This window comes from uncultured Winogradskyella sp. (genome assembly GCF_947496485.1).
GTDB lineage: Bacteria > Bacteroidota > Bacteroidia > Flavobacteriales > Flavobacteriaceae > Winogradskyella.
In genome coordinates, this window is the sequence record NZ_CANMCZ010000005.1 from 57,672 (window position 1) to 115,342 (window position 57,671).

Annotated in this window: 46 protein-coding genes (2 of these 46 cut by a window edge); 24 read left to right on the forward strand and 22 right to left on the reverse strand. The window is 33.4% G+C overall.

Annotated elements, in window-relative coordinates:
* From Q0822_RS14540 to Q0822_RS14575, 8 genes are all read left to right on the forward strand, one after another.
* A protein-coding gene (locus tag Q0822_RS14540) for a glycosyl hydrolase family 17 protein (RefSeq protein WP_299124889.1) crosses the window boundary here: on the forward strand, positions 1–614 show its 3' portion. 616 nt of this gene lie to the left of the window's left edge; the window shows 614 of its 1,230 coding nt (coding positions 617–1,230); its start codon lies off the left edge, out of view; the stop codon is at positions 612–614.
* A 93-nt stretch (positions 615–707) separates the two neighbouring features.
* The gene (locus tag Q0822_RS14545) at positions 708–1,982 is read left to right on the forward strand and encodes a glycosyl hydrolase family 17 protein (RefSeq protein ID WP_299124891.1); all 1,275 of its coding nucleotides are present in this window, start codon (positions 708–710) and stop codon (positions 1,980–1,982) included.
* A gap of 32 nt (positions 1,983–2,014) precedes the next feature.
* Positions 2,015–3,508, forward strand: coding sequence for a glycoside hydrolase family 30 protein (locus Q0822_RS14550; protein WP_299124892.1), 1,494 nt, complete (start codon positions 2,015–2,017; stop codon positions 3,506–3,508).
* A gap of 11 nt (positions 3,509–3,519) precedes the next feature.
* Entirely contained in the window at positions 3,520–5,085 is a 1,566-nt protein-coding gene (locus Q0822_RS14555) for an MFS transporter (RefSeq protein ID WP_299124894.1), read from the forward strand.
* A gap of 24 nt (positions 5,086–5,109) precedes the next feature.
* Positions 5,110–6,027, forward strand: coding sequence for a glycosyl hydrolase family 17 protein (locus tag Q0822_RS14560; protein WP_299124896.1), 918 nt, complete (start codon positions 5,110–5,112; stop codon positions 6,025–6,027).
* A gap of 17 nt (positions 6,028–6,044) precedes the next feature.
* Positions 6,045–6,935 (forward strand): glycosyl hydrolase family 17 protein, encoded by an 891-nt coding sequence (locus Q0822_RS14565; protein WP_299124899.1) that lies wholly within the window; start codon positions 6,045–6,047, stop codon positions 6,933–6,935.
* A 286-nt stretch (positions 6,936–7,221) separates the two neighbouring features.
* Positions 7,222–8,508: a T9SS type A sorting domain-containing protein gene (locus Q0822_RS14570; RefSeq protein WP_299124901.1), complete on the forward strand. Its 1,287-nt coding sequence runs from the start codon at positions 7,222–7,224 to the stop codon at positions 8,506–8,508.
* A 72-nt stretch (positions 8,509–8,580) separates the two neighbouring features.
* Entirely contained in the window at positions 8,581–9,579 is a 999-nt protein-coding gene (locus Q0822_RS14575; RefSeq protein WP_299124902.1) for a LacI family DNA-binding transcriptional regulator, read from the forward strand.
* A gap of 72 nt (positions 9,580–9,651) precedes the next feature.
* On the opposite strand, the gene Q0822_RS14580 is transcribed toward Q0822_RS14575, so the two are convergent.
* Positions 9,652–10,002, reverse strand: a complete 351-nt coding sequence (locus tag Q0822_RS14580) for a hypothetical protein (protein ID WP_299124903.1) — start codon at positions 10,000–10,002, stop codon at positions 9,652–9,654.
* A gap of 97 nt (positions 10,003–10,099) precedes the next feature.
* The gene (locus Q0822_RS14585) at positions 10,100–11,335 is read right to left on the reverse strand and encodes a glycosyltransferase N-terminal domain-containing protein (protein WP_299124905.1); all 1,236 of its coding nucleotides are present in this window, start codon (positions 11,333–11,335) and stop codon (positions 10,100–10,102) included.
* Between the two features lie 125 nt (positions 11,336–11,460).
* On the opposite strand from Q0822_RS14585, the gene Q0822_RS14590 reads away from it, so the two are divergent.
* The 7 genes from Q0822_RS14590 to Q0822_RS14620 all read left to right on the forward strand — a co-directional run bounded on the left by Q0822_RS14590 (position 11,461) and on the right by Q0822_RS14620 (position 22,738).
* Entirely contained in the window at positions 11,461–12,621 is a 1,161-nt protein-coding gene (locus Q0822_RS14590; RefSeq protein WP_299124907.1) for a DegT/DnrJ/EryC1/StrS family aminotransferase, read from the forward strand.
* Positions 12,621–13,643: a UDP-glucose 4-epimerase GalE gene (galE, locus tag Q0822_RS14595; protein WP_299125306.1), complete on the forward strand. Its 1,023-nt coding sequence runs from the start codon at positions 12,621–12,623 to the stop codon at positions 13,641–13,643. The genes Q0822_RS14590 and galE overlap by 1 nt, the downstream gene beginning before the upstream one ends.
* Before the next feature lie 7 nt (positions 13,644–13,650).
* A complete protein-coding gene (locus Q0822_RS14600) occupies positions 13,651–14,931 on the forward strand; it encodes an amidohydrolase family protein (protein WP_299124909.1) in 1,281 nt (426 codons plus the stop codon).
* A 278-nt stretch (positions 14,932–15,209) separates the two neighbouring features.
* Positions 15,210–16,745 (forward strand): helix-turn-helix domain-containing protein, encoded by a 1,536-nt coding sequence (locus Q0822_RS14605; protein ID WP_299124911.1) that lies wholly within the window; start codon positions 15,210–15,212, stop codon positions 16,743–16,745.
* Positions 16,746–17,321: 576 nt separating this feature from the next.
* Positions 17,322–20,489: a TonB-dependent receptor gene (locus Q0822_RS14610; protein WP_299124912.1), complete on the forward strand. Its 3,168-nt coding sequence runs from the start codon at positions 17,322–17,324 to the stop codon at positions 20,487–20,489.
* Positions 20,490–20,498: 9 nt separating this feature from the next.
* Positions 20,499–21,953 carry a RagB/SusD family nutrient uptake outer membrane protein gene (locus tag Q0822_RS14615; RefSeq protein ID WP_299124934.1) on the forward strand — a complete coding sequence of 485 codons (1,455 nt, stop codon included), beginning with the start codon at positions 20,499–20,501 and terminating at the stop codon, positions 21,951–21,953.
* Positions 21,954–21,970: 17 nt separating this feature from the next.
* The gene (locus Q0822_RS14620) at positions 21,971–22,738 is read left to right on the forward strand and encodes a hypothetical protein (RefSeq protein WP_299124936.1); all 768 of its coding nucleotides are present in this window, start codon (positions 21,971–21,973) and stop codon (positions 22,736–22,738) included.
* Positions 22,739–22,863: 125 nt separating this feature from the next.
* Here the strand turns inward: Q0822_RS14620 and lspA are convergent, their stop codons facing one another.
* The 3 genes from lspA to Q0822_RS14635 are packed head-to-tail and all read right to left on the reverse strand — an operon-like array spanning position 22,864 to position 25,863.
* The gene (gene lspA, locus Q0822_RS14625; protein WP_299124939.1) at positions 22,864–23,355 is read right to left on the reverse strand and encodes a signal peptidase II; all 492 of its coding nucleotides are present in this window, start codon (positions 23,353–23,355) and stop codon (positions 22,864–22,866) included.
* Between the two features lie 12 nt (positions 23,356–23,367).
* Complete coding sequence (gene fabD / locus Q0822_RS14630) at positions 23,368–24,261, reverse strand: ACP S-malonyltransferase (RefSeq protein ID WP_299124941.1); 894 nt, start codon at positions 24,259–24,261, stop codon at positions 23,368–23,370.
* Positions 24,262–24,303: 42 nt separating this feature from the next.
* On the reverse strand, positions 24,304–25,863 hold the full coding sequence (locus Q0822_RS14635; RefSeq protein WP_299124944.1) for an FAD-dependent protein: 1,560 nt from the start codon (positions 25,861–25,863) through the stop codon (positions 24,304–24,306).
* A gap of 66 nt (positions 25,864–25,929) precedes the next feature.
* Between Q0822_RS14635 and Q0822_RS14640 the strand changes: the two genes are divergently transcribed.
* Positions 25,930–26,325 carry an SRPBCC domain-containing protein gene (locus Q0822_RS14640; protein ID WP_299124946.1) on the forward strand — a complete coding sequence of 132 codons (396 nt, stop codon included), beginning with the start codon at positions 25,930–25,932 and terminating at the stop codon, positions 26,323–26,325.
* A 56-nt stretch (positions 26,326–26,381) separates the two neighbouring features.
* Here Q0822_RS14640 and Q0822_RS14645 read toward each other — a convergent pair whose 3' ends face one another.
* The 3 genes from Q0822_RS14645 to Q0822_RS14655 form a co-directional block, all read right to left on the reverse strand.
* A complete protein-coding gene (locus Q0822_RS14645) occupies positions 26,382–29,963 on the reverse strand; it encodes a M1 family aminopeptidase (RefSeq protein ID WP_299124948.1) in 3,582 nt (1,193 codons plus the stop codon).
* A gap of 21 nt (positions 29,964–29,984) precedes the next feature.
* A complete protein-coding gene (locus Q0822_RS14650; RefSeq protein WP_299124950.1) occupies positions 29,985–30,869 on the reverse strand; it encodes an ABC transporter ATP-binding protein in 885 nt (294 codons plus the stop codon).
* Between the two features lie 165 nt (positions 30,870–31,034).
* Complete coding sequence (locus tag Q0822_RS14655; protein ID WP_299124952.1) at positions 31,035–31,967, reverse strand: dihydrofolate reductase; 933 nt, start codon at positions 31,965–31,967, stop codon at positions 31,035–31,037.
* A gap of 285 nt (positions 31,968–32,252) precedes the next feature.
* On the opposite strand from Q0822_RS14655, the gene Q0822_RS14660 reads away from it, so the two are divergent.
* A complete protein-coding gene (locus Q0822_RS14660) occupies positions 32,253–32,555 on the forward strand; it encodes an isoamylase early set domain-containing protein (protein ID WP_299124955.1) in 303 nt (100 codons plus the stop codon).
* An 85-nt stretch (positions 32,556–32,640) separates the two neighbouring features.
* Here Q0822_RS14660 and Q0822_RS14665 read toward each other — a convergent pair whose 3' ends face one another.
* The 7 genes from Q0822_RS14665 to Q0822_RS14690 form a co-directional block, all read right to left on the reverse strand.
* On the reverse strand, positions 32,641–33,465 hold the full coding sequence (locus Q0822_RS14665; RefSeq protein ID WP_299124958.1) for a thymidylate synthase: 825 nt from the start codon (positions 33,463–33,465) through the stop codon (positions 32,641–32,643).
* Between the two features lie 158 nt (positions 33,466–33,623).
* Entirely contained in the window at positions 33,624–35,423 is a 1,800-nt protein-coding gene (locus tag Q0822_RS14670) for a nucleoside transporter C-terminal domain-containing protein (protein ID WP_299124961.1), read from the reverse strand.
* 15 nt (positions 35,424–35,438) lie between these two features.
* Entirely contained in the window at positions 35,439–36,053 is a 615-nt protein-coding gene (locus Q0822_RS14675; protein ID WP_299124963.1) for a bifunctional nuclease family protein, read from the reverse strand.
* A gap of 111 nt (positions 36,054–36,164) precedes the next feature.
* Positions 36,165–37,127 (reverse strand): electron transfer flavoprotein subunit alpha/FixB family protein, encoded by a 963-nt coding sequence (locus Q0822_RS14680; RefSeq protein WP_299124966.1) that lies wholly within the window; start codon positions 37,125–37,127, stop codon positions 36,165–36,167.
* Positions 37,128–37,137: 10 nt separating this feature from the next.
* Positions 37,138–37,884 (reverse strand): electron transfer flavoprotein subunit beta/FixA family protein, encoded by a 747-nt coding sequence (locus Q0822_RS14685; protein WP_299124969.1) that lies wholly within the window; start codon positions 37,882–37,884, stop codon positions 37,138–37,140.
* A 122-nt stretch (positions 37,885–38,006) separates the two neighbouring features.
* The gene (locus Q0822_RS18280) at positions 38,007–38,198 is read right to left on the reverse strand and encodes a T9SS type A sorting domain-containing protein (protein WP_366125112.1); all 192 of its coding nucleotides are present in this window, start codon (positions 38,196–38,198) and stop codon (positions 38,007–38,009) included.
* A complete protein-coding gene (locus Q0822_RS14690) occupies positions 38,195–39,106 on the reverse strand; it encodes a hypothetical protein (RefSeq protein ID WP_299124972.1) in 912 nt (303 codons plus the stop codon). The genes Q0822_RS18280 and Q0822_RS14690 overlap by 4 nt, the downstream gene beginning before the upstream one ends.
* A 119-nt stretch (positions 39,107–39,225) precedes the next feature.
* Here Q0822_RS14690 and Q0822_RS14695 point away from each other — a divergent pair, with 119 nt between their 5' ends.
* Positions 39,226–40,203: a pyruvate dehydrogenase complex E1 component subunit beta gene (locus Q0822_RS14695; protein ID WP_299124975.1), complete on the forward strand. Its 978-nt coding sequence runs from the start codon at positions 39,226–39,228 to the stop codon at positions 40,201–40,203.
* 88 nt (positions 40,204–40,291) lie between these two features.
* Entirely contained in the window at positions 40,292–42,802 is a 2,511-nt protein-coding gene (locus Q0822_RS14700; protein ID WP_299124977.1) for a DUF5686 and carboxypeptidase-like regulatory domain-containing protein, read from the forward strand.
* A gap of 180 nt (positions 42,803–42,982) precedes the next feature.
* Here Q0822_RS14700 and Q0822_RS14705 read toward each other — a convergent pair whose 3' ends face one another.
* The 6 genes from Q0822_RS14705 to Q0822_RS14730 form a co-directional block, all read right to left on the reverse strand.
* Positions 42,983–43,396: a hypothetical protein gene (locus Q0822_RS14705; RefSeq protein ID WP_299124979.1), complete on the reverse strand. Its 414-nt coding sequence runs from the start codon at positions 43,394–43,396 to the stop codon at positions 42,983–42,985.
* 34 nt (positions 43,397–43,430) lie between these two features.
* Positions 43,431–44,213, reverse strand: a complete 783-nt coding sequence (locus tag Q0822_RS14710; protein ID WP_299124981.1) for a hypothetical protein — start codon at positions 44,211–44,213, stop codon at positions 43,431–43,433.
* Between the two features lie 157 nt (positions 44,214–44,370).
* The gene (locus tag Q0822_RS14715; protein ID WP_299124983.1) at positions 44,371–44,805 is read right to left on the reverse strand and encodes a DUF1801 domain-containing protein; all 435 of its coding nucleotides are present in this window, start codon (positions 44,803–44,805) and stop codon (positions 44,371–44,373) included.
* 198 nt (positions 44,806–45,003) lie between these two features.
* Positions 45,004–45,570, reverse strand: coding sequence for a hypothetical protein (locus tag Q0822_RS14720; protein ID WP_299124986.1), 567 nt, complete (start codon positions 45,568–45,570; stop codon positions 45,004–45,006).
* Positions 45,567–46,181: a hypothetical protein gene (locus Q0822_RS14725; RefSeq protein ID WP_299124987.1), complete on the reverse strand. Its 615-nt coding sequence runs from the start codon at positions 46,179–46,181 to the stop codon at positions 45,567–45,569. The genes Q0822_RS14720 and Q0822_RS14725 overlap by 4 nt, the downstream gene beginning before the upstream one ends.
* A gap of 95 nt (positions 46,182–46,276) precedes the next feature.
* Entirely contained in the window at positions 46,277–48,499 is a 2,223-nt protein-coding gene (locus Q0822_RS14730; RefSeq protein ID WP_299124989.1) for a M1 family metallopeptidase, read from the reverse strand.
* Between the two features lie 182 nt (positions 48,500–48,681).
* Between Q0822_RS14730 and Q0822_RS14735 the strand changes: the two genes are divergently transcribed.
* The 5 genes from Q0822_RS14735 (at position 48,682) to Q0822_RS14755 (ending at position 56,175) form a co-directional block, all read left to right on the forward strand.
* Positions 48,682–49,209: an inorganic diphosphatase gene (locus Q0822_RS14735; protein ID WP_299124990.1), complete on the forward strand. Its 528-nt coding sequence runs from the start codon at positions 48,682–48,684 to the stop codon at positions 49,207–49,209.
* A gap of 147 nt (positions 49,210–49,356) precedes the next feature.
* Positions 49,357–51,741 (forward strand): sodium-translocating pyrophosphatase, encoded by a 2,385-nt coding sequence (locus Q0822_RS14740; RefSeq protein WP_299124991.1) that lies wholly within the window; start codon positions 49,357–49,359, stop codon positions 51,739–51,741.
* A gap of 158 nt (positions 51,742–51,899) precedes the next feature.
* Positions 51,900–53,720 (forward strand): hypothetical protein, encoded by a 1,821-nt coding sequence (locus tag Q0822_RS14745; protein ID WP_299124992.1) that lies wholly within the window; start codon positions 51,900–51,902, stop codon positions 53,718–53,720.
* A 142-nt stretch (positions 53,721–53,862) separates the two neighbouring features.
* Positions 53,863–54,309 (forward strand): carboxypeptidase-like regulatory domain-containing protein, encoded by a 447-nt coding sequence (locus tag Q0822_RS14750; protein WP_299124993.1) that lies wholly within the window; start codon positions 53,863–53,865, stop codon positions 54,307–54,309.
* Between the two features lie 78 nt (positions 54,310–54,387).
* Positions 54,388–56,175 carry a hypothetical protein gene (locus Q0822_RS14755; RefSeq protein WP_299124995.1) on the forward strand — a complete coding sequence of 596 codons (1,788 nt, stop codon included), beginning with the start codon at positions 54,388–54,390 and terminating at the stop codon, positions 56,173–56,175.
* Between the two features lie 60 nt (positions 56,176–56,235).
* On the opposite strand, the gene Q0822_RS14760 is transcribed toward Q0822_RS14755, so the two are convergent.
* On the reverse strand, positions 56,236–57,671 hold the 3' portion of the coding sequence (locus Q0822_RS14760; protein ID WP_299124997.1) for a TonB-dependent receptor. It continues 1,336 nt past the right edge of the window; the window shows 1,436 of its 2,772 coding nt (coding positions 1,337–2,772); its start codon lies beyond the right edge, outside the window; it ends in the stop codon at positions 56,236–56,238.

The following is a 57,671-nucleotide window of genomic DNA, read 5'->3' on the forward strand; positions in this document are numbered from 1 at the left end:
ATTTAAACGAATTGATAAAGGCCGTAGATTATATTTCGATGCATACATATCCTTATCATAACACACATTACAATCCTGAATTTTGGGGTATTCCTGAAAGTGATAGTGAACTTCCAAGTATTGAAAAAATTAATAGGACGATGGAACGTGCCATCGAATTTTCAAAAAAACAATACGATGGCGTTAGTAATTACATGAAAAGCTTAGGAGTAAACAAACCAATTCATATTGGTGAAACAGGCTGGGCGAGTATTTCTAATGGACATTATGGACCTGAAGGTTCTAAAGCTACAGACGAGTATAAACAAGGATTATTTTATAAACAAATGGTAGAGTGGACAAATAAAATAAAAATATCATGTTTTTATTTTGAAGCTTTTAATGAGCAGTGGAAAGATGCCCATAATCCTAAGGGGTCAGAAAATCATTTTGGTTTATTCACTATAGAAGGAAAAGCGAAATACCCAATTTGGGATTTAGTGGATAAAGGAATTTTTGAGGGGTTAACAAGAAATGGTAATACCATTACTAAAACCTATAATGGTGAGTATAAATCATTAATGGTTGATGTATTAGTACCACCATCAGAAGAAGAGATTATGGCAGGTAGGTAAGAATTATAAAACTTATAAAAGCCATACATGTTAAATAAGTTTGGGTTATTAAATAAAGAAAAGCGATAAAAGGAAATTAATAAAAACTAAATCATGAAATTTATTAAATACATTTTTATAACTGCAGTTGTATCGATTTTTATTTGGTCCTGTAATCAAAATCCCAAGTCAAAAGAACAGATGCAAACGGAAAGTCAATTAACAGCAAAGGATATTTTGGGTAACCCAGCATATCAAGCGATGTCTTATGGTGGCTACAGGCATGCAGACCATAGTATCGAGCCGACATTAGATGAACTTAAAGAGGACATGAAAATTTTGTCCGCAATGGGTATAAAGTTAATCCGTACCTACAAGCTTCTTAAACCGCAAGCTGCTAATCTGGTAAAAGTCATTAGCGAAATCAAAAAAGAAGACCCTAATTTTGAAATGTATGTGATGTTAGGAGCATGGATTGATTGTAAGAATGCGTTCAATTCGGGAAATGGAGAACCAGATCACAATCAGGAGAATGAAGAAAATCCCGCCGAGATAGAAAGAGCCGTAGCACTAGCAAACAAGTATCCAGATATTATAAAAGTGATTGCTGTAGGCAATGAAGCTATGGTTAAATGGGCTGCTAGTTATTATGTTCAGCCAGGTGTAATCTTAAAATGGGTAAACCATTTACAAGGGTTGAAAAAAGATGGAAAGCTGTCTAAAGATTTATGGATAACGAGTTCAGATAATTTTGCCTCTTGGGGAGGAGGAGGTAATGAGTACCATGTCGAAGATTTAAATAAATTAATAAAAGCGGTAGATTTTATTTCAATGCATACCTATCCTATGCACGATACGCATTATCAGCCAGAATTTTGGCAAAAACCATTTGCTAAAGAAGGTATGACAGATATAGAGAAAATTGATGCTTCTATGTTAAGATCAAAAGAATATGCCATTGCACAGTACGAAAATGTTAAAAAGTACATGGAAAGCCTTGGTCTAAATAAACCAATACATATTGGTGAAACAGGATGGGCAAGTTTTTCAGATGGCTATTACGGCCCAGATGGATCTAAGGCATGCGATGAATATAAAGAAGCATTTTATTACAAACACATGAGAGATTGGACAAATGCAGCAGGAATGTCTTGTTTTTATTTTGAAGGCTTTGATGAACCTTGGAAAGGTGGGGACAATCCTGGAAATTCAGAAAAACACTTTGGACTATTTACAGTTGATGGAAAAGCAAAATATGTACTTTGGGATGAAGTAGACAAAGGTACATTTGATGGATTAACAAGAAACGGAAATCGCATAACTAAAACCTATAATGGTGAGAAAAATGCAGTAATGAAGGATGTGTTAGTGCCGCCTACAAAGGAATAAGCTTTAATGCATAAAAATTAATTAATAACGATATGAAACTAACTAACCTATTTTCGATTTTATTCTTAGCCTTATTAATTATGAGTTGTACTGAAAAACAAGAAGAATTAAAAGTTGAAGTTTACGAAACATCAGCTAGCGGCAATAAGTTAGCACTTGTAACAGATTTTACAACATCAGATAGTGTCTCGACAATTAGACTAAATCCGGATAAAAAATATCAAACTATAACAGGATTTGGCGGTGCATTTACAGAATCATCAGCATATTTATTAAATAAGTTGAGTAAGGAAAACAGGGCAAAAATTATTGAAGCTTATTTTGCGGAGTCAGGAGCTGCATATTCACTAACAAGAACACATATGAATTCTTGTGATTTTTCATTAGGTCAATATTCTTATGCACCTGTTAAAGGAGATAAAGCGTTAGAGCATTTTACAATACAAGAGGATAAAGATGATTTAATACCATTTATCAAGGATGCTATGGCAGCATCAAAAGAAGGCTTTAAAATATTTGGTTCTCCATGGACAGCATCACCTTGGATGAAAGATAATAACGAATGGGTAGGCGGCAAGTTACTGCCAGAATATTATGATACTTGGGCATTATTCTTTTCAAAATACGTTGATGCTTATAAAGCTGAAGGCATTGATATTTGGGGTTTTACTGTAGAGAACGAACCTCTCGGGAATGGTAACAACTGGGAAAGTATGCATTATTCGCCTGATGAAATGACCAACTTTGTTATGAATCATTTAGGTCCAAAACTGGAAGCAGATGGTAAAGGGAATTTGAAAATTTTAGGCTATGACCAAAACAGAGAGCATCTAAAAGAATGGGTAGATTCTCAATTTAAAAATGAAGAAACCTCAAAATATTTTGACGGAACAGCCATTCATTGGTATGCTAGTACATTCGATTACTTCCCTGAAGAATTGCAATATGCGCATAATAAAGCACCGAATAAATATTTAATTCAATCCGAAGCCTGTGTAGATGCAGAAACACCGGTATGGAAAGATGATGCATGGTACTGGAAAAAAGAAGCTACGGATTGGGGTTGGACATGGGCACCAGAAAAAGACAAACATTTACATCCTAAATATGCACCTGTTAATCGCTATGCAAGAGATATCATTGGGTGTTTGAATAACTGGGTTGACGGTTGGGTAGATTGGAACATGGTTTTAGATAAACAAGGTGGGCCAAACTGGTTCAAAAATTGGTGTATTGCACCTGTGATTGTAGATCCGGATGCAGATGAGGTGTATATGACACCAATCTATTACACTATGGCTCATTTTAGCAAATATATAAGACCTGGAGCAGAAGTAATAGGTGTCGATAAGACAGATGATGACTTAATGGTGACTGCCTCTAAAAATCCAGATGGCTCAATTGCAGTAGTCATATTTAATGAAGGTAAAGATCCTAAAAATTTTGATTTAAACCTTAATGATGAAAAAATAAATATAGGAATAAGTGCACAAGCTATTCAAACGATTTTGATTCCAACTAACTAAAAATAATTATTATGTCAAACATTAAAACTGCCGCAAAAGATAAAGTCCCAGTTGGGCAAAAAGCCGCCTTTGGTGCTGGTCATTTTATATTAAATATTTTACCTGGAACTCTGGGCGTTTTTATCCAATTCTTCTTACTTACAGCTTGGGGAGTAGACCCCTTGTGGGCAGGGCTTTTAGGTGGTTTACCAAGAATATTTGACTCAATAACGGATCCTATAATGGGTTTCATTTCTGATAACACTAAATCTAAATGGGGACGAAGACGACCTTATATTTTCGTTGGTGCAATTATAAGTGGAATACTCTTCTTTTTAATGTGGCAAATAGATGATAATGCTTCACAATCGTATATTATTTGGCATGTCATGGTAGTTCAATTATTGTTCTTAATTGGTAATACTATGTTTGCAACACCATTGGTTGGACTTGGATATGAAATGACCTCAGATTATAACGAGCGTACACGTTTAATGGCTTTTTCTAATACTATGGGCCAAATAGCTTGGATGATTGTACCTTGGTTATATGTTATCATTCCAGATACAAATACGTTCAACACACAAACCGAAGGTGTTAGAACAATGGCACTTATTGTTGGTGCATTGTGTGTAGTTTTTGGAATACTACCAGCCATATTTTGTAAGGGTATAGATTCTTCACACATGGAGAATCGAAAAGAGATTAACTTTAAAACACTAGCAGCCAATATGAAAGAATTATTGGCTGGTATTAGACAAGTTGCTAAAAACAAACCTTTCATGAAGTTATGTGGTGCAACGTTTTTAGTTTTTAACGGATTTCAACTTGTAGCAGCTTTTGGCGTTTTCATAATAGTATTCTACATGTATAGTGGTAGTTATGAAATAGCCGGGACATGGCCCGCTTGGTTTAATACCATTAATGCAATGATTACAGCATTTATAGTCATACCAATTATATCAAAAATGGCAAATAAATGGGGAAAAAAGAAGGCTTTTATAATTTCTACAACTTTATCAATTATTGGCTATATTCTGAAATGGTGGGGCTTTGATAAAGAATTAAACAGTCAATTTAATCAAACAGGATTAGGGAAGAGTTTAAATTCTGGAGTTGGTTCTTTATTTGAATCATTAAATCCAGTACTTGATAATATCGGAATGTCATGGTTTAGTATAGATCCAAATGGTGAGGTGCCATGGTTAATATTCCTGCCAATTCCTTTATTTGCTTTTGGTATGGGTGGATTATTTACATTGATGATGTCAATGACGGCAGATGTTTGTGATTTAGACGAGTTAGAAAATGGGATGCCTAGAAAAGAAGGTACGTTTGGAGCAATTTATTGGTTGATGGTTAAAATTGGTCAGTCAATAGCACTTGTTTTAGGAGGTGTGATTTTAAGTATTGTAGGCTTTGACCCTAATGTTACAGAACAATCAATAGATACCATGAATAATCTTAGAATAGCTGATATTATAGTGCCATCCCTTACTGCAGCTCTTGCTATATGGGTGATGTGGCGATATGATCTCGATGAGGATAGGGCGAGAGGAATAAAGGAAGAATTAGTTAAACGAAGAGGGGAATTATAAAAAATTAAATTAATAAATAAGTAAATGTCTTACAGAGAAGAATCGTATTACAAATATAAGAGCTATAGCCAAATCGCTACACAAGGTATTGATGTATCAAAACTCTCATTAGAAGAATTAAAAAACCTATGGCGTAAAACTATGGAAGATGGTTTTCATGGTATATGTTTTAGTATGTATGAAGATGGCCAAAACCCAGGAGATGATATCAGTTTTGAACAGGTTGAACGTCGTGTGAAAATTTTAAAACCTCATGTGAAAGCTATACGTTCTTTTTCATGTATTGAGGGCAATGAACATGTGCCAGTAGCTGCTAAAAAACAAGGTTTGAAAACCCTTGTTGGTGCTTGGTTAAGTGACGATAAAGAAGATAATGAAAAGGAAATAGAAGGTTTAATCGCTCTTGCTAAGGCAGGTCATGTAGATGCAGCAGCAGTAGGAAACGAAGTGTTATATCGTAACGATTTGTCGTTAGAAGAGCTGTTGGGTTACATTAAGCGTGTTAAGGACGCATTGGCTGGTTTAGATATTCCTGTTGGTTATGTTGATGCTTATTACGAGTTTTCGCGTCACCCAGAACTAGTGGAACATACTGATATTGTATTAGCTAATTTATACCCATTTTGGGAAGGTTGCCCAATTGAGTATGCTCTCGGGCATATGCAAGCCATGTACGGACAAGTTGTTGATGCTGCGCAAGGTAAACCAATCATTATTACTGAAACGGGTTGGCCTAGTGAAGGTGGAAGTTTTAGAGGTGCTGTCGCTGGTGATTCTGCCGCAATGAAATATTTTATAGATACTATTAATTGGACTAAAGAGAATGACATACCCATATTTTATTTTTCATCGTTTGATGAATCATGGAAAACTGGCGATGAAGGAGATGTTGGGGCCTATTGGGGACTTTGGGATAAACATGAAAAGCTTAAATATAGCTAAGAGATAAGCGTGTTGTTATGTCTTTAAGGAAAGAAAAGTTTTTTGCATTAGCATCCATCCATTATGAAGGGATGTCAATTGAAGATTTAAGAAAGTTGTTCAGGAAAACCTTAAGATCTGGTATGCATGGTTTATGTTCTAGTCCTTATGAAGAAGGACAAGAACCTGGTGATCTACTGTCCGAAGAGCAAATAAGACGAAGATTAAAAATAATAAAGCCATATACACAGTGGACTAGGTCTTTTTCATGCACAGATGGTAATGAAATAATAGCAAAAGTTGCTAAGGAGCTTGGCATGAAAACTTTAGTAGGTGCATGGCTAGGTGATGACCCAGAAATCAATGAAAGAGAACTAGAAGGATTAATCAGTTTAGCAAAACAAGGTTATGTAGATGTTGCTGCAGTCGGCAATGAGGTCATGTATAGAGGTGACTTAAGTGAAGACGAACTTTTAGAAAAAATTTATATTGTAAAGGCAGCTATTAAAGATTTGGGTATACCTGTTGGTTATGTTGATGCTTATTATGAATTTGAAGAAAGGCCTGCTATTACTGACGCTTGTGATGTTATTTTAGCCAATTGTTATCCATTTTGGGAAGGCTGTGATTTAGACTATTCATTGCTTTATATAAAAGATATGTATAATAAAGCATTACGAGCTGGAAATGGCAAAAAGGTAATTATTACTGAAACGGGTTGGCCGAGTCAGGGAAGTAGTTTACAAGGTGCTTTTCCGTCTGAAGAAAATGCTATTAAATATTTTATAAACACCCAAAAATGGTCAAAAGAGGAAGATATAGATATCTTTTATTTTTCTTCATTTGATGAGTCTTGGAAAGTTGGTAGTGAGGGTGATGTAGGTGCTTTTTGGGGGATTTGGGACAAAAATGAAAAGCTTAAGTATTAAAAAACAATAAATAGGTTATTATTAAACACAACATTACCACTACAAAATAGCATTTTCGCTATATTAATTAATTATGAAAAGATTCATTACACCTTTATTTATGTATAGTCATGTATAAGTCGAGTTATTTGTTCAGTCTTTTTTCTGTAACGCAATTGATGTATGTTTTTTGTTAAGGTAATATTAAGAAGTATTAAAAATACATTTAATACCTTTAATGAATCTGTAATTATTTACGATGAAGATTATCAATAATTAAACAATAACTAATTAAAAATTAAAAATTATGAAAAAAACTACTCTTTTAATCCTTTCACTTTCATTAGGTTTGTTAGGATATTCTCAATCATTACCATTAGATTTTGAGGTCGCTGAAGATGACAATTTTGGTGGTTTCAACGGTACAGCCGCGAGTGTTGTGGTAGATCCAACTGATGGAACTAATCAGGTTTTAGAAATGGTAGGTGCTGGCGTTGATTTTGATGGTGCTGCAATTACTCTAGATACCTATATAGATTTATCTGATGACAACAATAACACCATTACAATGGAAATTTGGGCACCTGACGCTACAACTAGAACCCATTTGTTAAAGCTTGAAGGTGGCTCCTCTGGTGCTACAGAATTATTTTTTGACACGACCGTGTCAGGATGGCAAACTGTAAGTGTTGACTTTGGAGCAGGACTAGGTAATGAGTATCCGGTGTTAGTTATTTTTACAGACTCAGGTTCTGGAAATACTGCTACAGGTACATATTACATAGACGATATAGATGGACCAAATGGTGCGGCTATTGCTGTTGATCCAGTACCACCTACCGTAGCTCCAGTGCCAAATGTGCCTGATGCTGAAGTTTATAGTATTTATAATGATACGAATGGTTATACAACTAATTTTCCAGTAGCTTATGCTTTCGGAACATCACAGGGTGAGGTTGACTTAGATCCTGCGGCTGGCGTCAATAATGCATTAAAAATGAATTTTACTGTGGCTGGATGGGGACAAGGTGAAGGTGGTCCTGATGATCTTACTGCTTATGATTTTGTTTCTTTTGATTATTGGGCTTCTTCAGGAACTCCAGGGTTTAGGTTTGTACTAATTGATAACGATGGTGCTGTGGAAGAATTTAATTATGAAGTAGGAACTAATGAAGCAGTTGTTAATGAAGCGTGGACAAGCGTTGAGATACCAATGACTTATTTCACAGGACTAGGTTTTTCTCAAGCTAACTTATTTCAATGGAAGGTTGATCCTTTTATGCAGTCTGTTGCACAAGGTGGAATAGTTTATTTTGACAACATAATTTTTACCGCCAATAGTTTATCTACGAATGAGTTTGAAACATCTAAGTTTGAAGTTTTTCCAAATCCTACAACAAACGCTTGGAATTTAAAATCAAACAATGATATAACGAGTGTGGAAGTGCATGATATTTTAGGAAAACGAGTTTTAGCTTTACAGCCAAATCTTTCTGAATTTACAATTAATGCATCAGAGTTAAATGATGGTATTTACTTAGCTAAGATTACTACAGCTAATGGAACCAAGACCGTAAAGTTGGTTAAAAACTAAGAACTTATTTTTTAGTAGAGAGAAAAGGGTGTATATTATACACTCTTTTTTTATTAAAAAGTATTATTTATAATGACAACACTCAAAGAGTTAGCAGCCCTTCTTAATATTTCTGTTTCGACAGTTTCAAAAGCTTTAAATGATAGCCATGAAATTAGCGAAAAAACCAGAATACGTGTTAAAGAATTGGCTGCTAAGCTAAACTACAAACCTAATAGGATAGCGCAACAACTAAAAACCAATAAGACTAAAACAATTGGTGTTATATTACCAACGGTAACCAATCCGTTTTTTGCTGAGGTATTGCATGGTATTGAGATGGCTGCTACCAATAACGATTATGATATTATTGTTTGTCTATCTAACGAAACTATGCACAAAGAAGAACGGAGCCTTGAGTTGTTGTCAAATGGAAGTGTAGATGGATTTATTATGGCTGTAGCAAGAGAGAGTCAGGTAAAAATGCAAACAGGGCATATTAGAACTATTTTGGATAATAAGATTCCTGTTTTAATGTTCGATAGGGTAGTTAATGACATTAATTGTGATAAAGTTATTGTAGATGATTTTAAATCTGTTTATGAAACTACTGAGTATTTAATTAAAGAAGAGAACAGAAAAAATATTCTTCTAGTAAGTAATATTGAAGAGCTTAGTGTTGGAAAGTTAAGAACTAAAGGATACTCAAAAGCATTACAAGACCATAATTTAGAAGCAAATATTTTAAGACTTGATAATGCGCTAGATGTTGAGCAGAGTATTTATGATTTTTTGTCTAAAAACAATAAAATTGATGCCATCATTTCGATAGATCATGTTACAGGAATTGTAGCTATTAACATGGCTAAAAAGTTAGGTAAAGAAATTCCTAAAGATTTATCTGTCATAGGCTTTGGTTATGAGCACACTCAACTCTTATCTAGTCCTAAAATTTCAATTGTTCATCAAAAAGCACACAAAATAGGAGAAATGTCTATGAAACTACTGATTGACAATATAAATACAGAGGAGCATCAATTGCAAACCATAGTTGTACCTAGTGAGCTTAAATTAAGTGAATCTACTAAGTAAGTATTTCACATTTAGTATCATAAAAAAAGCCTGATTAAAATCAGGCTTTTTTATATTATTCGGATAAGATATTTAGTTACCCTTAGCTTTATCTACAGCATCGTTACCGGCTTTTTTAGCTGCATCAACAGCATCATTACCAGCATCTTTAACTTTGTCTACTGCATCATTTGCAGCATCTTTAACATCGTCAGCCATGTCTTCTGCTCCTTCTTTTACGCTATCAGCCGCGTTTTCAATAGCATCACCAGCGTCATCTACTGCATCTTCTATTGCATCACCTGCGTCTTCCATAGCGTCACCAGCATCGTCCATTGCTTCTTCAATAGCGTCTTCTGCCTTTTCTTCTTTTGTTTCTCTACAAGAGTTTAATGATAATCCTAGAAAAGCAACTAATGCTAAACTTAATACAACTTTTTTCATTTTAATAGTTTTAGTGTTAATTTATGTTAATATACGAAAATACTAAATTCATTGAATTTTCAACGAATTTATTGAATTATTCCATATATACGTTTTGCTATATACGTATATAATTAAGTATTTGGACTACTGCTCCCTTATTTTTATCTATATAGTTTTTGTTAATTAGGCCTTGTGCTGTGCGCTTAGGTTTATCTTCAATTAGTTTATATAAAACGGATTCCAACTCAAAAGAACTTAAAACTGATTTTACACCTCCTAAATTTATAAGCGTTTTTGCTTCAGGAAATTTTTCATAGTTTTTTCCAATAAGTATTGGTATACCAAAGACGGCTGGTTCTAATATATTGTGCAATCCCGTTGAGCCAGCTCCTCCACCAATGTAAGCAATATGAGCATAGCTATAAACTTTGCTTAAATAACCAATAGTGTCAAGAATAAATACTTTATAGTCAGGTAGGTTTTCGCTAGGCAATTCTGAATAACAAATTGTTTTAACAACTATTTGCGATTTTAATGATGTAATATAACTGCGCTTTATGTTATGTGGTGCAATCACAAATTTAACGTCTAAGTCAAGATTTTTATTTATAAAATCTAGATATAATTTATCATCATCTGGCCAAGTACTACCTAATACAACACATAATTTATTGACCTTAAAATCTTCAATAAACGAAACAGAATTGTCAATTTTTAATTGATTTGAAACCCGATCAAAACGTGTATCACCAGAAACAGTAACACTGTTATAATCAATATTTTTGAGTAATGATTTAGAATTTTCATCTTGCGTAAAAATATGACTGAATCCAAATAAAGCAGATTTCATGTAACTACCATACCATTTAAAAAAAGTTTGGTCTTTTCTAAAAACAGCAGAAATAAGAATTGCCTTTAGCTGACACCTTTTTATTTCATGTAAAAAGTTAGGCCAAATATCATATTTAACAAATAGAATATAATCCGGACTGACGAGATCTAGAAATCGTTTTGCATTCGCTTTGGTGTCGAGAGGAAGATAAACTACGACATCTGCTATTTGGGCATTTTTTCTAACCTCATAACCCGAAGGGGAAAAAAATGACAAAACTATTTTATAATCAGAATACTGGGCTTTTAAAGCTGCAAAAACAGGTAAACCTTGTTCATATTCACCAAGCGAAGCACAATGAAACCAAAATGTTTTGTCTTCTGGTTTAATAGCATTTTTAAGCTTTGTAAAGGTGCTTTTTCTACCAATGACCCCTTGTTTCAATTTAGAATTGAATAATCCTGCAATTTTAATCGCAAAACTTGCAATGTAAATTCCTATGGAATAGAGTCCTTTCAAAAACAAAGATTTGTGCTAAAATACAGTTCTTTCAATTAAAAGCATTGGCTCAGCCATTACAATTTCGTATTTTCGCTAAGAGCTTTAGGCTTTTTTACACATACACTAAAAATGTTGTCTTAAGAATGAAAAAAATTCAAATGGTTGACCTTCAGGGTCAATATGCAAAAATAAAAGATGTTGTAGATCCTTCAATAGAAGAGGTGATGAATAGTGCCTCTTTTATCAATGGACCGAAAGTACATCAATTTCAAAAAAATCTTGAAAATTACTTAGGAGTAAAACATGTTATTCCATGTGCTAACGGAACAGATGCTCTGCAAATTGCTATGATGGGCTTGGGATTAAAACCTGGTGATGAAGTGATAACAGCAGATTTTACCTTTGCCGCAACTGTTGAAGTTATTGCGTTGTTGCAGTTAACACCCGTTTTAGTAGATGTAGATCCTGTAACATTTAATATAGATATTGACGCTATTAAGAAAGCAATTACTCCAAAGACAAGAGCGATTGTGCCTGTTCATTTGTTCGGCTTAGCTGCTGAAATGGATGCTATAATGGATTTAGCGAAAGAACACAATTTATATGTTATCGAAGACAATGCGCAAGGTATAGGCGCAGATTACACGCATCAGGATGATTCTAAAACAAAAACTGGAGCTATAGGTCATGTGGCTTCTACGTCATTTTTTCCATCTAAAAATTTAGGATGTTATGGAGATGGTGGAGCTATTTTTACAAATGATGATGATCTTGCACATACAATCAGAGGTATAGTAAATCATGGTATGTATGAAAGATACCATCATGATGTTGTAGGAGTGAATTCGAGATTAGATTCTATACAAGCGGCGGTTTTAGATGCAAAATTACCGCATCTTGATGACTATAATAAAGCAAGGCAAAATGCTGCACGAAAATACAATGAAGCTTTTGGAGATCACCCAAAAATTATAATCCCAAGTGGAAGAACTCAATGTAATGGTATCTGCGAGACATGCGACTGTCATGTGTTTCATCAATACACTCTAAACCTAAAAGAAGTAGATAGAGATGCTTTAGTTGCGCATCTACAGGAAAAAAATATTCCTTGTGGAGTATATTATCCTATACCATTGCACAGACAAAAAGCTTACGCAGATGAACGCTATAACGAAGCAGATTTTACAGTTACAAATTCCTTAGTAAAGTCAGTGATTTCCTTACCAATGCATACCGAATTAGATAATGAGCAGATAGAGTTTATTACATCTACAGTTTTAAGCTTTATTGATAGGAATTCTTAATTATGAAAATTTTAGTCACTGGTGGTTTAGGTTTTATTGGTTCGCATACCGTTGTAGAATTACAGAATGTAGGCTTTGACGTTGTTATCATTGATGATTTGTCTAATTCTTCTGTTGAAGTTATAGATGGTATTACTACAATAACTAACAAGAAACCACTTTTTGAAAAATTAGATTTAAAGATAAAGTCAGAAGTTAAAGATTTCTTTAACCGTCATAATGATATTGCTGGAGTTATTCATTTTGCTGCAAGTAAAGCGGTTGGTGAAAGTGTAAATGATCCTTTAAAGTATTATGAAAACAATATCAATGCATTAATTTATGTACTCCAAGAATTAACTAAGCTCAATAAAAAGAATTTTATTTTCAGCTCTTCTTGTACAGTATATGGACAAGCTGATGAATTACCAATTACAGAAAATGCTCATGTAAAACCTGCAGAATCTCCTTATGGTAACACTAAACAGATTGGTGAAGAAATTATTAGAGATACATGCAGAGCAAATGGAGATGTAAATGCAATTGCTTTACGTTATTTTAATCCTATTGGTGCACACCCAACTGCCGAAATAGGTGAATTACCTGTTGGAGTACCTCAAAATTTAGTGCCATATATAACACAAACGGCAATTGGTATACGAGAGAAATTATCTGTTTTTGGTGGTGATTATGCTACACGGGATGGAACTTGTATCAGAGACTATATTCATGTTGTGGATTTAGCTAAAGCACATGTTGTTGCTTTGCAGCGCTTAATAGGTAGTAAAAACGATTCTAATTTTGAATTTTTTAATCTTGGAACCGGAACTGGAAGTTCAGTTTTAGAAGCTATTCAATCTTTTGAGAAAGTTTCAGGTAAAAAATTAAAGTATCAAATTGAGGATAGAAGAGAAGGGGATGTTATTTCGGCATATGCAGAAACCTCTAAAGCTAATAATATTTTAGGTTGGAAAACAGAACTGACCTTAGATGATGCCATGGCTTCGGCTTGGAAATGGGAACAAAAAATTAGAAATAAATAAATTTAATATGCAAACTTTACTTAAAATCCTAGTCTTAATATTTACAGTGTCACTTACTGCACAAAATACATACTTACATTGTGGTAAATTAATCGATACCAAATCCGGTAAAGTACTTACAGAGAAAACGATTGTAGTTTCAGGCAATAAGATTATTTCTGTTGAAAATGGTTATATTAACTCAAAGAATTCAGAAGATACAGTTGTTGATTTAAAATCTAAAACTGTAATGCCAGGCTTAATTGATATGCATGTTCATATTGAAAGTGAAACCAATCCAAAATCGTATTTAGAAGATTATACATTGAATGATGCTGATGTGGCTTTTAATTCTGTAAACTATGCAAAAGTATCTTTAATGAATGGTTTTACAACTGTTAGAGATTTAGGTGGTTCTGGTGTTAATGTTGCCCTAAGAAATGCAATAAACTCAGGAAAAATAGATGGTCCGAGAATTTTCACAGCTGAAAAAGCATTAGCAACTACAGGCGGGCATGCAGACCCAACAAATGGTGCTAAGAAAAGTATTATGGGTAATCCAGGACCTAAAGAAGGCGTGGTTAATGGAGTGGAAGACGCAAAAAAAGCGGTGAGACAGCGTTACAAAAACGGTGCGGATTTAATTAAGATTACAGCAACAGGCGGTGTGTTGAGTGTTGCGAAAAGCGGACAGAACCCTCAGTTTTCTATTGAAGAAATAAAAGCAATTTGTGAAACGGCAAACGATTATGGTTTTCATGTTGCGGCACATGCACATGGAGATGAAGGAATGCAACGTGCTATTATAGGCGGGGTAAAAACAATAGAGCATGGTACATTGATGAGTTCTGAAACTATGGAACTTATGAAAAAGCACGACGTATATTTAGTGCCAACAATAACTGCAGGAAAATTTGTTACTGAAAAAGCAAAAATTGCAGGATACTACCCTGAAATTATAGTTCCTAAAGCTTTAGATATTGGTCCTAAAATTCAAGATATGTTTGGTAGAGCATACAAAGCTGGTGTAGGCATTGCCTTTGGTACAGACGCAGCTGTTTTTTATCATGGAGATAATGGTAAAGAATTTGGTTATATGGTAGAAGCTGGAATGCCTGAAATGGAAACCCTACAAAGTGCAACAGTTACAAATGCTATGATTTTAAAAATGGAGAATAAAATTGGGCAGATAAGAGCAGGTTATTTGGCAGATATTATTGCTGTTGATGAAGATCCAACTAAGGATATTTCTACTATGGAAAATGTTTCTTTTGTTATGAAAAATGGCGTGATTTATAAAAATCAGTAGTTTCTCTATTTATCTACGAAAGTCACCTAAAAAAGTACTTCCTAAATATCGTTAAGCGTATTATAGCAAAGTTAAGTATTGTCTAGACTGCTAACTGACACATTAAGCTATTTCTTGGATTTTTACTCTTTTATTGTGTAAAATGCTAAAAAAAGGTAAACTTCTATCGGTTTTTACACATTTATGTCATTTTTAAGAAGGTTTTAAGATTTTATTTCGTCTGTTGGATATAACTTTAAGATATATCAACTATCTTTTAATCAACTAAAAACCTAAAAATGGCTTTTCTAAGACGAATAGTAATATTTGTAGTCTTATTCTTGTTTTTTAATGAGAGTAACGCAACAGTCTATGGAAAACCGTATAATAATTTTAAAATCGAAGAATTATCAAATAAAGAATTAGATAGTATTCTCGAATATCAGAAAGCGAAAGACTCTCTAAAACGTGAAAACTTGATTAAAATTAACGAGTCTTTGCTGTCTAAAAACACAATAGATTCGGTTTCTGTAAATAAGACTCTAGCCATTTTGTACTCTGAAAATAATAATGCAGAAAAGGCTTCAAAGCACATAAAAAAGTATATAAAATATACTCAAGATTTGTCAATCTTAAATGATCATGTGTTCTCAGACATAAAAAAAGAAGCATCATACAGTGATTTAATTAATGAATATAAACCACAGTTTAATTTTCTTGCCATTATACATGCATTAACAGGTATTATAGGAATTTTTATGGTCATAGTACTTTTTGGAAAAAAGAACTTAGATAGAACATCAGTTATGCTAATAGGGTTGTTCGTACTATTTCATTCTGTATTTATGTTGCATATAAGTCTGTTTGTCTCAAATTACAATTTAAAGTTTCCTCATTCTTTTTATATATCAACACCTTTTTCCTTTTTGTATGGACCGTTACTCTATTTTTATTTTAAGAGAGTTGTTCAGAATTACAGATTATCGTTTAAAGATTCTGTTCATTTAATACCAACATTAATATTGATAATTTGGCTCATACCATTTTATACCTTAAGTGGTACTGAAAAGTTTTACTTACAAATGGATAATACACAGTCTGTTTTAATTGGCACTAAAGTAATAGTTTTATTAAAAGCTTTGTCATTATGCCTTTATGCGGCAGGAATTTATATTGTTTATAAAAACAAAACAGACAATAGAAAATTAGAAAATTCTGAAGTCAAAAGTAGAGCGCTGTGGGAGCGAAGCATTATGATTATTTTTGTGTGTTATGCCTTAGCTTATATCTTACATGGCGCAGTTGTAGTTAGATTTGTAGAATATACACCTTTTACTTATTTAAAAGCAATTTTTATGATTGCTATGATTTTTTATATAGCATTAATGTCAGGTCTTAGACCAGAAATTATTATGAATGCAAACGGCAATTCTAATAGTAGTAATAAATTACCGATAAAATACCAGAAGTCTAACCTTACACCTAGTCTTTCTAAAGAACTTAAAGAAAGGCTTATGGGTATGCTTACTAATGATAAAGTTTATAAAAATAATGATATAAGCTTGGAGTTACTATCAGAGACTTTAGGGACAACAAGACACAATACATCACAGGTTATCAACGAGCATTTTGACATGAGTTTCTACGATTTAGTAAATTATTTTAGAATTATGGAAGCAGTGGACATTTTTGATAAAGACCAGAAGCGTAACCTAAATATTATAGAAGTGGCATATGAAGTGGGGTATAATAATAAAGTAACTTTTAACAAGGCGTTTAAGAAGCACATGAATCAAACGCCTTCCTCCTATTTAAGATCCATGCGTTTTGCTTAGAGTCCTAAATATCAATCTTACTTTTTTTTCTTTCTTGAGAATAGTTGAATTATGTAATTGAGAACTATTCTCTATCTACACATTTGTTTTATTAAGTAGGTATAAACTTAAAAAAACTAATAGATAATGCTTATAAGTTATTACTATATGTGGCAGATATAGAAAACTTGTGTCTTGAGGGTAAACTCATATAATTATCAAAAATAGTCTTTAGGGATTATTTTTAATGACTCTTTACTTTTCAGAAATTTCACTCTCAATTTTATCTAAAAACATTATACTGTTTTTAATCTTTGTCTCCAACCCTTCTCTTAGTGTCGTTAAAATGGTAAATACATAGTAATTATCTATCGGTATTAGTAAATCTTTATAGTCATTAACCTAAATATAATCTCTTCTTGGTTCTTTTACTTAAGCAATTGCAAAGGGAGGCAGTGTAGCCTTGCTTTAATTATGAAATATCCATGTTAACTTTAATTTCATCAGAGTAATTATTTTAAGTTAGTCTTTAAAATATACTTCACTGCCAACCTTTCTTTTTGCAACAAGCTAACTGTATAATTTAAATTAAAATTTATGAAAGTAAAAAATTATGGTTTGGTTCTGTTGTATTTATTTCTTGGAATTCAAATGGGATTTGCACAAGAAAAGATAATTACTGGAACTGTTACAACCGCTTCTGATGGATTCCCATTGCCAGGGGCTAATGTTATTATTAAAGGGACATCAAGAGGTGTACAAAGTGACTTTGATGGAAAGTACTCCATTACGACATCGGTAGGTGATATTTTGGTGTTTTCATATGTAGGTCAAAAAACTGTAGAGATAACAGTTGCAACAGCAAATGTGATTGATGTAAGTATGGAATCGGACAATGAATTGGATGAGGTCATTGTAGTAGCTTATGGTACCCAAAAGAAAGAGGCTATTGTTGGTTCTGTTGCCGTAGTTTCAAGTGAAACACTAGAGAAACAACAAGTTACCTCACCATTAAGAGTTTTACAAGGAACTGTGGCTGGTATAAATTTAATTACAGCTGGCGGTCAGCCTGGAAATAATCCAAATTTTGTTATTAGAGGTTTCGGTAGTTTTAATGGAGCAAATAGTCCACTTATTGTAATAGATGGCGCACCATTTACAGGTAACCTAAATACGATTAGTCAAGATCAAATTGAATCTATATCTGTTTTAAAAGATGCATCTTCGGCTTCACTTTATGGGTCACGAGCTGCCAACGGAGTTGTTTTAATAACGACTAAAAGAGGAAAGAAGAATACTAAAACTAGCGTAAGAGTAAGAACTCAGTATGGTATTTCTAATCCTGCTGTGGGTATTCATGATATTGTAAATTCTGAAGATTATTTAAAACTAATGTGGTCTGCACTTAGAAATGATAACTTATATAATTCAGGTCAATTATCTACAGATGCGGCTAACAATGCTTCAAACAATTTGATTCCGACTTTAGGTTATAATCCATATAGTCAAAATAACCCAGTAGGTCCAGATGGTAATTTAATTCAAGGAGCTAATCTATTGTGGGATACTGATTGGGAAGATGCGGTGTTAAGAGAAGATGTTCCAAGGATTAATCACAATATAAATATTTCTGGTGGTACAGAAAATACGAACTATTTTTTCTCTGTCGATTACTTAAGTGAAGACGGACCAGTAATTAAATCAGATTTTGAAAGAATAGCTTCAAGAGTCGGATTAGATACACAAGTTAATGATTGGCTTAAATTAGGAATTACAAGTGGTTATTCGAGGTCTTATTCTAATAATCCTGACCAAACTTCTGGAAGTACTACGCAAGCTATCTCATGGATATATAATGTTAATGGTATTTATCCACTCTTTGTAAGAGACGCTAATGGTAGTTTAATTTTGGATGATAATGGTAATACTATATATGATTTAGGTAATGGTAACGGAAGGCCAATTGGTCAGCCAGTTAACTTTAATAGGCCAACTAACCAAGGTGAAAATATTTTAGCTTCTATATTATTAGGTAGTGAACAACGAATAAGAACAAACTTTCTAGGATCTGCATATGCTGAAATGAAATTCTTAAATAACTTCACTTTTAGAACTACGCTGAATTACGAAAATTTTGTTTTTGATAGTCATAGTTTCAATGATGATGAGATTGGTGCTGCTTCTAATGTAGGAGGACGTGTTAGTAAGGCTAGAAACGTTACAACCGGTCTAAATGCAGTACAAGCGTTGAATTATAAAACGACTTTAGGTGATAAACACTCAATTTCATTTGATGTAATTTTTGAAGCTAATACTACAACAGCGGATACATTTAGAGCATCTGCCACAGGATTTTTGCCTGGCCAGGAAGAGTTAGGTAATGGAACTGTAGCTGAATCTTTTGGTGGTTTTAGAACTGAGCGTAGAATAGTTAGTTCGCTAGGAAGACTTGCTTATAATTATGATAGTAGATATTTTATTGAAGGGTCTTTTAGACAAGATAAATCGTCTCAATTTAATGAAGACTTTAATACTGGTGAATTTTTCTCTATAGGTGGATCGTGGAATGTTTCAAATGAGAGCTTCATGGAGGATCTAGATTGGTTAAACAGCCTTAAGCTTAGAGCATCGTATGGGGAATTAGGTAATATTAGTATTCCAGGTGGATTTTTCCCTACTAGTTTCTTGTTTGGAGGAGCAAATTTTGGAGGCGTAGTGATATCTCCTGTAGAAGGCCAGCCAGCTAATTTGCCATCTGGCACTTTGCCAGATCCATCTCTACAATGGGAGACTTCTACAAACTTTAATTTGGGTATGGATTTTACGATATTTAATGGGGCACTTAGAGGAACTGTAGAATATTTTAAAAGAAGAAGTGAAGATTTAATTCAGGATATTACAGCTACTCCATCACCAGGTGTGCCAACTGTTAGAGCAAATGCTGGTATAATTGAAAACTCTGGTTGGGAAGTTACTTTAAATAGTAATATACTTTCTAAGAATGATTTCAGTTGGAGTGTAGGTGGTAATTTTTCTTTATTGAAGAATGAGATTATTCAAGTTTCTCCATTTACAGATAGACAAGTTCAAGGCACCAAGTTATGGGCTCCAGGAAATTCACTTTTTGAGTTTTTTATCAGGGAATGGGCTGGTGTTAACCCGGCAAATGGTGATGCACTATGGTATCAAGATGTTCTAGATGCAAATGGAAATGTTACTGGAAGAGCGGTTACAAACGACTATGACCAAGCAACTCGTTATGAAACAGGAAAGGAATCCTTACCTGATATACAAGGCGGATTCAATACAAACTTAAGATACAAGCAATTTGATCTTAGTGCTTTGTTTAATTTCAGTTTGGGTGGGTATTTGTTAGATACCGATTATTCTGGATTGGTTAATAATTTTGATGCAGTAGGAGCATCAGCTCATCCAGACAACTTTAACGCATGGTCTCAACCAGGTGACATTACTGATTTCCCAAGGTTAACTACTTCTAATAATAACTTTAACTCTCAATCAACAAGGTGGTTGTTTAAAAACGACTATGTGCGTCTTAAAAGTTTAACTGTTGGTTATAATTTACCTCAAGTTGCTTTAGAGGATATAGGTTTATCGTCCGTAAGAGTTTATTTCCAAGGAGATAATTTGTTGACCTGGCAAACGCATGGAGGTATAGATCCAGAGCAAGCATTTAATGGGCTTACAGCCAACAGATCACCTCTACAAAGAACATTTACGTTTGGGACATTAATTGAATTTTAAAAAATAAAAATGATGAAAAATAAGAATAACAAATTTTGGTTTATACTGCCAATTGTAGTTGTAATCGTTACAAGTACTTTTTTGTCTTGTGAAAAAGATTTTATTGAAGAACCTTCAGACACTACAGGAGTTACTGATGAATTAATTTTCTCTACAAGGGATAATGCTCAAACTTTTGTAAATGGGATTTTATCAAATTATAAAGGCCAATATGGAAATGTAGATGCTGGAGGCTTATACGCTATGTATTTTGCAAGAGCTGTAAAGGGGAATGATATAATTCAAGATTTTAGTTGGTACACATTTGACTATGGACATGAAAATAGGGAACCTAATTTTAGAAGAACAAACTTTACTTGGGATTTTAATTATGAGAATATCAATTTTGCGAATACATTAATATTTGGAGTTAATAATAGTAATGGATTAAGTGATGACGATAAAAGAGAGTTTATTGCAAAAGGTAAGTTTTTTAGAGGTTTTCACTTGTTTGAATTGGCTTTAGATTTTGCTCCAAATTACAACAATGATAGAAGTTTAGAAAGAATACCTATTTATACGACTCCTACATCATTAGAGACCGTTGGAGGTAATCCTCCAATGCCTATGAGTGAAGTTTATGGGCAAATTATTCAAGATTTAGAAGATGCTGTTGCAGATTTACCAGATTCTAGATTAGGTAAGAGTTTTATTAATAAGGCTGTTGCTCAAGCCGTTTTAACTCGTGTGTATGCTGTAACTCAAGACAATTGGGCGAGAGTTTCAGACTTAGCTAGAAGTGCCTATGGCGGCAATGCTATGCAGGCAGTCCAATCATCTAACTGGGGAGCTGGTTTTGGAGATATGCAAGACCAAGAATGGATATGGGCTTTATTTCAAAATGGATCAGATGAGACTAACTTTTTCTGGGGGCATGCCGCTCCTATGATGGATCACTTAACTTTGAGTTATAATGCCTCATACATAGATCCAGATTTTGTATCAGAATTCTCTTCAACAGATGTTAGAAATACTTTTATAGATATATATGGTGTCTCAGCTACAACACCTTGGAGAGAGTTTGTTTCAACCAAATATGCATTTACTTTTAGTTCTGATATTCCATTAATAAGAAAGTCAGAAATGGTTTTGTTTGATGCAGAAGCGCAATACCATCTTGGAAATATACAAGAAGCCAGAGACCTTTTGTTTGCTTTGCAATCTGCTAGAGATTCTAATTCTATTGTTACGACCAATTCTGGACAAGCACTATTGAATGAAATTTTGCTAGAAAGAAAAAAAGAGTTTTATGGAGAATTTGGACCTCAATGGTTTGATGCTAAACGCTATAATCTGCCTATAAATAGAAATGATATTCATAGAATTTCTATTGACATACCTTCTAATAGCAATCTATTTTTCTTAAAAATCCCAGAGGATGAAATAGATTTAAATGAGAACTATGCAGGATTTAACAATATTTAATTTTAAAAAAAAATAATATGAAAAAAGTTTTATTAGGAGCTTTGGTTTTATTTGCTTTATTAATTGTTGCTTGTGACAATGATATAGAACCTGATGTTCCAAGTGTTTCCGATTATGATTTCATAAGTTTTCAAGATGATAATTATGCTTTCGAAGTCAACCAAGGGGATTCTAGTACACATCCAATATCAATTTATAGTTCTAGAATTTCTTCTTCAGATAGGGTTATAGAATTGGCAGTTGTACCATTAGACCCTAATGATCCTAGCCAAGGAACAAATATAGATGCAAGTCTCTATACTGTGCCAGCTTCAGTAATAATTCCAGCAAATCAAAGTTCAGTTGAGTTTGATGTGACCATTACAGATGATGGTCTCGACTCTAGTAGTAGATTGGTTTTGGATTTTGCTAATTCTGTTACAGATTTATCTCCTCACTCTATTGTCATGGGTATTGAAATAGTATGTCCTATCAATGAATTACTGTTTGATATAACGTTTGATAATTATGCCGAAGAAACGAGTTGGGAGCTTTACGATCTCAATGGAGTATCTCCAGTCTTATTAGAATCAGGTGGCGGTTACGGGGATTTGGATGATCAAACAATACAAATAAGACTATGTATTGGCAGTGGTAATTTTGGTTTCGTTATTTATGATGCTTATTCTGATGGTATTTGCTGTAATTTTGGCTCAGGATCTTATAGTTTAACACTTAATGGTGAAGAATTTTTTACTGGAGGTTCCTTTGGTGCTAACGAAGCTACAAGTTTTACTGCACCATAAAGTGTTTATGCTAAGCTTATAAATCAAAAAAGGGCCTCGTGATAATGAGAACCTTTTTTGATTTATTTTTATTCTAAACTATAACTGGTTATAATTGTAATTAAATTTTTATACTAAGAATTGTTTTAGGCCGTTTTCTTTTTACCAAAAAGACCACTGAATAATAACATAATCATTCCAGTAGTAACAGAGAGGTCAGCAACATTAAAAATACCAGTTTTAATTGTTTCTGTAATTTTTATAAAAAAGAAATCTGTCACTTCACCAAAAACTATACGATCAAAGACATTTGCAATACCTCCACCAACAATACAACAAAAGGCAATTAAACTCAAACGATCTAATTCTTTTGTTTTAAAGATGTAATAAATTACATAGCCAAGAACTAAAGTAGGTAATATAAGAAGAAAAATAAGTTTTAAAGTTGGATTCATATCACTACCCATACCTAAGAAAGCTCCTTGATTTTCAACCCAAATTAATTGAAAGTAATCTTTTATAACATTGATTTCGCCTTTACCTCCTCTAACCATGGTTGTTCTAACTATAATTTTTGAAATCTGGTCAATAGCAATATTAAATGCTATTAGAAGTACAATAAATAAGTTTCTATTCAAAACAATAGGTGATTATGAGTTAGTTTCAAATGTTGCAGAAGCGGTTTCGGCTTCTCTATTTATTTTCCTAACTAGGCCTTGTAGAACTTTGCCAGGACCAACTTCTGTAAAATGGGAAGCGCCATCTTCAATCATTTGTTGTACAGATTGTGTCCAGCGTACAGGTGCAGTTAATTGCGAAATTAAATTCGCTTTTATTTCGTTTTCATCTGTAATCGCTGAAGCTGTTACATTCTGATATATTGGGCAGTTTGGTTTATTAAATATTGTATTTTCTATTGCAGCAGCTAATTCTTCGCGAGCTGGTTCCATCAATGGTGAGTGAAATGCTCCACCTACTGGTAAGACCAAAGCACGTCTTGCACCTTCTTCTTTCATTGCTTCACAAGCTCTATTAATAGCATCAACTTCTCCAGAAATCACTAATTGACCAGGGCAATTGTAATTTGCAGCAACTACAATACCTTCTGTCATTGCGCATATTTTTTCTACCACGTCGTCATCTAAACCTAAAACAGCGGCCATGGTACTTGGTTGTAATTCGCAAGCTTTTTGCATGGCTTGAGCACGTTGCGAAACGAGCTTTAAACCATCTTCAAATGTTAATGCTCCAGCCGCAACTAATGCCGAAAACTCACCAAGTGAGTGACCAGCAACCATATCTGGTTTAAAACTATCTCCTAGAGTTTTAGCTAAAATTACAGAATGTAAAAAGATAGCAGGTTGTGTGACTTGAGTTTCCTTTAAATCTTCGGCAGAACCTTCAAACATCACATCAGTGATATGAAAACCTAAAATATCATTAGCTTTTTCAAATAACTCTTGAGCTAAAGGTGAATTCTCGTATAGGTCTAATCCCATTCCTGAGAATTGAGCTCCTTGACCCGGAAATATATATGCGTTCATTAGTTTTAAATTTAAGATGCAAAAATAGGAATAATATTAAACTTATAAGTTAGAAGTAGCAGCTTCTGCACAACGCTCTCCATCCATAGCAGCAGAAACAATACCACCAGCATAACCACCACCTTCTCCACATGGATATAAGTTTGTGATTTCTGGATGTTCTAAAGTTTCAGTTCTTGGAATATTTACTGGAGATGAAGTACGAGATTCTACACCAACTATATTAGCTTCCTCAGTATAATAGCCCTTCATTTTTTCGCCAAAAGCTTTAAACCCTTTTCGTAAAGAACTACCTATTAATTTAGGTAGTAAGGAATGTAGCGGAGAAGATTTTAAACCAGGTTGATAAGAGGTCTCATTTAAGTTCGAAGATAACTTACCTTCTACAAAATCCGTGAGACGCTGGCCTGGTGCTGACTGTCGTCGTCCACCAGCTGTAAAAGCCAAGCGTTCTAATTTTTTCTGATATTCTAAAGCCTTTAAAGCTCCAAATTGTTCGTATTTATATAAATCTCTATCGATATTAATTTCGGTAACGATACCAGAGTTTGCAAACTTATTATTTCGTTTTGATGGAGACATACCATTGACTACCACTTCACCATCTGCCGTAGCTGCCGGAACTATAAATCCGCCAGGACACATACAAAAAGAATAAACGCCTCTGTTATTAACTTGCTCAACTAAACTATATGCTGCAGCAGGTAATAGGCCATCTCGTGGTTCTCCTTTGCAGTGGTATTGAATACCATCTATGATTTCTTGTGGATGCTCAACACGAACTCCCATAGCAAATGACTTCGCTTTTAGTGCAATATTTTTATCATTCAGTAAATAGAAAATATCTCGTGCTGAGTGCCCTGTTGCTAAAATGACTTTTTCAACATTGAGCTCATTTCCGTTTTGAAGTTGAATAACAACAATTTTATTATTCTTAATAGTAAAGTCTGTAACCCTGGTTTCAAAATGAACTTCTCCTCCATATTTCAAAATAGTTTCTCTAATATTCTGAACCACTTTTGGTAATTTATTCGTGCCGATATGTGGATGTGCATCCACTAGGATTTGATCTGTGGCGCCATGAAACACCAAATTTTCAAAAATTCGTCTTACATCCCCTCTTTTTAAACTTCGGGTATAAAGTTTACCGTCACTGTAAGTGCCAGCTCCACCTTCTCCAAAACAGTAGTTAGAATCTTCATTAACAATGTGATCTTGATTTATAGCTTTTAAGTCACGACGACGCTCTTGTACATTTTTACCACGTTCTAAAACAATTGGTTTAAAACCTAGTTCAATACAACGTAATGCTGCATACATTCCTGCAGGTCCAAAGCCAATGATATGAATAGGCTTTGCTTTTGAGACGTCTTTGTAATCAAATATATAATCTGATGTTTCAGGAACAGGCTCGTTGATGTAAACTTCAACTTTGTAGTTAAACATAATTTGACGCTTGCGTGCATCAATTGATTTTCTCAGAATTTTAATTCCAGAAATATCAGAAGTTTTCATACCCAAGTCATAAGCTGCTTTGTTAAGCAATCCATCAGGTTTTCCTTCTTCATGAAGATTAATACGTAATTGCAAGGCTTTTATCATAGTGCGAAATTAGTTATATTTATTAGGTATAAAAATCTAACCAACGAAATATAAAAACTTAGACTTATGGAGTTTACATTAACAACTAATATTAAAGCAACACCCAAACAAATTTATAAGTCCTGGTTGAGTACACAGCGTCATAGTAAAATGACAGGTGGTGCAGCTTTTGTTTCGGACAAAGTAGGTGATACGTTTACGGCTTGGGATGGTTATATCAAAGGAAAGAACTTAGAATTAGAGCCTTACAATAGAATAGTACAAGCTTGGAGAACAAAAAACTTTGAAGATAATGAAGGTGATTCTCAAATAGAGATATTGCTATCTGAGCAAGGAGAAGAAACAACATTGACCTTAACGCATACAAATGTTCCAGAATCTGGTGAGCACTACAAAAAAGGTTGGAGTGAGAGTTACTTTGAGCCTATGAAGCGTTATTTTGAAGTTATAAATAACGATTAAATAAAGAGCACCCTTCCTAAATTAATAGGAAGGGTGCTTTTTTTAGATGAATTGTTTTATTCTTCTAGGCTAATACTTTTAATATTATCCTTATAAACGCGATCTATTAAAATATGTCTTGGATCTATTGCAGCTTTAGCAGGAAGTGAATCTAACTGCATAGTATAAGTTGTTTTTTCTTTATTAAATTTTAAACGCTTTTGTTCGTATAAATTTTCCTCATCATCATCCATAAAGAACCCAACATCAATCCAATCATTAATAGCAACTCTTGTTTCGTTACCTAAACTATCTGATTTAATCTTTGCGCTTTCAATTTCTAAAGTCACTTCATACTTGCCATTATCTAACGCTTTATAATTAGCTTCTTTTAAGCGGTTATCATATAATGTAATTTCCTTAAACCAATCAGTGATTAAATATTGTAAAGAATCAGGAACTTGTGGTTCTAAATGTTTTAAGAAATCTAACGATGTTGGATAAGGTGGTTTCTTATAGCGATACTCTTCTAAGAAGTTTTTCATAGCCAAGTTAACTTTATCTTCACCTATGTAATCTTGAAGGGCATATAAAATGACACTACCTTTTCCATAATGAATATAACCTTGATTTTCTACCTTATATAATGGTACTTCTTTAATACGTTCACCACTTCGACCTCGTAAATAACGATCGTGATCGTACTTTGTGAATTGACGCATTTTCATAGGATTCTCGGTGATATTCTTAATAGTCATTAAAGAAGAATATTCAGAAAAACTTTCACTCATCATCGTACCTCCTTGCATATTAGCGCCAATAACTTGGTGTGCCCACCATTGGTGACCCATTTCGTGAGCAATAACAGCATCTACAACATTGTTTTCGGTTTCATCTTCAAGATTAATAACGAAACCTATAGCTTCAGAATATGGCATCGTTCCTGGGAATGCTTGCGCAAAAGAGGCATAACGTGGAAACTCTATAATTCGACATTGTTTATGAAAATATGGTCCAAAATTTTCTGTGTAATAAGCTAAAGAGCGTTCTACAGCATCCAGCATCATGTCAACATTTTCAGGATGTTTTTCATCGTAATAAACCTCGATATCAATACCATTCCATTTGCGTTTTTTAATTTCATAATCAGCTGACATGAACGAGTAGAAATTCAAAGATGGTGTATCTGTTTTATAATGATAATAACTTCTATCGCTCTCTTCCCACTTTTTAATTAAAGAACCTGGCGCAATGGCCGTTTGCTCTTTAATTGTAGAAATAATAGTTTCAACATTTATAAAATCGGATTGTCCATTGTTCAAATAATTACGATTGTGTAATTCTGAAAGTTCAGCAGTTAATTCTGGCGTACGCTCTTTTGGTTCTAAACCATACTTCTTACGTATGTTTTTTTCACTAAGCTCATAACCTTCGTTATATCCCATAGTTGGTAGAATTTCTCTGTTATTAAAGAAAGTTCCATTTTTTATAATCATGGTATTACCAGTACCATTTTGAAAGCCTTTAGTAATATATTTATTTTCTACTTGCATTACAATTGTGTCTCCAGGTTGTAACGGTTTACTTAATTTATAAATATTATATAAGTACGTAGTGTCTTTATAAACAATGCTTGCACTAGGTATATTTAGTTTAGTATCCCATCCTTCACCATCGAAAAAGTGCAGCGAATCAATAATACTATTAGATTCATTTACTAATTCTATATCTGCTTTTACATGGATATCTCTTTCGTTGGGAAATATGTCAATATAGTATTTTGCATTAGTGACCTTAGGATGTGTAGCATCTCTATATTTACTATACTTCTTTTCAAAATCTGCCATAAGCTGCTCTTGCTCATCACCAGTGCGATACGGATTTACAATTTGCGTATTGTAATACACAAAGCTTGCAACTCCAATCCAGACAATTGCAGAAATTGCTATAACAGCTCTATAACTTTTAGGCACTTCTTTTCTAGCTGTTTTTATTCGGGTTAAAAGCGAACTTTTTGAACCACGATTCCAGAGTGCACCAGCAATTAATAAGGCTATTACTGAGAATAAAACCCAATAAAGATTAAACCATAATGCACCCTTTACTCCGGGTCCAAAACGATTCATATCCGAATAAAATGTAGATGGTCCACCACCAACATCTAACATGTTAGAATTTAAGTCTAATATACTTAGGACAATTTCCCACACAAGAAGGATTAATATGGCAATAAAATAGCCTATGTATTTATTGCTAGATAATACTTGCACCAATATTGTTACACCAGCAAAGGCAATAAATAAGGGTAAATTATCATAGAAAAAATCTAACAGATAAACATCAATCTCTATACGCGTAAAGCCGTGAAGTAATTGGTAAATAACACCAAAGCCTAAAAAGAAAATGTTTATTATAGAAGCAATACTTACCAAAGACAATCCTTTTGCTGCCATTGAAATGAAGGATGTGTGCGCAGTAGCATCTACAACTTCATTAATTTTATAGTCTCTATCGCGCCATATTAACTCACCACTGAAGAACACAACAATGATAATGATGAATATATCTGTGTTGTCTTTAATAGAGTCAATAAGTTTATAAGTTAGCGGATAAGATTGCAATCCAAAATACTCAAAACCACCACTCAAATCTGCTACCAATATGATGATACAGAATAAGAATAGTATTTTAAACGTGATACTCTTTACAATACTCAAAAAGTTGGTATAGAAGAAACTTTTAAATTGAAGCCAGTTCGTTGTTTTTGAAAATGAAGGATTAAGTTGAGGTAAAGAAAATACGGTTTCATTACTAGAAGCGTTTACCTTTTCTTTTTTCACTTTTTTATTCTTCTTTTTGAAAGAAAAACTAAAGTAGGACAGCATTAAAATAATGATTCCGACTCCCGTCCAAATCAATCGATTCCAGAAGAGTACTCCGGAAAACCCTGGACTAATCGTATTTTTTTCAGCAGGAGTAAAATATTTGGTTTCTATAGAATACGTGTTAATTCCAAAGATATCAGATAAACCAGCAATGGATTCATTATCTACATCAGACATTAATGAGCCAGAAATAATATAGGCTACAATAATAACTAAGCCACCAACAAATGATATGACTGTGCTTTTCCATTTATTCGCCATCGCAAAAATTATTGCGCCAGCCAAGAACATATTTGGAAGAATAAATAGCAGGTAGTTATTTACGAAGGTCTCAAGATAGAATGGTCCAAAACGAGATTCATCTATCCATCCGAAAATAGAATTCATATACGTACCTAAAAGCATTCCTATAAATACACCTAGCAATGGTAAAGTAGATACGAAAAGAGCACCAAAAAAGCGACCAAAAAAGTAACCTGGTTTGCTTAAAGGTGTTGTAAATAGTATTTCGTTGAATTCGTTATTATGATCTCTTAATGCAGCATTATTAAAGAATGCAGCTGCCATAAGTAAGCTGAAAATACAAAAGATGGTCACATGAAGTGTTAGTGTATATGGCGAATTACGATAGACATTACCTATAGCCCCACCAACTTGTACATTGTCACTTACTGTGGCAAAAAACTCCATCAGTCCTAGGATGAAGATAAATATATACACCATAGGTTGCTTAAGTGTATACTTTAATTCCGAAAGAAAAAATGTTTTAAACATAACTAAAATGGTTAGGATTGATTAGACAAGTACGTTAGACGTGTTGATTTTAGAAAAGAATACATCCTCTAAATTAGGAGCCACTTGTTCAAATCCATTTTGCGGATGTTTGTCGTCATATACATGAATAAGCGGTTGTCCACCTACCATTTTATTTGAAATAATTTTATATTTATTAGCATAGTTCTCAAGTTCATCTCTGCTAACTATTTTTTGAAATACTTTACCATTAAGAGCTTCTGTTGCATCTTTTGGTGAACCTTGATAAACGATTTCGCCAAAATTCATAATTGCCATTTTGGTACATAATTCGTGTACATCTTCTACAATATGTGTTGAAAGAATAACTATGACCTCTTTACCTACGTCAGCTAACAAATTATAAAAACGATTACGCTCACCAGGATCTAATCCTGCAGTTGGTTCATCTACAATGATGAGTTTGGGGTTTCCAATAAGTGCTTGTGCAATGCCAACACGTTGTTTCATTCCACCAGAAAAACCCTTTACTGATTTTTTACGCTTATCGTAAAGATTGACTTTGTTCAACAAGTAATCTACAAGAAGCTTGCGTTCTTTGGAATTGGTAATTCCTTTTAGAATGGCTAAATGAGTTAATAATTGTTCTGCTGTAATACGTGGATACACTCCAAATTCTTGTGGTAAGTAGCCTAATACTTTTCGTATTTCTGCAGGTTGATTTAAAATATCGATATCATCTAAAGTGGCTGTACCAGAATCAGCTTCTTGTAAAGTGGCGAGTGTTCGCATTAAAGACGATTTACCTGCGCCATTTGGACCTAAAAGACCAAACATGCCATTTTCTAATTCTAAGCTTACATTGTCTAAGGCTTTTACACCGTTAGAATAGGTTTTTGATAAATTATTGATTTTTAATTTACTCATAGGAAAGTTATTTTTGATTGATTAGTTTGTAATAAGACGACCTAAATTGAAAAGAGTTACAATCCAATTCGATTTTCATAAATCACAAGATATGTCTGTCTCTATATATAGACGCTAGAAAAAGAGAAATGGTTGTCTATTCATTTTACAAATAAGTAAAATAATTTATTTTCTCAAATACGTAATAAAAGAAAACGCATAGGTATGCTTATCATCAGCATCATGAGTTGTTCTGCTAACTTCTGTCCACTTGGTGTTATCAATCTCAGGGAAAAATGTATCAGCATCTTCAAAAATTGAATGTACTCTAGTGATTTCAAGTTTATCGACCAAAGGCATGGCTTGCTTGTAGATTTCACCACCACCTATAATAAACGGTTGCTTATCATTTTTAGCTGCATCAACAGCGTCGTGTAATGAATTAACTACGATAACACCACTCGGAACCTCATAATCTGTTTGTCTGGTTATAACAATATGAGTTCTGTTAGGAAGCGGTTTTGGGAAACTTTCAAAAGTTTTACGTCCCATGATGATATGATGTCCATTAGTTAAGGACTTAAAACGCTTAAGGTCATCACTCAAATGCCAGATGAGACTATTATCTTTGCCAATAGCATTATTTTCTCCAGCGGCAACAATAATAGTTAATTCATTGGAATTTTTTTTTTCTGAAGGCTGAGGCAAATCTTTAGCTTCATTATAAGCTTGTGTTTGCGCTATTTTTGTTTCCTCTTTTAAGAAGTTTTGTTTTAGCTTATCAATACGAGCTTGTTGTAGATTCACTAATTTATCGAGCTGTTGTTTTTCCCAGTCTTTACCCATAAATTTATTAGTGATAAACACATTAATAAAGTGGTATAAGAATAAAATTAGCCAAGCCAGAATTGCATAGACAAACCAATTAATTCCTGCGATGGTAAAATCCTTACCAATACCCAAAACTGTGTTGGCAATAATTAAAAATACAGCACCAATTAAAAAGATGACAAAATGAATATACAAACGCTTTTTCTGTTTAATGCGTTTTTGGGCATTTTCAATGAGCTCTAATTGGTCTTTATCTATAGTTGAAACTTGCTTTTTCTTACCGAACATAGTCACTAATTTGTAGAGTAAAGATACTTTTTTTTCACTAAAACGTTATCGTAAAATCTAAAGTTTGAATATTTCAATTTTTCGAAAACGATATAGTTGAAAATCAAGCAGTAAGGATATTTTAGGGTGTTACTAATCCGTTAAAATTACTGTTTAAATTTTGCAGACTTAAAGAAAAAGTAATCTCTATTTTATGAAATTGATAATTCTTTAATCTTTGGGCTTTTAATCGATATTATCTGCAAATTTCTTTTATACTTTTGCTATGTAATTAAATTTATTATTATGGCAATTAAAAAGCAGTATTTAAAAAGTAAGCCAGTTTGTAAGGTGACATTTTCTGTTCCTGCAGAGGAGGCAAAAAGTGTAGCGGTTGTTGGAAGCTTTAACGAGTGGAATACTAAAAAAGCTACAAAATTGAAAAAATTAAAGAACGGTACTTTCAAAGGCACTGTTGATTTAGCAAGTGAAAATTCTTATGAATTTAGATACCTAGTTGATGGTAAGACTTACCAGAACGACGAGCAAGCAGATTCTTATGCTTGGAATGACTTTGCAGCAGCAGAGAATGGTGTTATAAATTTATAGGATATTCCTTTAAGAACAAGACATTAAAAAAAGCGTTTCGATTTATATCGAGACGCTTTTTTGTTTTTATAATAATCTAAAAAAATTAAACTGCAACAACTCCTTTTATGTGTGGGTGAGGGTTATAATCCACAAGAGTAAAGTCTTCGAAATCAAAATCAAAAATATCTTTAATTTCTGGATTCAAAATCATTTTAGGCAATTGTCTCGGTTCTCTAGATAATTGTAATTCAAGTTGTTCCATGTGGTTATTATAAATATGCGCATCACCAAAGGTGTGTATAAAGTCACCAGCTTCAAATCCACAAACTTGAGCCATCATCATCGTAAACAAAGCATAAGATGCAATATTAAATGGTACACCTAGAAATATGTCTGCACTACGTTGGTAGAGTTGACAAGATAGTTTACCATCAGCAACATAAAATTGAAAAAACGCATGGCATGGAGGCAAAGCGGCTTTGCCATTAGCTACATTTTCAGAGAACGATTTAGACGTATCTGGTAACACCGAAGGATTCCAAGCCGAAACTAACATTCTACGACTGTTTGGGTTATTCTTTAAGGTGGCTATAACTTCTTTAATTTGGTCAATCTCTTCACTTGCCCAATTTCTCCATTGATGTCCATAAACTGGTCCAAGGTTGCCATTCTCATCAGCCCATTCATTCCAAATACGTACTCCGTTTTCGGTTAAATATTTTGTATTTGTATCTCCCTTTAAAAACCAAAGCAATTCGTATATAATAGATTTAAGGTGCAACTTTTTAGTTGTTACCATTGGGAAACCCTCACTTAAATCAAATCGCATTTGATAACCAAAAACACTTTTCGTTCCTGTGCCTGTTCTATCTCCTTTTTCGTTGCCTTCTGCTAAAACGTGTTTTACTAAGTCGTGGTATTGTTTCATAATTTTTCCCACGAAAGTGGGAATCTCTTTAATTAAACTTAATTTTTTGCGGGTGATAAAAATAAAAAAAAGCTTCAAAATTTTATATTTGAAGCTTCATTAGATATAAGAAGTTATTAACTATAATTTATAAGATTTCTGTTTTCACAGGAATTGGGTTACCCAATTATCATTCCTGCAATAGTTGCAGAAATCAATGAAGCAATTGTACCACCAATTAAGGCCTTCATTCCAAATTTAGAAAGTTGTTTACGTTGACCTGGTGCCAACGATCCTATACCACCAATTTGAATACCAATAGAAGCAAAGTTTGCAAAACCACAAAGCATGTAAGTTGCCATAATTATAGACTTTTGGTAAGTAAGGTGAGTCGCATTTGTTGCGTTTTTTAAATCTGCTAGCTGGATATAGCCAACAAATTCACTAGCTGCCAATTTAATTCCTAAAAGCTGTCCCATCATCATCATATCTTCTTTAGCAACACCAATTAACCACATTAGAGGTGCGAAGACAGTTCCTAAAATAGCTTCAAGTGAAAAATTCTGATATGGTGTGTTTTCTGCCATCCAACTATTAAGAGAAGTTACATCTCCAACCCAACCTAAAATGCCGTTTATCATGGCAATAAAAGCAACGAATACTAGTAACATTGCTCCAACATTTACGGCTAATTTTAAACCTTCGGTTGTACCGTTTGCTATGGCGTCTAATAGATTAGTACCTATTTTTTCTTGTGATACAGATACATCTGTATTGATTTTTTCTGTTTGCGGAAATAATATTTTTGAAATGACAATAGCACCTGGTGCTGCCATTACTGATGCGGCTAATAAGTGTTTAGCATATACCAAACGTAGAACCGGATCATCTCCGCCTAAAAAGCCAATATAAGCTGCAAGTACGGCACCTGCCACAGTTGCCATACCTCCAATCATAACGAGTAGTATTTCGGACTTACTCATTTTTTCTAAATAGGCCTTAATCAATAAAGGTGCTTCTGTTTGTCCTAAGAAAATATTACCTGCAACACTAAGACTTTCTGCACCAGAGATTTTTAAAGCTTTAGATAATAACCAAGCCATGGCTTTTACAACCTTCTGTATAATTCCAAGATAGAACAATACCGAAGTTAAAGCAGAGAAGAATAGTATGGTAGGTAATACTTGGAAAGCGAATATGAAACCATAAGAATTTACATCCATAACACCACTAAACAGAAATTCACTACCAGCTCTTGTAAAGTCTAGGATGTTAATAAATACTTGTCCAATAGCTTCAAATACATTTTTAATAAAATCTACTCTTAATACACCAATCGCAATTAGTAATTGAAATGCTAAGCCAATTCCCACAGTCCTCCAATTGATAGCTTTACGATTACTACTAAATAAAAAGGCAATGAATATTAATGAAACCATGCCTAATACACCTCTCCATAAACTGGTAAACGTAAAACCTTGACTTTCAATTATAGTATCAGTTGAGGTTTCTTGTATAACATAATTCTCATGCTTTTCTGAAACATAGGTTAAGACCTCATTTCCATTTTTTATTTGAAGCATATTAGAATCTTGCTTAAGAATCTCATAATAAACATCTACAGTGGATGGTACTTTTTGTTTAAAAACTAAAAGGTTGTTATTTTGAAGCCAAACCCCTTTTTTGAAAATGCTGTTAAGAACAGATATGTATTCACCATTTTTATTAAGGTTTAAAAATTCTTTACCTTTTATAAATTCTTTCTGGTCTAAAATACTATCAGGATAGGTTTCATAGATTACATATTCAGATAATTGCCAATTATTGAGTTTAGAATCTTCAATTTCATCTATTTGAATAGGAGAGTCTTTTACAACTCCAATGTATATGGAATCATTTTTAGGTTTTTCAAGCTCTTGTGCTGTAATTGTTGAAAGTCCAATAAATATAGCAAATAGGGCTTTGAAAAAATTAGTCATAAAAGTTGATGTTAATTAACGTTTAGAAATTTCGTCTCTTATTTTAGCAGCTTTTTCATAATCCTCATTATTTACAGCTTCGTCTAAAAGGGTGTTAAGTTCTTCGAGAGATTTATCTTTGTAGCCTTCTTGTTCAACTGTTGCAGCTTCAATTTCTTCTGCAATAAGATCGTCAACGAGTATGCTATCTTGTTCTTCATCTTCCTTTTTAGGATTCACTTTAAGATAGATTCCGGCTTTATCCAAAATGTTTTTATAGGTAAAAATTGGTGCCTGAAAACGTAAAGCCAAGGCAATAGCATCGCTTGTTCTTGCATCAATAATTTCTTCAATTTTATCACGTTCGCAGATTAAACTTGAGTAGAAGACACCATCAACTAATTTATGAATAATCACTTGCTTCACCACAATATCAAAGCGGTCAGCAAAGTTTTTAAACAAATCATGTGTTAATGGACGTGGAGGACGAATTTCCTTTTCTAATGCAATAGCAATAGATTGAGCTTCAAAAGCTCCAATGACGATTGGTAATTTTCTGTCACCATCAACTTCATTTAGAATTAATGCATAAGCACCATTCTGGGTTTGACTGTAAGAAATTCCTTTGATATTTAAACGAACTAAGCTCATAAATTAAAAAACACAAAGAACTGTTTAAATTAGGACTTTACCAAACTGCATCGTATGATTTCGATTTGGTGCTAATTTAAACAGCCCTTTTGTAATTACAAGGTAATAAAATTATGCGTTTTGAGCTTTAAAAGCTTTTAATTTTTCTATTAACTGCGGTACAACTTCAAAGGCATCACCAACAACCCCGTAGTCTGCAGCCTTAAAGAAAGGTGCTTCTGGATCTGTATTGATAACAACTTTTACTTTAGATGAATTAATACCAGCTAAATGCTGAATTGCACCAGAAATACCAATAGCAATATACAAGTTGGAAGCTACAGGTTTTCCTGTTTGCCCTACGTGTTCACTATGAGGTCTCCAACCTAAATCAGAAACTGGTTTAGAGCAAGCTGTTGCTGCACCTAATACTTCTGCAAGTTCTTCTATCATTCCCCAATTTTCTGGTCCTTTTAAACCTCTGCCGCCAGAAACAACAGTCTCTGCATCTGCAATACTTACTTTATCAGTGGCTTTATCAACAGATTCTACATTTACGCCAGAACCTGGTAATGATGGTGAAAAATCTTCAACTGAAGCCGTTCCACCGGATTCAACCAAACCAAAAGAATTGTTAGATAAACCAACAATTTTTACATCTGTATTAATTTCTGTATTTGCAAACGCTTTATTTGTAAAAGCCGAGCGCTTTACTGTAAATGGCGATACACTAGATGGTGCTTCTACTACATTAGAAACATAGCCTGCATCCAATCCTACTGCTAATAATGGTGCTAAATACTTACTGTCTGCACTAGAACTTACCACAACAACTTTTGCATTTTCACTTTTTGCTGCACTTTCAATTGAAGCCGCATATGTTTTCGCATTAAACTTACTTAAAGCATCATTTTTTATAGAAAGTACTTTTGAAGCTCCATAGTTTCCTAGGCTTTCAGTACTATCTGCATTAATAGCAACAGCTGTAACTGTTGTTCCCATTTGGTCTGCAATTGCTTTTGCATAAGACACAACTTCTAAAGCTGCTTTTTTAAATTTTCCGTTTTCTGATTCTGTATATACTATAACTGACATAATTCTTTTTTTAAATGACCTTAGCTTCGTTATGAAGTAAGTTTACTAATTCATCGATATTATCTGAATCAACTAATTTTACAGCACCTTTTGGAGCTGGTTTTTCAAAACTTACAGCTTTAGTTTCTGCGCTCGCATCAGTTGGCTCAACAACCGTTAAAGGTTTTTTACGTGCCATCATTATACCTCTCATATTTGGGATACGAAGGTCACTTTCTTCAACCAGTCCTTTTTGTCCACCTATAACTAAAGGTAGAGATGTGCTAACCGTTTCTTTTCCGCCATCAATTTCTCTTACCGCTTTTGCACTAGTTCCATCAACTTCAAGACTTATACAGTTGGCCACAAAATTAGCGTCAGTCATAGCAGCAAGCATACCTGGTACCATTCCACCATTATAATCAATAGATTCTCTGCCAGCAATTACCAAATCATAACCACCATCGTTAACTACTTTTGCTAATTGCTTAGCAACTGCATAACCGTCAGTAGCTTCAGTATTTACTCTAATAGCAGCATCTGCACCAATAGCTAAGGCTTTTCTTAACGTAGGTTCAGTTTCTGCTCCACCGACATTAACCACATCTACACTTGCACCTTGTTTTTCCTTAAACCACATGGCCCTTGTTAGGCCAAATTCATCATTCGGATTAATCACAAACTGAACACCATTTGTGTCAAATTTAGTGTCACCATCAGTGAAATTAATCTTTGAGGTTGTATCTGGCACATGGCTAATACATACTAATATTTTCATAAAAAATGATTTATTTTAAACGTCTTTTTCTTCAGAGCACGAAGATAAATATAAAATTTTGAATTTTACTATGCACGCATAGTATTTTTTATTAAAATCTATACTTTAGATGCTAAAAATCATTAATTCTTTAAAAATTTGAAGATTTTTTGCTGATTGTTTAGGTTAGAGAGTCTAATGAAGTAAAGTCCTCTGGAAAAGCTGGAAGTATTAATTGTGTTGTTATTAAATGGTCTACTCGTAAGGATTTGTTGTCCTGAAAGATTAAATATTTCAATATTGTAGACATTTTCAAACTGATTTGAAATATTCAAATAGTCATTGCTTTCAAAAACCTTATTGAGTCTGAGGAAAATTCATCGACGGAAAGATTATCTTCTTGAAACTTCATAAAGTCAGTTGAAAACACACCTGTTTCTCTTTCTATTATGATCTCACCTGATTCATCTCCAGGATAAATCTTTATATTTCCAATATTATACACTTGGCAACCAATGTCTAACATTGAATATAGCCATTGTTCAATTGAATGACATGGTCCGCTATCATAGTCTGTTTCAGTAGAAATACCTAAATCCGTTTCCCAAAGTTGTAATGCAATATCCACAGGATAACAACATTCGTCAACACCACCTTTTAGGCCTATAGAAAATACATTACCACAAGGTGATATATTTACAGTTTCGGCAAATATCATATCTTCATTCTGGTCATAATTGAATTCAATTTTTAATTCGAAACCATCAGGTACACTTTGCTCATTATTTATACAGCTTTCACCAACTTCTGGGATATCGCTACAAAATTTAGAGAGTTTATAAGTTTTTCCATCCAATAAAGCTATCATATTAGAACTTACTGGTGTGAAGTCATATTCATATTCAATAAAAAACACATCTGATGAAACAGTATTATAAAGCTCATTAATTAAATCTTTATTTTTATGAACAATATCATAATACTCAAATAACACACCTGTAGAGTTAGGAAAAGCTTGATAAAAATCATAAATAATATAATTAGCAAAAATATCAGTAATGGTTTGATCTTGGTGTGTAAGTGTAATTGTACCATCAGAATTATTTGTTACTGTAGGAATATTGTCCGAATTTTCAATTTTTATGTAATCCTTTTGCAAAGGACAAAGCACAGCTTGTTGCGCCGAACCAACTAAAGCAAATAAGATAAAAACAATACTAAAAAAATAATTCTTATAACTCATAGAATCCTAATTATGGATTTAATAATCAAGTTACAATTTTTTTCTCTTTTTCGCATGAGATTTAATATCATTATGTAATCAATAATTATTATTTTTGCTATTCGTTTAAAAACAAGATAATGAAGACAATTCAATTTAGAGAAGCTATTTGCGAAGCCATGAGCGAAGAAATGCGCAGAGATGAAAGTGTTTATCTTATGGGTGAGGAAGTAGCAGAATATAACGGTGCATACAAAGCATCAAAAGGAATGCTCGATGAGTTTGGTGCTAAGCGTGTTATTGATACACCAATTGCTGAACTTGGTTTTGCAGGTATTGCAATTGGTTCTACAATGACAGGCAATCGCCCAATTGTAGAATACATGACGTTTAACTTCTCTTTAGTTGGAATTGATCAGATAATAAATAATGCAGCTAAAATTAGACAAATGTCTGGCGGACAATTTAAATGTCCAATAGTATTTAGAGGGCCAACAGCTTCTGCTGGTCAGTTGGGTGCAACACACTCACAAGCTTTTGAGAATTGGTTTGCTAACACACCAGGTTTAAAAGTAGTTGTACCTTCTAATCCTTATGATGCTAAAGGCTTATTGAAATCTGCAATTAGAGACGATGATCCAGTTATCTTTATGGAAAGTGAGCAGATGTATGGTGATAAAGGTGAGGTGCCAGAAGGAGAATACACTATTCCTATTGGAGTTGCAGAGATAAAACGTACAGGAACGGACGTAACAATTGTATCTTTCGGAAAGATTGTAAAAGAAGCTTACAAAGCTGCTGATGAATTAGAAAAAGAAGGTATTTCTTGTGAGATTATAGATTTACGTACGGTTCGTCCGATGGATAGAAAAGCTATTTTAGAATCGGTTAAGAAAACCAATAGATTAGTGGTGTTAGAAGAAGCATGGCCTTTTGGAAATGTGGCTACTGAAATCACGTACTTAGTTCAATCGGAAGCATTTGATTATCTAGATGCTCCTGTAGTAAAAATAAATACAGCAGATACTCCTGCTCCATACTCACCTGTTTTATTAGCAGAATGGTTGCCTAATAGTGACGATGTTGTTAAAGCAGTTAAAAAAGTAATGTACAAATAAATAAATTGCAGTTTTCTGCGTTTAATAAACTTCATTTGTAACCCTTAAGCTATTGTAGCATGGTTATTGATGAAGTTTGTTTTTATATATGAAAATACAACTACTTATTGCTTTTATTTGCCTCAATATTTTTTCTGCCATTGCGCAGACAAAAGTTAGTGGACATGTTTATGATGAGAATAATCAACCTATTGCTTTTGCCAATGTTCTATTTAAGGGTTCAACAGAAGGTACTATAACTAACGAAGATGGCAAATTCTATCTAGAGTCTGATGAAAAATGGGAAACACTTATTGTTTCTTTTTTAGGTTTCGAGATTTTAGAGGTGTCACTTACAAAATCCGTTAATTACGATTTAAAATTTATTCTAAAAGAAGAAGCCTCTTCGCTTAGTGAAGTTGTAATTATTACAGGAAAACAATCCAAAAAAGCATCCGAAAATCCTGCGATAAGAATCTTAAAAAAAATATGGGAGCGAAAGCGTAAAAATGGTGTAAAACAGTTTAATCAATACGAATACGACCAATACGAAAAAGTTGAGTTTGATCTTAATACCATCGATAGCGCACTCATAAAAAGTAAGCTTTTTAAAGGTATGGAGTTTGTTTTTGAAGAAGTCGATACCTCTAGCGTTACAGGAAAAACGTATTTACCTATTTTTTTAAACGAATCTGTAAAAAAGATTTCTGGTGATAACATCATCAGCAAGGAGCGAGAAGATTTAATAGGAAATAAGAATTCTGGTTTCAGTAACAACCAAGTCATTATAGATTTTATAGATGATTTATATTCAGAATATAATATCTATGACAATTACCTTAAGTTTTTCGATAAAAGCTTTGTAAGTCCATTAAGTAGAACAGGAGTTCAGACCTACAACTATGTCTTGTCAGATAGCGCATTTATTGATGATAAGTGGTGTTATAATATTGTTTATTATCCAAGGAGAAAAAATGAATTGACTTTTAAAGGTGATTTTTGGGTGAATGATTCCACCTACGCCATAAAAGACATAAATCTTCAAGCGTCTAAAAGTGCCAATATTAATTGGGTAAAGGAAATATATATAGAGCAAGAATTTGAAGTATTAAATGATTCTGTATTTCTTATTAAGCGCGATTATTTTCTGTCAGACTTTGCCATTAATAAAAAGGAAAAGTCGAGAGGAGTTTACGGTAAGCGAACAACACTGTACGATAATTATAAATTCGATCAGCCAAAGGATAACGAATACTATGATAAGGTAGTTTATAACTATGATGAAGATGTTTATAATAGAGAAGACGACTTTTGGCAAAACAATAGGCTTGAAGCTTTAAATAAAGACGAAATAGGGGTTTACAAAATGTTAGATACCCTAAAAACTGTTAAGAAATTTAAACGACTTTATAATCTGGGAAGTATTCTAGCCTCAGGATATATAGAGTTTCCAAGTATTAACTTTGATTATGGCCCTATATTTTCAACGTTTGGATTTAATGAAGTTGAAGGTTTGAGACTCAGAACTGGTGGAAGAACTTACTTTGGACCCAATGATTTATGGAGACTCGAAGGGTTTTTGGCATATGGGTTCCGAGACGATAAATTTAAATATGGAATTTCAGGCAAATGGTTATTAGATAAACGGAGTCGATTAACCATTTTTGGAGGAAACCGACGTGATGTTGAACAAATAGGCGCGAGTTTAACGAGTTCTACAGATGTATTAGGCCGAAGTCTGGCATCTTCTGCTGTTATTGGAACTGGTGCAAATGATAAGCTTACTAATATTAATTTGACTAATTTAGGATTGGCGATTGAGCCTGTAAGGAATTTTGAAGTTCGTTTAGATGGAAGTTTCCGCACATTAAGATCAGCATCACCAACCTTTAGTTTAGATTATAATGACACAGAATCTCTAACAGGAATTTCATCTGAAGTCAAACAATTTGAAAGCAGATTATCATTGGGCTATTATCCAAAACGCCAAATGACTGGTTTTGGGGTAGAACGTAAATTTAAGAACGACAATTTTGCACGTTTGTTTGCACAAGTCAGTCGTGGTGATCGTAATTGGTTTGATAGTGATTTTGATTATACAAAGGTTCAATTTTCATACATACAACCATGGCAAGTAGGTGGTTTTGGTAGGTTAGTAACCTCTATAGAAGCTGGTAAAACCTTTGGTGAAGTGCCTTTAGCATTATTGAGTGTTGTACCAGGAAATCAAACGTACTTTTCAATATACAATACCTTTTCTCAGCTCGACTTTTATGAATTTGTAACTGATACCTATACATCAATGCACGTAGAGCATAATTTTAATGGTCGTTTATTTTCTCGTATTCCGTTCTTAAAAAAATACAACCTCAGAGCTATTGCTAGTATAAGAGGTGTTTGGGGCGAATTGTCTGATGAAAATATTGCACTAAGTACTACTGGTAATATAAATGAGTTTCCATTAGTTGCACCAGATTCTCGCATCTATTATGAGTATAGCGTAGGAGTTGGTAATATTTTCAAAATACTACGTATAGACTTTAATTTTAGAGGGAATTATTTAGACAATCCTGATGCTAGAAAGTTTGGTATCACTGGTAGTTTTGGCTTTTATTTTTAATGCTCAAATAGTAAAAATGTCCTTAGAGATTTTGAACGGTCTCATATAGTCGTCAGTTAAAGGTTTATATGTTTTAATTTTCAGTTTAAAACCGACTTTAGGTATTCTGAGTGATTGAGCATGTAGTCGAATCCTTCATAATTTGCGTTATAATTGTTGTTACAGTTTTTACATCATTGATTAACTATTTCTCTCAACTTTATTTAAGTAGACAAACACAACGAGATAAAAAATACAGAAGAACCAATCATTGAGTCCATAAATGGTAAAAAAGATTCCAGCCATTGTATCTGCTTCATACACGCAAGAAAGTTCATTATTTATCATCCATTTAGTCCAAGTAAATCCGTATATAAGTTTTTCAATAACAAAAACTCCGATTATCCATTTGAGATGTTCCCATTTAGAAGCCATTGCTAAAAAGGCAAATCCCCAAACTACTATCATTAGTAATCCAAAATTGGACATAACGACAGGATCGGCTTCATTAATAACCTTATTAGTAAAGAACCTAGAAAATACTAAAACACCACCAATATTCATTATGCCCGACAAGTACATTCCTTTTTTAACAAGCTCTTTATTCAATTTCATTATTAGTTATTTATGTTAAATTATAACAAGATATTTATTTCATTAATTCTATTTGAAATTTTGTAGCTTCAAATGCCATTTTTAAACCTCTCAGATTGGGATCAGATTTATTAGTATCAAATAGTTGATTCAGGTATTCAGTTTGCTTAATTAAATCGTCATTATCTTTTTGAAAAATCTGATATTTCAAGAGTATTAAATTAGCCATAATGTTATCTGACACACTCAAGTCTATTTCATTGAGACTTTCGTCTATTGTGCTTTTTATATCGGAATCGTTTTCAGATAGTTCGTCGAATAGATATGCATTGGCTAAGTCAGATTTGGTCATATTTGAATAGTCATTCTCATTAGACATATCTTTTCTATAGGTCATTTTCGTTCCATTGAGAAAATACCATCTCGTGTAGGAATCGTTTTCCATTTTTATTTCTTTTTCAAATATTTTTTCTTTTGTACTCCAGTTTGTAAATGCAATCAAGAGTTCAGTTCCGTCATCTTTTTTTAATATTGCAAACCGAATTAGATAATTTCTCTTTCCTGGTTTTTCAATTTCAATATCTAAATTAGTTTCTACTGAAACATATTTTTTTAGTGCTTGTAATATCGAGGAAACATCTTCTGGATTTGCATCTGGAAATAAATTTTCTCTCAAAAATAAATCGATATACAGATAATGGGTTAAGTAGAAGTCATCCATTTTTAGATAATTCGATTCGGTTAAATTGTCTGTTTTTATATCAATTTTATCTGATTGAGAAAATCCGATGCTAGTAAAAAGGGTTAAAACTAAAAGTGTAATTAATTTTCTATTCATTGTGTTTGTTTATATTGTTCGCAAAGTGTTGGTGTATGGTTAGTTGTGTGCGATCCCAGACAGTAAATAAGTAAAAACTCATTGTTCAGCAGCGTGGAAATTCTGAAGACAATTTTAGACGCAGTGAACTGTTCAGCTGTTGGCTGGCTGGTTGTTGTTAATTTCTACAAGCACACTCGTGGTGTTCATTGAGATATGTAATTGTTTCTGAACATAGTTTTTCTAAGATCTTAATATCAATATCAGAAAGTTTCTTAACATAAATGCATGCTTTTCCCATTTTGAATTTACCAAAGTCTTCTAATAATTTTTTACTTTTCTCTGTTTGAGAATAAACGTATAGGGAAAACTGTGCTTTTCGCGGAGAGAAACCTAGTAAGGGTGCATCACCTTCATGACCACTAGCATATTTATAATGATAACTTCCAAAACCAATAATTGTTGGCCCCCACATTTTTGGTTCAAAACCTGACCATTCACTCATTAATTCTATTAGTTTATGACTATCAGCTTTCTTTTGATCATTGTCTGCATATGATTCAATAAAATTAAAAACGTCTACTTCTGTTTCGGTAGTTTTATTTTTTGCCATTTCCGTAATTGTTTTAGTTGCTTCGCAATGCCTGCCAAAGTGTTTGAATATGTTTTAATTCCCCAGTTCGCTGAGCGTTTGTGTTGCGTGGTTGAGCAACTAAATTAGTAAATAAATCACAGATAGAATATTCGGCAGAAATGTTTACAAGTCGTCAGGGACTTGGCAATTACTTATGAAAGGTGTATCGCGTAGTTTTTATTCTATTTTGATGTATTCCGATAATGAATCATATTTGAATCCAGCTTCGAAAATCAAAATTACTGCACCAAATTCATGCTTAATTCTGTCAATAATTATAGAATTGTCTTTAAGTATTATGCGTTTCTTATCGTTCGTAAAAGTTCCAAAAACGTATGGTAAACCTGAGATGCTAAAGTTTTGATTTAGATAAAACATTCCATCCTTCAATTTACCTTTAATTGTTTCATTTTTAACCAGAACTTCATTTTTGAAGAGTCTGAAGTCTAATTCGTTTTCATTGATTAGTTTGATTTCTGCATAATATTCGTCATCTTCATTATTAAGTTCAAGTTGAGAGTCCTCCGAACGCCACCAAACTCCAAGGAGGTTTTCGTATATATTGTCTTTTTTTAATGTATCAGAAATTGAATAAAACAGATACTTTCCATTTATTTTTTCAAAGTCAGAAACAAGTTGTGATTTAGAATGCTTTTCGATTGGAATTTTTGAAAAGCTGGCGCAATTCGAAAAAGACGAAATAAAAACTAATACTATAAGTGTATTTATTAGTCTGTTATTCATTTTTTAAATTTGGAATTCAACCAAACCTCTAACATTTCCTTTTTGTCAGATTCGTTGTTGTAATTTATGTTTACTCCAAAGTCCAATCCATTTATTAATCTACTGTACATTATTTGATTAAGAATAATCTCTCCTTTAGGACTGTAAATGGTAAATCCGTATGACTGAAATTCAAGACCATCGATTTTAATAGTTTTAGTTTCCGTTGAATCCGTTTTTATCCCTCTTTGCTGATATGTATTATAAACCAGTTTCTTTAATCCAGCATTATTTTCTTCCCATTCGCCATCATATTCGAGTTCAAAAGGTTCAGAAGTTGATTGGAAAATATTGAATTTGTCTTTTTGGAAATTCAAAAGTTGTTTTAATTCACTAGCGTCATATTCAATTTCAGCTGTTTCATTAATAGCATCTAATCCTTTTTCAATTCTTTCATCTAAAATGCTCTTATGTGTGACATTCCAACCTTTAGGAATTTCCATCGTCCAACCAATTTCTTTACTGTGGTATTTGCTTTCCGTTATTTTTCCCTCGTCAATTTGTTTATTTGGGTAGGTTTTGCAAGAAATCAAAACAGTCAAAAATAGTAATATGGTTAATTTAATTTTCATAATTTTCTCAAATGTACTATAACTGGTTGTATGAGGATAAAAATTCATCTTATCCTATCTATTCTTACTGATAAAGGGAACCATTAAGATTATATTTAATTTTTATTCTTGTCTTTAAATTTATCAAAATCAGAAGCTTCCTCAACTTTTGGGAAAGAATTGTTATTCATTTCAGTATCAGCATACTCAAAGTTAGGATCTAAGACTACTTTCTTAACTTCCTTAGTTTTAATAAATGTTTTAGTAATTTCATATTCATTGGTTCTCCAAATTTCAGCAGGTAAAGTGTCGATTTCACTTGTACCATCAGTGTATTGCCATTCTATAGTCAATGGCATTACTAGGCCTCCAACATTTTTCACCGTAATTTCATAAATGTTTTTACCGTAAAGTTGTTTTCTTATTTCTGGTTCATCCATACGCGATAAAAACTGCCCATAAGCTTGGTCTGGTGTGGTAACCATAGTTATTTCTTCTGGACCACTTGTAAAATCTTGGGTGTTTTCTCCTGCGTTTTCTGCTTCAATATTGGCTTTTACGGTTTTACCTTTGTTTTCAATATTTACCTCGTTACTTACTGTAAACCATTTTACATTAATAAGTTCCATGTCTACATTATCAGTTGTAAAAAACCAACCTCTATAAAACCAATCGAGATCAACTGCTGTAGCATCTTCTAGCGTTCTAAATAAATCCGCTGGATTTGGATGTTTATATTTCCAACGATTAGCATATTCTTTAAACGCTTGGTCAAAAAGTTCTTCGCCAACAATAGATTGACGAAGCATTTGTAATCCTACGGTTGGTTTTTGGTAGTAATTGGCTCCAAATTGTGAGAGTAAATCATTATCTGATGAGGTCATTATCGGTCGCATAATACTTTTGTCTCCGCTCATAAACGGCACAATACTTTTTGGTTGTGTATGCGGATAATCAGGATAACGCTCTTTCATGGTACGTTGATGAATAAATGTGTTTAAGCCTTCATCCATCCACATCCATTGGCGCTCATCAGAACTTATAATCATTGGAAACCAGTTATGCCCAACCTCGTGCACAATGGTGCTTATCATTCCTCCTTTTGCTCTGTCACTTATCTTTCCATTGACTGGTCGTCCACCATTAAAGCTAATCATAGGGAACTCCATACCAATGTTGGACGTATTTACCGAAATACAAACAGGATAAGGATATTCAAAAACAGCTTCAGAATAAACTTCTAATGCATTTTTTACCGCTCGAGTTGACGATTCGTTCCAGACAGGTAATCCTTCTTTAGGATAAAAAGACATTGCCATAACTGTATGTGTTTCTAAAGGTACAGCTTGAGCATCCCAAATAAATTTTCGAGATGATGCAAATGCAAAATCCCTCACATTTTCTGCTCTAAATTTCCATGTTTTAGTTTTTATGGTTTTATTCTTTTCGTTTGTTTCAGCTTCTTCAGGTGTAACAATCATCAGTGGCTTGTCTACGGATTTTCTGGCTTTAGCTAAGCGTTGCTGTTGTGTTTTGGTAAGCACCTGAGCTTCATTTTTTAAATCGCCAGTGGAAGCTACAATGTGGTCTGCTGGCACCGTAATTTCAACATCATAATCACCAAACTCCAGAGCAAATTCGCCTAGTTTTTGAAATTGTTTATTCTGCCAACCTTCAGTATCATTGTAAACTGCCATGCGTGGAAACCAATGTGCAATGAGGTAAACCGTATTGTCATCTTCAGGGAAATATTCATAACCTTCGCGAGACAATAAATACATACTTCTATCTGTAATATGATATGACCAACCAATGGAAAACGTTAGCGACTCACCTGATTTTAAAGGTTGACTAAGTAACACCTTCATCATGGTATTATTGACTAAAGATTCTATAGCGTTGCCATTAGCATCTTTAATATATTTAATTGTGTATCCTGCAGGAAAATCAATAGCACGTGTTAAAAATTGCATATGCCTTGTATTCATTGAGTCACGCACATTTCCAAAGGCATATCCAAAATCTTCGTTTTCTTTTTTATTTACGTTTTGCTCTAATTGAATCCACAAATACCTTAAATCATCTGGTGAGTTATTGTAATATGTAATAGTTTCATCTCCACTCAGTATGTTATCTCTTTCGTTTAGTGCTGCTTTTATTTTATAATCTGCACGTTGTTGCCAATATGCTTTTCCGGGCGCACCACTAGCAGAACGATAGACGTTTGGTTGCGGTATCATATTATCAATAGGCTCAAACTTGCCTTGGTATTGTTGGTTTTGAGAAAATAAGGGAAGAGAAAATAGAAATGATAATGTAAATAATGATATAAATTTCATCTAGATTGAATAATATTAATTAATAGATTTAACAAGGTAATGAATTCCAAAGAAATGAATTTAATAAAGGTTGAAACTGATGTTAGTTTTTTGTTGCTCAAAGTTAAAGTCTTAGCTATATTTGCACCCTCAAATTAAATAAAGCATTATCCTGTTTTTGGGTAATAATAAAAGAAATGAAGATGTCAAAAAAAGAAAAATTATCTTTCGATGTATTAATAGAAATTCCAAAAGGGAGTCGTAATAAATATGAATACGATTTTACATTAAATAAAATCCGTTTTGATAGAACACTTTTCTCATCCATGATGTATCCAGGAGATTATGGTTTTGTACCAGAGACTCTTGCACTCGATCAAGATCCTTTAGATGTGTTAGTACTCTCTACAGAACCATCATATCCTATGGTTGTGATGGAAGTAAGACCAATAGGTGTATTTCATATGACTGATGAAAAAGGACCAGATGAAAAAATAATATGTGTACCAGTATCAGATCCTGTTTGGAGTAAGAGATCTGATATAGCAGATTTGAATCCACATCGTTTAAAAGAAATAGAACATTTTTTTCAGGTTTATAAAGACTTAGAAAAAAAGAAAGTTGACGTTGGTGGTTGGGGAAATGCTGAAGATGCTACAAAAATATTTCATGAATGTGTGAAGCGTTATAATGAAAGTGAGCATAAAAAGAAGCGTACATTTACGATTTAAATATGACGATTTAAGAATCATAGATTATTTAGCATATAACTATCAAAAAAGCAATATCGATTAATTGATATTGCTTTTTTCGTAAAATTTAATTCATTTTACTACTTTAGCGGACGATAAAAATTTAACTAACCTAATTTAAAACGTATGGAATTTATTGTAAAGTTTCTACCAGCATTTGGTGTATTGGCATTGTTGTTTGTATTCATCAAAAATATGTGGGTATCAAAACAAGATGCTGGTGAAGATAAAATGGCAAGAATTGCGAAGAATATCGCTGTTGGTGCCATGTCATTTTTAAAAGCAGAATATAAGGTATTGGCCATTTTTGTTGTCGCTGTCGCTGTTCTGTTATTCTTTAAAGGTAATTCAGAAGAAGGCTCTAATGGAATGGTGGCTGTATCATTCATAGTAGGTGCTATTTGTTCTGCCTTGGCCGGATTTATAGGTATGCGAGTAGCTACCAAAGCTAATGTAAGAACAACACAAGCTGCTAGACATTCTTTAGGTAAAGCTTTAGAAGTTGCTTTTGCTGGTGGTGCTGTAATGGGCTTAGGTGTTGTTGGTTTAGGTGTTTTAGGTCTTAGCGGACTTTTTATGATATATAGTGGACAAGGATGGGAATTAGGTGAAATATTAAATGTTTTATCAGGATTTTCATTAGGTGCATCTTCAATTGCATTATTTGCGCGTGTTGGTGGAGGTATTTATACCAAAGCTGCTGATGTTGGTGCTGACCTTGTTGGTAAAGTAGAAGCTGGTATTCCAGAAGATCATCCTTTAAATCCTGCTACAATTGCAGATAACGTTGGTGATAATGTTGGTGATGTTGCAGGTATGGGAGCCGATTTATTCGAGTCTTATGTAGGATCAATTATAGGTACAATGGTATTGGGTGCTGTTTATGCAACTTTACCAGAATTTCAGTCACAATTTGATGGCTTAGGTGCAGTTTATTTACCATTAGTACTGGCTGCAGTTGGTATAGTAATGTCAATTTTAGGAACATTCTTTGTACGTGTTAAAGATGGTGGAAATCCACAAACAGCATTAAATATTGGTGAATTTGGTTCGGCAGGTTTAATGTTAGTTGCTTCTTATTTTATTATCAACCAGATGTTACCAGAAACTTGGGTTGATGGTGGTGTAACTTATACTTCTATGGGTGTATTTTGGGCGACCATTGCTGGTTTAGTGGCAGGATTGTTAGTTGGTAAAGTAACAGAATATTATACTGCAACTGGTAAAAAACCAGTGATGTCTATTGTAAAGCAATCTGAAACAGGATCTGCCACAAATATTATTGCAGGTTTAGGTGTTGGTATGATGTCAACAGCTATTCCAATTTTATTAATTGCTGCTGCAATTATGGTTTCACATAATCAGGCAGGTCTTTATGGTATTGCAATTGCTGCTGTTGGGATGTTAGCTAATACAGGTATTCAATTAGCTGTTGATGCTTACGGACCTATTTGTGATAATGCAGGTGGAATTGCTGAAATGGCGGAATTACCGAGTGAAGTACGTGAACGTACAGATAAATTAGATGCTGTTGGTAATACAACCGCAGCTATAGGTAAAGGATTTGCTATTGCATCTGCAGCATTAACTGCTTTAGCGTTATTTGCTGCCTTTATGAAAACAGCCAACGTCACTTCAATTGATGTTTCTAGACCAGATATCATGGCAGGATTATTAATTGGTGGTATGTTACCATTTGTATTTTCTGCATTATCTATGAATGCTGTTGGTCGTGCTGCCATGGCAATGATCGAAGAGGTTCGTCGTCAGTTTAGAGATATTCCAGAATTAAAAGCTGCTTTAGAAGTGATGCGTAAGTATGATTCTGATATGACAAAAGCGTCTCCTGAAGATAGAAAGATATTTGATGCTGCTGATGGTGTAGCTGAATATGGTAAATGTATTGATATATCGACCAAGGCTTCTATTAAAGAAATGGTATTGCCAGGATTATTAGCAATTGCTGTTCCTGTAGCAGTAGGATTTATTGGTGGTGCTGAAATGCTAGGTGGTTTATTAGCAGGTGTAACCACTTGTGGTGTATTAATGGCAATTTTCCAGTCTAATGCTGGTGGAGCATGGGATAACGCTAAGAAAACGATAGAAGAAGAAGGTCGTAAAGGAACAGATGCTCATAAAGCAGCCGTTGTTGGTGATACTGTTGGTGATCCATTTAAAGATACTTCAGGTCCTTCGTTAAATATCTTGTTGAAATTAATGTCTGTTGTAGCCTTAGTTATTGCTCCGAGTATTGCAATAATGGCAGAAACAGGATTAGCAACAAATGATCAAGATGTTTCTATTGAAATGACTATTGATTCTAAAGATCTAGCAAAAGCAACAGTTGATTACTCAACAACAAAAGATGGTGAAAAAGTATCTGAGACCATTATTTTTGAAGGCACGAAAGCTGAAGTAGAGAAAAAGTTAAATGATTTTGAAGCAACATTAACCAATGATGCTGGTGAAGTTGAAAAAGTCATCGAAAAAGTCGATATTACTAAAGAATAGACTTTAGAAATAGAATTTGCAAGCCCTCATAATTATTTATGAGGGTTTTTTATTTAATAAAGTTTGTTTAAAAATTGGTAGGAATTAAATACACTTAGCTGTTATATACAAAAGAGATTAACAACTCTAACAGACAAACTTAATTTAATCAATACATTATGAAAATCATTAAAAAATTCCCCAATCTTATTTTAGTGCTTTTATTCGCTTTGGTGAGCTTAACTTCTTGTCAAAAGGACGATAGTCCTTCGGGAGGTGAACAACAAGAAATTATTCCAGACACGTTTTCTGAATATTTTGGAAATGAAATTTCAAGGAACTTCCTTGGTAATGTCATTGACACTAATAAAAACCCAATTGAAGGAGTTACAATTACCATTGGTAACGAAACAGCAACAACAGATATTAATGGTGTATTCATCATAAACAATGTTAATGTAAAAGAGCGTTTTGGATATATTAAAGCAGAAAAAGCAGGATATATTCATGGTTCTCGTAGCGTTGTGCCATCTAATGGAACTAATAAGGTAACAATTATGTTATTGGAAGCTACAGTCGTTGGTACAGTGAGTAGTGGTTCTGCTGAAACAGTTTCTATGGCTAATGGAAGTTCTGTAAGTTTTGATGGTAATTTTGCTAAAGAAGATGGTTCTGTGTACACTGGTTCTGTTAATGTGATAATGCATCACTTAGATCCTGCAGATGATGATATGTCAATGCAAATGCCAGGCATGTTATATGCAGAAAATATAAATGGAGCTGAACGTATGCTACAAACGCTTGGGATGCTAGCTGTAGAATTGAGAGGTGATAATGGTGAAGATTTAAACTTGGCTGATGGTTCTACTTCTGAAATTAAAATTCCTGTAGATGCTAGTTTAATGGGAATGGCACCAGCTACAATTCCACTTTGGTATTTCGATGAAGTCAATGGGTATTGGAAAGAAGAAGGCCAAGCGACCTTACAAGGTAATATGTATGTCGGTAATGTATCTCACTTTTCTTTCTGGAATTGTGACATACCAGCTGAGGCTATTACATTATGTGTATCTGCAACAGATGACGATGATAATATTTTAAGTAATCTTTATATAAGTATTACAAGTGCAACATTTGGATCTCGTGGTGGCTATATTGACGATAATGGAGAAGTTTGCGGATTTGTGCCTAGTGGAGAGACTTTAGAGTTAGGTGTCTTTAGTTATGGTATCTGCGGAAATGAACCGTTGTATTATCAAGTAATTGGACCTTTTTCAGAAGACTCTAGCATTTCAGTGATTGTACCAGAAAATGCAGACCTAATTGCTGAAACAGTTATAGGAAGCTTCAATACTTGCGATGATAATGCTGTAACAGATGGTTATGTACAGTTACTTTATGCAGGGCAAACATTTACAGATGCTGTAAGTGATGGATCCTTCGAAATAAATTTGTTACGTTGTGAAGAAGATAGCACGTTTAAGATTAAGGCTAGTGATTATGTTAATCTACAAACTACAGATAGTATAAGTTATACTTTTACAACACCTCTAACTGACATTGGTACTATAAGCGCGTGTAATGCAATCACAGAGTTTATTCAATATACTATTGATGATGGTGAAACGATTTTTATAATTGATGGTATTCAAACCGGATTTTCTGAAGTTTCTGATGCTGTTAATGGACCAAGGCTAAACATTAGTGGTTTTGGAAATAGTACTGGGAACAATACTTGTTTTTATTTGATGGGAGTATTGGATGATACAAATTATGAAGGTACTTACGATACTTTCGATTGGAACGACCCTAACGATACAGGCTTCAATATACAAGAATGTATAAACATGTCTAATACCAATAATAACATAGTCTACAACCTAACAAGTTTTGGTGGAGTAGGAGAATACATCGATATTAATTTTAGTGGTGATTACGAGGACTATGATGGAAATCCGCATACTATTAATGGTATAGTTCATGTATTCAGAGACCAGTAAATAAATTCCTTGAAAAAAATAAGAAAGCCTTCATTCTAACGTTATAGAATGAAGGCTTTTTAATTTGTGAGAAATTTAACGCAACCTTTTTACAGTTTCAGTATCTTACAAGTAGAAACCATCATCAATCATCAATCAAAAAATGAAGTCAGTTACCTCTATATGGCGAGTTATATCTATATGTTTTCTTTTAGTTATTTCTTGTGAAAAGAATAGTAAACCTCCTAATGAAAATAAACTAAAAGAAAATCCAGAATTTTTAACTGATTATCTAGGCGAAAAAATAAAAAGAGATTTTACAGGTACATTAACAGATAGTGATAAAAACCCATTAGAAAATGTAACCATCACCATAGGAAATAAAACTTCTACGACTGCAATTGATGGTGATTTTTATTTAAGAAACGCTGATGTAAATACCAATTTCGCTTATATAGAATTTAAAAAAGAAGGCTATAAAGATTATGCTATAAGTATGAAGCCTGTAGACTCAATTAATGAGTTGACTATTGTACTACTAGAAGAAAGTGAGCTATGCTTATTTTGGTTTTGTAAACACAACCACAATCTGCCAAATTCTAAAAATTAATAAATTTTAATAAGATTTTTCACGCAACCATTTGTTGATTTCAGTATCTATTAAGAAAGAAAACTAAAATCAATCGCTATGAAATCAACGAAATTTATCTCTACCTTATTATTTGTTCTACTCATTATTCTTAATGGATGTCAATTAGATGATGGACCTTATGACTACAATAATCAACAAGAAAACATTCCAGATACTTTCTCAGATTATTTTGGTAACGAAATAAATAGAGATTTTATTGGTAATGTAGTGGACAAATACAATCAACCACTGTCAGGTGTGGCTATTACTATAGGAGGTGAGACCGTGCAAACAGATATTAATGGAATATTTATATTGGAGGATGCAATTGTCAATGAACGTTTTGGGTATGTAAAAGCAACAAAAGCAGGCTATTTAGATGGTTCTAGATCAATAGTACCTGCAGAAGGCACAAATAAAGTAGAGATAATGCTACTAGAAGCAAATCCTATTGCCACTATAAATAGTGGATCTGCCGAAACTGTTAGTTTAACCAACGGAAGCTCGGTAAGTTTTGATGGCAATTTTGTTAAGGAGGATGGTTCGCTTTATGACGGGAGCGTCGATGTAATTATGCATCATTTAGACCCAACGGATGATGATATGGAAATGCAAATGCCTGGTATGCTATATGCACAAAATGAAGATGGTGCAGAACGTATGCTACAAACCTTAGGAATGCTAGCAGTAGAATTAAGAGGTTCTGGCGGTGAGGATTTGAATTTAGCAGAAGGGTCTACCTCAGAAATTAAAATTCCTGTAGATGCAAGTCTAATGAGTATGGCACCTGCAACCATACCTCTTTGGTATTTTGATGAAATCAATGGGTTTTGGAAGGAAGAAGGCCAAGCTATTTTACAGGGTAACTTTTATGTGGGTATTGTAAGCCATTTCTCATTTTGGAATTGCGATATACCAGCTGAAGCAATAACGCTATGTGTCATAGTAACAGATGCTGAAAACAATCCTATTAATTATTTAACCATTAATATTACTAGTTCTGTATTTGGTACAAGGAATGGATTTACGAATGAAAGAGGTGTGGTCTGCGGGCTTGTACCAAGTAATGAAACACTTATACTTGAAATATACCAAACAGAAGTATGTGGTGATTTGTCGTTAATTAGTGAAAATATTGGTCCTTTCTCCTCTGATGATACTATTTCAATTGTTATTCCAGATAATGGAAACATATCCACTGAAACAATAGTTGGAACAATTAATAACTGCGAAAATGAAAGTATTGAGAATGGCTACGTAATTTATACTCACAACGATAACAGCACATATCAATTAGTCAGTGATGGAAATTTTGAATTTAACGTCTCAAGATGTACAACTGTAGATACTTTTAGTTTAAGGGCAATCAATCTAGATGCTTCTGAAACAACTAATACTACTGAATATGAATTTGATACACCGATTACAAACGTAGGTGCCTTAAATACATGTATTTCTCAAGAAGAATATATTATTTATTCTATTGATAGCACGACAGAAGTCTTTTTTGAAGATAATATTGATGTTGATTTAAACGAAAATAATTTTACAATTATTAGATTATTTGATAACAGTACAACTTCTAAGTTTTTAGCCGATTTGCCAAGTCAAACTGGTAATTATGTCACTTCAAGCACAAATACCATGATTTTCAATTTTGCATATTTGCAAGATGGCTATCTTCAATATATTACGGCATCGACTTATGGAATCTCCATAGATGTAACATATATAGGCTCTGGTATTGGGGATTTCATAGATATTGGATTTAATGGTACCTTTTTAGATCCGCAAGGTTTGTCTCATACCATACAGGGCAATGCACATGTACGAATAGACGAATAAAAATTTAAAAGCCTTCTCAATTGAGAAGGCTTTTAAGTTTTATAAAGTTAATCGATATTTCTATAAAGTATAAGTCAACCTAAAAGTAATAAATCGCGGCTGAATAAACGTTTCTGAACTAAATACAGAGATGTTGCCTGCTCCATTACTAATATTAGAATCGATATCTAATAGGTTAGAAGCTCTTAGAGAATATTCCCATTTAGCGTCTCTATCTTTTCTATAACGTAAGGATGCATTCCAGGTTTTGAAATCTTCAACTTCTCCAGCATTTTCTTGTTCTGTGTATGTGAAGTCTGTTATAAAAGTCACTGAATTCCAGATGTAAGCATCAAACTCAATTGAAGGTGCTCTTGTAATAAATTTATTAGTATTTGTTCCTTGGTCATTGTTTCTAACTGTGTAACCATAGCGTAATCTTACGTTAGGTGCTTCTCTAAAATTAGTACGAATTTCTGGTGTATAATTTTGTGTAAAGCTTTCATTAATCGTAGGGTTTGTTCTAGTTTGTATAAATTGGTTAAACTTACTGTAACTAAAGTTAGCTCTTATACTTGCTCTTATTTTTCCAAAAGTTCGTTGCACTCTTCCAAATAATGAAGCGTTTTCATCTGCAAACTGTGAGTTGAAAAATGTACTGGTTCTAATAACGCTTTCAAAATTTGTTAGTGATCTAATTTGATCCTCATTCTTGCTATAATTGAAACCTGCAAACACATTGGTGTAATTAAATAAGTTAAAACTACTATAGAACAAACGTATATTGTGTGATAACGCATTTTGCAATTCTAGGTTTCCAAATTGTATGTTATTAAAGTTATTTAGTACTAGACCTTCAGCAATATTAGTAACATCAGTAAACGTGTTTGTCATATTGTAATTTAACTGTAGACTTTCACTCTTCTTAAATTGAATACGTGCTTCAAAGTCAGGGAGTACGTTAAAGAAGTTATCTTCAAAAGTTGTTCCTCCTTGAGTATTTTTATTGCCATAAGCATGAAACGATACACCAGGTGTAAATGTGAATTTCCCTGTTTTAAATCTATAGTGTACACCTAAATAAAAGTCTCTAAAACTGTACTCAACATCGTCATTGGTAGCAGATAATAAATTACCATCTAAATCTGTAGTAGTTGGCGTTGGATCTAATCGTGTACCATCATCCAAAAGTTGAAATATATTAGAATTAAACTTTTGGTTACTCAAAATAGTTCCTAACGTAAGGTTAATATTACTCTTGGCATTCAAAATATTATAGTAATCTAATTTGGCGTCTAATTGATTAGATTTAATACGTTGTTCTTGGTTGATATTATAACCAGGCTGTGTTGTATCTAAACCTAAACCTGAAGCTGTTGTGTCAAAAGTATCATTATCAGGATCTAGTAATGCGTTATAAAAAGGGTCTTCGTCTTTTATTAAATGTTGGGCTTCTAAAGCAAAAATGTTATTTTCATCTAAGGTGTAGTAATAATTTAAGGTCTGATTAATACTAA

What these genes read in the sequence shown, in the direction of transcription:
- Q0822_RS14545 (WP_299124891.1), top strand. Translation starts at nt 708, where the DNA reads ATGAAATTTATTAAATACATTTTTATAACTGCAGTTGTATCGATTTTT.
- Q0822_RS14550 (WP_299124892.1), top strand. Translation starts at nt 2,015, where the DNA reads ATGAAACTAACTAACCTATTTTCGATTTTATTCTTAGCCTTATTAATT.
- Q0822_RS14555 (WP_299124894.1), top strand. Translation starts at nt 3,520, where the DNA reads ATGTCAAACATTAAAACTGCCGCAAAAGATAAAGTCCCAGTTGGGCAA.
- Q0822_RS14560 (WP_299124896.1), top strand. Translation starts at nt 5,110, where the DNA reads ATGTCTTACAGAGAAGAATCGTATTACAAATATAAGAGCTATAGCCAA.
- Q0822_RS14565 (WP_299124899.1), top strand. Translation starts at nt 6,045, where the DNA reads ATGTCTTTAAGGAAAGAAAAGTTTTTTGCATTAGCATCCATCCATTAT.
- Q0822_RS14570 (WP_299124901.1), top strand. Translation starts at nt 7,222, where the DNA reads ATGAAAAAAACTACTCTTTTAATCCTTTCACTTTCATTAGGTTTGTTA.
- Q0822_RS14575 (WP_299124902.1), top strand. Translation starts at nt 8,581, where the DNA reads ATGACAACACTCAAAGAGTTAGCAGCCCTTCTTAATATTTCTGTTTCG.
- Q0822_RS14580 (WP_299124903.1), bottom strand. Translation starts at nt 10,002, where the DNA reads ATGAAAAAAGTTGTATTAAGTTTAGCATTAGTTGCTTTTCTAGGATTA.
- Q0822_RS14590 (WP_299124907.1), top strand. Translation starts at nt 11,461, where the DNA reads ATGAAAAAAATTCAAATGGTTGACCTTCAGGGTCAATATGCAAAAATA.
- Q0822_RS14600 (WP_299124909.1), top strand. Translation starts at nt 13,651, where the DNA reads ATGCAAACTTTACTTAAAATCCTAGTCTTAATATTTACAGTGTCACTT.
- Q0822_RS14605 (WP_299124911.1), top strand. Translation starts at nt 15,210, where the DNA reads ATGGCTTTTCTAAGACGAATAGTAATATTTGTAGTCTTATTCTTGTTT.
- Q0822_RS14610 (WP_299124912.1), top strand. Translation starts at nt 17,322, where the DNA reads ATGAAAGTAAAAAATTATGGTTTGGTTCTGTTGTATTTATTTCTTGGA.
- Q0822_RS14615 (WP_299124934.1), top strand. Translation starts at nt 20,499, where the DNA reads ATGATGAAAAATAAGAATAACAAATTTTGGTTTATACTGCCAATTGTA.
- Q0822_RS14620 (WP_299124936.1), top strand. Translation starts at nt 21,971, where the DNA reads ATGAAAAAAGTTTTATTAGGAGCTTTGGTTTTATTTGCTTTATTAATT.
- fabD (WP_299124941.1), bottom strand. Translation starts at nt 24,261, where the DNA reads ATGAACGCATATATATTTCCGGGTCAAGGAGCTCAATTCTCAGGAATG.
- Q0822_RS14635 (WP_299124944.1), bottom strand. Translation starts at nt 25,863, where the DNA reads ATGATAAAAGCCTTGCAATTACGTATTAATCTTCATGAAGAAGGAAAA.
- Q0822_RS14640 (WP_299124946.1), top strand. Translation starts at nt 25,930, where the DNA reads ATGGAGTTTACATTAACAACTAATATTAAAGCAACACCCAAACAAATT.
- Q0822_RS14645 (WP_299124948.1), bottom strand. Translation starts at nt 29,963, where the DNA reads ATGTTTAAAACATTTTTTCTTTCGGAATTAAAGTATACACTTAAGCAA.
- Q0822_RS14650 (WP_299124950.1), bottom strand. Translation starts at nt 30,869, where the DNA reads ATGAGTAAATTAAAAATCAATAATTTATCAAAAACCTATTCTAACGGT.
- Q0822_RS14655 (WP_299124952.1), bottom strand. Translation starts at nt 31,967, where the DNA reads ATGTTCGGTAAGAAAAAGCAAGTTTCAACTATAGATAAAGACCAATTA.
- Q0822_RS14660 (WP_299124955.1), top strand. Translation starts at nt 32,253, where the DNA reads ATGGCAATTAAAAAGCAGTATTTAAAAAGTAAGCCAGTTTGTAAGGTG.
- Q0822_RS14665 (WP_299124958.1), bottom strand. Translation starts at nt 33,465, where the DNA reads ATGAAACAATACCACGACTTAGTAAAACACGTTTTAGCAGAAGGCAAC.
- Q0822_RS14670 (WP_299124961.1), bottom strand. Translation starts at nt 35,423, where the DNA reads ATGACTAATTTTTTCAAAGCCCTATTTGCTATATTTATTGGACTTTCA.
- Q0822_RS14675 (WP_299124963.1), bottom strand. Translation starts at nt 36,053, where the DNA reads ATGAGCTTAGTTCGTTTAAATATCAAAGGAATTTCTTACAGTCAAACC.
- Q0822_RS14680 (WP_299124966.1), bottom strand. Translation starts at nt 37,127, where the DNA reads ATGTCAGTTATAGTATATACAGAATCAGAAAACGGAAAATTTAAAAAA.
- Q0822_RS14685 (WP_299124969.1), bottom strand. Translation starts at nt 37,884, where the DNA reads ATGAAAATATTAGTATGTATTAGCCATGTGCCAGATACAACCTCAAAG.
- Q0822_RS14690 (WP_299124972.1), bottom strand. Translation starts at nt 39,106, where the DNA reads ATGAGTTATAAGAATTATTTTTTTAGTATTGTTTTTATCTTATTTGCT.
- Q0822_RS14695 (WP_299124975.1), top strand. Translation starts at nt 39,226, where the DNA reads ATGAAGACAATTCAATTTAGAGAAGCTATTTGCGAAGCCATGAGCGAA.
- Q0822_RS14700 (WP_299124977.1), top strand. Translation starts at nt 40,292, where the DNA reads ATGAAAATACAACTACTTATTGCTTTTATTTGCCTCAATATTTTTTCT.
- Q0822_RS14705 (WP_299124979.1), bottom strand. Translation starts at nt 43,396, where the DNA reads ATGAAATTGAATAAAGAGCTTGTTAAAAAAGGAATGTACTTGTCGGGC.
- Q0822_RS14710 (WP_299124981.1), bottom strand. Translation starts at nt 44,213, where the DNA reads ATGAATAGAAAATTAATTACACTTTTAGTTTTAACCCTTTTTACTAGC.
- Q0822_RS14715 (WP_299124983.1), bottom strand. Translation starts at nt 44,805, where the DNA reads ATGGCAAAAAATAAAACTACCGAAACAGAAGTAGACGTTTTTAATTTT.
- Q0822_RS14720 (WP_299124986.1), bottom strand. Translation starts at nt 45,570, where the DNA reads ATGAATAACAGACTAATAAATACACTTATAGTATTAGTTTTTATTTCG.
- Q0822_RS14725 (WP_299124987.1), bottom strand. Translation starts at nt 46,181, where the DNA reads ATGAAAATTAAATTAACCATATTACTATTTTTGACTGTTTTGATTTCT.
- Q0822_RS14730 (WP_299124989.1), bottom strand. Translation starts at nt 48,499, where the DNA reads ATGAAATTTATATCATTATTTACATTATCATTTCTATTTTCTCTTCCC.
- Q0822_RS14735 (WP_299124990.1), top strand. Translation starts at nt 48,682, where the DNA reads ATGTCAAAAAAAGAAAAATTATCTTTCGATGTATTAATAGAAATTCCA.
- Q0822_RS14740 (WP_299124991.1), top strand. Translation starts at nt 49,357, where the DNA reads ATGGAATTTATTGTAAAGTTTCTACCAGCATTTGGTGTATTGGCATTG.
- Q0822_RS14745 (WP_299124992.1), top strand. Translation starts at nt 51,900, where the DNA reads ATGAAAATCATTAAAAAATTCCCCAATCTTATTTTAGTGCTTTTATTC.
- Q0822_RS14750 (WP_299124993.1), top strand. Translation starts at nt 53,863, where the DNA reads ATGAAGTCAGTTACCTCTATATGGCGAGTTATATCTATATGTTTTCTT.
- Q0822_RS14755 (WP_299124995.1), top strand. Translation starts at nt 54,388, where the DNA reads ATGAAATCAACGAAATTTATCTCTACCTTATTATTTGTTCTACTCATT.